The organism is Micromonospora parva (genome assembly GCF_040649675.1).
Taxonomy (GTDB): Bacteria; Actinomycetota; Actinomycetes; order Mycobacteriales; family Micromonosporaceae; genus Micromonospora; species Micromonospora parva.
In genome coordinates this window covers 282,512-339,660 of the sequence record NZ_JBEZFX010000005.1, presented here as the reverse complement: position 1 = coordinate 339,660, position 57,149 = coordinate 282,512, and the positions used below count along the sequence as shown (strand labels likewise).

Here is a 57,149-nt window from a genome sequence, read left to right as displayed (position 1 = left end):
GCAACCGTTGGCGGGAGGGGCATTACGCCCCTCCCGGTGGCCGTCCCGCGGGTTCAGGTGGTGCTCAATGCAGTGGGTCGGGGACCGGTGTCGACTCCCGCCGCTGGGCCGCCGCCCGAGTGCGCAACCACCGCTTGAACCACGGGAAGTCAGGCAGTCGGGCCAGAATCGGTCCGGTCACCACGGTGATCAGGACGTACGTCGCGGCCAGCGCCGCCAACCGTGGCTCGACGCTCCCGGCAGCCACCGCGAGCCCGGCGATGACGATGGAGAACTCGCCTCGGGGTACGAGTGCCAGGCCGGTCCGCCATCGACCGGGTTCCGCGATGCCGACACGGCGGGCGGCGAGGTAACCGGTGAGCGTCTTCGTCCCCATGGTGACCACGGCCAGGGCGAGTGCCGGCAGCAGGACCGGCGGGATGTCCTGCGGGTCGGTGGTCAGGCCGAAGAAGACGAAGAACACCGCGGCGAACAGGTCCCGCAGGGGTGAGAGCAGCTCGGTGGCGTGGTGCGCCACCGGGCCGGAGAGGGCGATGCCGACCAGGAACGCGCCGACCGCCGCCGACACCTGGAGCGACGCGGCGATGCCGGCGATCAGCAGGGTCAGACCGAGTACGCCCAGAAGCAGCGCCTCCGGGTCCTTCGCCGACAGGGCGGCGGAGATGAGGTGGCCGTAGCGGATGGCGAGGACCAGCACGAGCAGTACGGTGCCCACCGCGACGGTGAGCGCGATCCCGCCGCCGAGCAGGCCGGTGCCGGCCAGGACGGCGGTGACGAGCGGCAGGTAGAGAGCCATCGCCAGGTCCTCGATGACGAGGACCGAGAGGATCACCGGGGTTTCCCGGTTACCGAGCCGGCCCAGGTCGGCGAGGACCTTCGCGATCACGCCGGAGGAGGAGACCCAGGTGATGCCGCCGAGTACCAGGGCGGCGACCCAGTCCCAGCCGAGCAGCAGGGCGAACCCCGCGCCGGGCAGCGCGTTGAGGACGCCGTCGATCAGCCCTGCCGGCGCTGCCGAGCGCAGGTTGCCGACGAGTTCGTTGGCCGAGTATTCCAGGCCGAGCATCACCAGCAGCAGGATGACGCCGATCTCGGCGCCGACGGCGAAGAACTCCTCGCTGGCGTCCAGCGGCAGCAGCCCGCCGTGCCCGAACGCCAGCCCGGCGAGCAGGTAGAGGGGGATGGGAGAGAGGCCGAAGCGCCGGCTGAGCCGGCTGAGGAGCCCAAGCAGCAGCAGCAGCGCACCGACTTCGATGAGCAGCGTGGTGAAATCGTGCATCCGCCTCAGCCGTCCGGGTCACTGTCGGCGAGGATGGCGGACACGCCGTCGAGACCCCTGCGGGTCCCGACAACGACCACCACGTCGCCGGCCGCGAAGCGGAAGGAGGGGAGTGGCGAAACGATCACTTCGCCTTCGCGCAGCACTGCCACGATGGAGGCGCTGGTGCGGGTACGCGCCTTGGTGTCGCCGAGCTTCCGGTTGACGTACGGCGACCCGGCCGTGATGGCGATCTGCTCGGTGAGCAGACCGGCGGCCTGCTCGCGGAGCCCGGAGAGCTGACCGAGCATCAGCGACGCACCGAGAATGTCGGCCAGTGCCTCGGCCTCGTCGTCGGTCAGCGGAATGTCCGACTGACAGGCGTCGGGGTCGTCGGGGTCGTAGAGGACGAGATCACGGCGGCCATTGCGGTGGGAGACAACGCCCAGGCGGCGTCCGGACTCCGTCACCAGATCGTGACGTACCCCGATCCCGGGTAAGGCGGTCTGCTCGACACGTACTCGCACTCACCCAGGCTACCGCTTCGTGAACAGAAGACAGATCTTGGAGGGAGCAGGCCCAACCGTGGGTGATCGACTCGGCCTTCACGATGTCGGGGTGTCCGGACAGCCCGGACACCCCGACCCTCAGCGAACCGAGTCGATCAATTCGGTCGGCGGAGGCTGGCGAAGAACTCGCTGATGTCGGTGACCAGCACCTCGGTGGCCTGGTGGGCTGCGTAGTGGCCGCCGACGTCGCCCCGACCGGCGACGTCGGTCGCGTACGCCGTCCACCGGACGATGTTCGCGTGGTCCCGTTCGGCGAAGCGGCGGATGGACTGGAAGTCGCCGGGGAACATGGCCAGCGCGGTCGGAGCGGTGGTCGGCCCGGCCGGCGGCTCGCCGGCGTGCGCGTCCTCCCAGTAGAGCCGGATCGCCGAGGCGGCGGTCCCGGTGAACCAGTAGAGCGCGACGTTGGCCAGGATGAAGTCGGCGTCCAGGCTCTCGTCGAAGAGTTGGGCGTTCCAGGCGAGCAGCCCCACCGGTGAGTCGGCCAGCCCGAACGCCAGGGTCTGCGGCTGCTGACTGTGCACCTGGTTGAAGGAGAACTTGTTCTCGTAGAACCACTGGAGGTGCCCGAGCGCCGCCTGGTCCGCCTCGGAGAGCCCGGCGAACTCGGCCGGGTCGCCGGAGGGGAACGAGAAGAGCTGGGTGACGTGGACGCCGAGCACCCGCTCCGGATCGATCCGGCCCAGCTCCGGCGCGATCATCGAGCCGGCGTCGTTGCCGACCGCGCCGTAGCTGTCGTACCCCAGGCGGTTCATCAGCTCGGCCCAGGCGCGGGCGATGCGGAACCGGTTCCAGCCGGCGTTGCGGGTCGGGCCGGAGAAGCCGAAGCCGGGCAGCGACGGGATGACCACGTGGAAGGCCGGCGCGTCCGGGTCGGTGGGCTCGGTGAGCGGGGCGATCACGTCGAGGTATTCCAGCACCGATCCGGGCCAGCCGTGGGTGAGCACCAGCGCGGTGGCGTCCGGCCGGGACGAGCGGACGTGCAGGAAGTGGATCTGCTCGCCGTCGATCTCGGTGACGAACTGGGGGTGGGCGTTCAGGCGGGCCTCGACGGCGCGCCAGTCGAACTCACCCCGCCACCTGTCGACGAGGGCGCGGACCCGCTCGGTGCCCATCCCGTAGGAGTCGCCCGCGCCGGGCAGGTCGGCGGGCCAGGTGGTGCGGCCCAGCCGGGCGGCCAGGTCGTCGAGGGCGGTCTGCGGGATCTCGACGCGGAACGGGCGGATCGCGGTGTCGCTCATGCCGGAACTCCTTCGGAACGGAATGTTTCGTTCTGCAATCACAGTAGCAGAGCGGAACGATCCGTTCCACTGTTAGGCTGACGACATGTCATCGACTTCCGGCAAGACGCTGGGCGGTCGCCGCGCCCAGGCCGCCCGCAATGACGAGGTCATCCTCGAAGCCGCCCGCGCCGTCTTCCTCGACGACCCGAAGGCCCCGATCGCCGCCGTCGCCGACCGCGCGGGCGTCGGCATCAGCGCGCTCTACCGGCGGTACGCGGGCAAGGAGGACCTGCTGCGTCAGCTCTGCCACGACGGGCTGCGCCGGTACGTCGCAGAGGCCGAGACCGCCCTCGCCGAGCCGGACGACTGGGCCGCGTTCACCGGCTTCCTGGGCCGGATCGTCGACGCTGACGTGCACTCGCTCACCGTCCACCTGGCCGGCACCTTCACCCCGACCGAGGAGATGGGGCGGGACGCGGTGCGCGCCGGTGAGCTGGCCAGCGCCCTGGTCGACCGGGCACGCGCCAGTGGGCGGCTGCGCCCCGACGCCGTCGTCCAGGATCTGGGGTTGCTGTTGGAGGCGTGCGCCGCGGTGCGCGTACCCGATCCGGAGCGGACCCGCCAACTGCGCCGCCGGCAGCTCGCGGTCCTGCTGGCCGGCCTGTCGGCGGTGCCGGACGCGGACCCGCTGCCCGGCCCGCCGCCGGCGGCCGGCGAGTTCGACTGGCGGTGGCGGCGCCGGGAGTGATGGGCGTCACGCGCTAAGGTTGAGCGGAATACGCTCAACTCTGGTTGTGTCCAATCCAGTGGACAACGCCGATCCGGGGGAGCCCATGAACACCGAAAGACTCACCACCAAGAGCCGGGAAACCATCACGGGCGCCGTCGCGTTGGCCAACCAGCGTGGTCACGCAACAGTGGAGCCCTGGCACCTGCTCCTGTCACTCCTGGACACCGACGGTTCGACAGCCACCGGTCTGCTGCGCGCCGTCGGGGCCGACCCGACCGAGCTGCGCCAGGCCGCCCAGCGTGCTGTCGACAACCTGCCTGCCGCCCGCGGCTCCAGCATCGCCGAGCCGACGTTGGCTCGGGAGTTCGTCAACGCCATCGGCGCCGCCGAGCAGATCGCCCGGCCGCTGGGCGACGAGTACACCTCCACCGAGCACCTGCTCGCCGGCCTGGCCCGGGTGGGCGGGGCGGTGTCCGGCGCGCTGAAGACCGTCGGCGCCACCGAGGAGGCTCTGGTCGCCGCCTTCCCGACCGTTCGCGGTGGGGACCGTCGGGTCACCACAGCCGACCCCGAGCAGACCTACCAGGCCCTGACCAAGTACGGCGTCGACCTCACCGCCAGCGCCCGGGACGGCAAGATCGACCCGGTCATCGGGCGGGACTCCGAGATCCGTCGGGTCATCCAGGTGCTCTCCCGGCGTACCAAGAACAACCCGGTGCTGATCGGCGAGCCCGGCGTCGGCAAGACCGCGATCGTCGAGGGTCTGGCCCAGCGGATCGTCACCGGCGACGTGCCCGAGTCGCTGCGCGACAAGAAGCTGATCTCGCTGGATCTCGGCGCGATGGTCGCCGGCGCGCAGTACCGCGGGCAGTTCGAGGAGCGGCTGAAGTCCGTCCTGGAGGAGATCAAGAACTCCAACGGGCAGGTCATCACGTTCCTCGACGAGCTGCACACAGTCGTCGGCGCCGGCAAGGGCGAGGGCTCGATGGACGCCGGCAACATGCTCAAGCCGATGCTGGCCCGTGGTGAGCTGCGGATGGTCGGCGCCACCACGCTTGACGAGTACCGCGAGCACATCGAGAAGGACCCGGCGCTGGAGCGCCGCTTCCAGCCGGTGCTCGTCGGTGAGCCGACCATCGAGGACACCATCGGCATCCTGCGCGGGCTCAAGGAGCGCTACGAGGTGCACCACGGCGTACGGATCACCGACGCCGCGCTGGTCGCCGCCGCGACCCTGTCCGACCGCTACATCACCGACCGGTTCCTGCCCGACAAGGCGATCGACCTGGTCGACGAGTCCGCGTCTCGGCTCCGGATGGAGATCGACTCCCGGCCGGTCGAGGTGGACGAGATCGAGCGGGCGGTCCGCCGGTTGGAGATCGAGGAGATGGCCCTGGCCAAGGAGCCGGACGCCGCCTCCGCCGAGCGACTGGAGCGACTGCGCAAGGAGCTGGCCGACAAGCGCGAGCAGCTCACCGTGCTCTCCGAGCGCTGGCAGACGGAGAAGAGCCACATCACCAAGCTCTCCACCGCCAAGGAGGAGTTGGAGCGCCTCGGTGGTGAGGCCGAGCGGGCCGAGCGGGACGGCGAGTTGGAACGTGCGGCCGAGCTGCGCTACGGCCGGATCCCCGCCCTGAAGGTCGAGCTGAAGCAGGCCGAGGAGGAGCTGGCCCAGCTCCAGGCCGACGGCGCGATGCTCAAGGAGGAGGTCGGCGCGGACGACATCGCCGCTGTGGTCGCCTCCTGGACCGGCATCCCCGCCGGCCGCCTGCTGGAGGGTGAGACGGCCAAGCTGCTGCGGATGGAGGAGTCGCTGGGCGGCCGGGTGGTCGGCCAGGGCGAAGCGGTCGGCGCGGTCTCCGACGCGGTACGCCGCGCCCGCGCCGGCATCGCCGACCCCGATCGGCCGACCGGCAGCTTCCTCTTCCTCGGCCCCACCGGCGTCGGCAAGACGGAGCTGGCCAAGGCCCTCGCCGAGTTCCTCTTCGACGACGAGCGGGCGATGGTCCGCATCGACATGAGCGAGTACGGCGAGAAGCACTCGGTCGCGCGCCTGGTGGGTGCGCCGCCCGGCTACGTCGGCTACAACGAGGGTGGTCAGCTCACCGAGGCGGTACGCCGACGGCCGTACTCGGTGGTGCTGCTGGACGAGGTGGAGAAGGCCCACCCGGACGTCTTCGACGTGCTGCTCCAGGTGCTCGACGACGGGCGGCTCACCGACGGCCAGGGCCGCACTGTCGACTTCCGCAACGCGATCCTGATCCTCACGTCCAACCTCGGGTCGTCGGTGATCAGCGATCTGACCCTCGCCGACGAGCAACGCCGGGAGGGTGTGCTGGCCGTGGTCCGGTCGCACTTCAAGCCGGAGTTCCTCAACCGGCTGGACGACATCGTGGTCTTCGCCTCGCTGCGCGGGGACGACCTGCGCTCCATCGTCGACATCCAGTTGGACCGGATGCGGCGGCGGTTGGCCGACCGCAGGTTGGGCCTGGAGGTCACCGATGCGGCCCGGGACTGGCTCGCCGAGCACGGCTACGACCCGATCTACGGCGCCCGTCCGCTGCGCCGCCTGGTGCAGACCGCGATCGGCGACCAGCTGGCGAAGGCGCTCCTGTCCGGCCAGATCCGCGACGGCGAAACGGTAAAGGTCGACCGCACCCCGGAAACCGGAACCCTCTCCATAACCCCCGCCTAATCCCCACCCCTCAACGCCGTGATCAAGAGGTTTGCGTCAGGTTCGCGTCTTCGCATGACGCAAACCTCTTGATCAACAGGGTGGGGCGGGGGTGGACGGGGAAAGGGGTGGGGCATGTTTGGGATTGGTAGGAAGTGGGAGCGGGACCTTGGTGCGGCCGCCGACGAGTTGGCGGCGGCTGACACGCTCGCCTTCGGGGGAGTTGGCCTCGCCGGCACGTTGTTGCCGGTGACGGAGGCGTACGAGCGGGTGTCGGCGGCCCTCGACGACCACCCCGAGGAGGTCCGCCGCCAACTCGACCGGGTGCTTGCCGACGGCACACCCGCTGGCCGGGCGTACGCGGCCACGCTGCTGGAGCGTGTCGACCCGGCGGCGGCCCGAGCGGCGTGGACGTCGCTGCGGGACGACCCGAGCGAGTTCACCACCTTCGTCGGCTGCGTCATGGACCGCGAAACCCTGGGCACCTACGCCAGCCGGCGGCTCGCCGCCGCCTGAGCCATGCGCAGCAGGCGGCGGCACCGGTGCCGTCGGTAGCTGAGCTGTCGGTCACGGTACGGGTCCCGCTGGTGCCGAAGGTTGTTACCGTCTGCGCCGACGAACCTGGGGAGGTAGTCGGGTGAACGCGCTGGTGACGTACCTGGCGGCGGCGCTTGCCGTGCTCGTGGTGACCGTGCTCCTGTTCGTCGCGCGGGCCCGCCGGACAACCCGGCCCGGCGGCCTGCCGCCGTCCGTCCGGTCAGCGGGCGGCCCGGCGCAGTCGCCGCGCGGTGGCCCGCTCCGCCTGACCCCCGGGGACCGCGTGCGGATCCGCGAGCGGGAGTACGCGGTGAGCGCCACCATCCGCCTGGTCGAGGGTGACTGGAGCTGGGTGCAGCACCTGCTCGACGACGGATCCGGCACCCGCCACCGGCTCTCCGTGGAGGACGGCCCCGAACTCGAGCTGGTGTTCTGGACCGCCGAACCGAGTGCCACCGTCACGCCGGGCGCCCCGACCATCGAACTCGGCGGGCGGCGCTTCACCTGGGCCGAGACCGGGCAGGCGCGATACACCGCCACGGGCGAGACCGAGCTGCCGTCGACCGGCACTATGCGCTACCACGACTACCAGTCCGGTGGCGCCGCGCGGCTCTCCTTCGAGGCGTACGGCGAAGAGGGCTGGCGGGTTTCCCGCGGTGACCTGCTCGGGCCCGCCGACCTGACGATCCACCCCACACCCGAGCTCCGCTGAGCTGGACCGGTGGGCGCGCCGGGCTCGTCGCGACATGCCGAACTGGCCGGTTGTCGATACGGTGTGGGCGCGATCTTAGGGAAGGAGAATCGTGGTCGATTCCCAGCGCACACCGGCCCGTCAGCGGCCATCCATTGTGTCGATTTCCAGTTACCTGCTCTTCCTGTTCCTGGCACTCCAGGTGATCAGCCTGATCATCACGCTCAGCACCTTCGGCAAGACGCGGGACGCGATTCGTGACGCGTATGCGGACAGCACCGCCGAGGGCGCCGACCAGGTGGCCGACGTCTTCGCCGTGATCGGCATCGGCGGCAGCGTCGTGCTGCTGCTGCTCGCGGTCGTGTTGGGCGTGCTGGCCCTCTTCAACAACCAGGGCCGCAACGGCGCCCGGATCACCACCTGGATCGTCGGCGGCATCATGGTCTGCTGCGTCGGCGGTGGCCTGCTCAGCAACGCGGCCGGCGGTCTCAACGCCGGTGGCGGGACCGGCGGCGACGGGCCCAGCCCCGAGGAGCTCCAGCGCCGCCTGGAGGAGGCCCTGCCCTCCTGGGCCACCCCGGTCAGCCTCCTGCTCAGCGTGCTCAGCCTGATCGCGCTGCTCACCGCGCTGATCCTGCTGGCGCTGCCGAAGGCGAACGAGTTCTTCCGCAAGCCCACCGCGGCCTGGGAGCCGCCGACCCCGGGTGCCAGCTACCCGGGCTACCCGCAGGCGCCGGGTCAGCCCGGCTACCCGCAGGCCTCCGGCGAGCCGGGCTATCCGTCGAGTGGGGAGCCGAGCTACCCGCCGCCGGCAGCGGACCGGCCGGACGCGACGCCGCCCACGGACCGGCCGGACGACACGCCGCCCACGGACCGGCCCGGGTCAACCCCGCCGTCGACGAGCTGACGGCTCGATAAGCACGACGCCGACGATCCCTCCGAGTAGGTTGCAACCCGACGCCTACCGGAGGGATTCGTCGTGTCGTACCCGGATTCGCCACCGGCCCGCCGGCCCGCCGCCGTCCTGTCGGCCGCGTCCGTGCTGTTGGTGATGGCGGTCGCCGCGCTCGCGTACGCCGTGGTCGATCTGGTGGTGCTGGGCGCGACGGTCGACGCGTTCCGTTCCGCCGCCGGCAACACGTCGGCGAGCCCGGAGCAGATCGACGACGTGGTGACCCTGCTCCGCGCCTCCATGGTGCTGTCGGCGGTGGTGGCGGTGCTCTCCGCGCCGCTGCTCGCCGGCCTGGCCCTCGGGCTGCTGGCCGGTCGCAACGGCGTGCGGGTGGCGACGTGGGTGGTCAGCGGGCTCGGCCTGCTCGCCGGCTGTTGCAGCGTGGCGGTGGTCGTCGGCGAACGGGCCGCGCCACTGCGGCTGGGCTCGGGCGAGCAGGCTCTCGCCGAGTTGCTGGGCCTGATCGGCGACGCGTACCCGTCCTGGTGGATTCCGCTCAACGCCGGGCTTTCCGTCGCACAGGGGCTCGGTTACCTTGTAGTAGCTACGCTGCTGGCGCTGCCCGCAACGAACAGCTGGTTCGGCCGCCACCGCTCGGCCACGCCAACCGCACCGCCCACGTTCACGCCCGCCCCGCACCAGCCCGCGCCCCCGTTCCCGCCCAGGTGAGGACCGCCACGTGACGCTCGACCCCACCACCGCCGAGCGGCGAGCCCTGATCACCGGGGCCACCGCCGGCATCGGCGCGGCGTTCACCCGGCGACTGGCCGCCGACGGCTGGCACCTGGTGCTGGTTGCCCGAGACGAGGCGCGGTTGAGTGAGCTGGCCACCGAGTTGGGTTCCGCGTACGGCCGCGAGGTGGAGACGATCCCGGCCGATCTGTCCACCGACGACGGATGTGCGACGGTGGAGCGGCGGCTCGCCGAGGGCAGCCCGGTGCACCTGCTGGTCAACAATGCGGGCATCAGCCTGAACAAACCGTTCCTGCGTTCCACGGCCGAGGACGAGGCACGACTGTTGCGCCTCAACGTGCACGCGGTCATGCGGTTGACCCTCGCGGCGGTTCGACCGATGACCGAACGGCGAAATGGGGCAGTGATAAATGTCTCTTCGGTCGCCGGTTTCGGTACGGCCATGCCCGGCTCGACCTACTCGGCCAGCAAGGCGTGGGTGACCAACTTCAGCGAGTCCGTCGGCCAGTCGACGCGGCCGTTCGGCGTTCAGGTGATGGCTCTCTGCCCCGGCTACACCCGCACGGAATTCCACCAGCGGGCCGGCATCAACATGTCCAAGACGCCGGAGTGGCTGTGGCTGCGAGCCGAGGATGTGGTCGACGAAGCCTTGCGTGACCTGCGCAAAGGCAAGATGGTCAGCATCCCGGCGTGGAAGTACAAGGTGGTCGTCGCCGGTATGCGACACGCGCCGCGCCGACTGCTCCAGGCGGTCGCCCGGGACACCCGCGGCCGGATCGGTCGCGACGAGCGCTGAGCTTCGACAGGCCCGTCGGCCCCGAGCCGGCGGCGGGACGGCGTTGGCGCGCCGCTGTCAGACCAGTCGCTGAGCGTAGTCGAACATCGCCAGTCATCGGTTCCCCCCGGGGCTGATCAGGGTGGACCCCGCACACGGCGTTCAGAGTTGCGCAGTAACCTCTATCGCCATGGGGGACCACGACGACCTGCGTAAATTCATTACCGACCTGGCTGTGGTCCATGGCCGGGTCGTGCTCTCGTCGGGGCGCGAGGCAGACTGGTACGTGGATCTGCGGCGCGTCACGCTCCATCACCGGGCCGCTCCTCTGGTCGGCCGGGTGTTGCTGGACCTCACCGCCGACTGGGAGTTCGACGCGGTCGGGGGCCTCACCCTTGGTGCGGACCCGGTCGCCCTCTCGATGCTGCACGCCGCCGCTCCGACCGGCCGGGCCCTGGACGCCTTTGTGGTGCGCAAGGCGGGCAAGGCCCACGGTCTTCAGCGGCGGATCGAGGGGCCCGAGGTGGCCGGCCGCCGCGTGTTGGCGGTGGAGGACACCTCCACGACGGGCGGAAGTGTTTTGACCGCTGTCGAGGCGCTTCGCGAGGCCGGGGCGGAAGTCGTGGGTGTGGTGGTTATTGTTGATCGAGGCGCCGGCGACGCGGTGCGAGCCGCCGGATTGCCGTACCGGGCGGCCTATACGTTGGCTGACCTCGGCCTTGTGGCGTAAAAGTCTGCCGATTCGGATCTGCTGATATGCAGGCGGATCGATGCTGCTGGTGGAAGGATGGAATACGTGGGAACTGCGTTGGCCGAAATGACTATGCCTCAGATCTCGCCGCTAAACGGCGAGCCGATCGAACGTGCCGATGCCGAGCGTCTGGCCGGGGTCCTCAAGGCCCTTGCTGACCCTGCTCGGTTGCGGCTGCTCAGCCTGATCCAGTCGGCCCCCGAGGGCGAGGCGTGCGTCTGTGACCTGACCGCACCGCTCGGCCTCTCTCAGCCGACGGTCAGTCATCACCTGCGTATCCTCACCGAGGCCGGCTTGTTGCAGCGGGAGAAGCGCGGTGTCTGGGCGTACTACAGCCTGGTCCCGAGTGCGATCGCGACGATCGCCGACCTGCTGACCCCGCCGCGTAAGCGAGCCACCAAGAAGGCTCGCTGACGTAGGCATCACACGCCGCCCCGAGCCGGGGCGGCGTCCGGTGGCGAGCCAGGGGTGGCGCCACCGGTGGTTGACACCTGCTCGTCCCCGGTCGCACCGCCGGAGGCCGGGTTCGACACGCTGACGGCCGACCCCCTCGCCAGGGGGCCGGCCGTCGTCGTACCCCTCAGCGGTCCTGACCGTGCTCCGGGCGCTGCTGGCCGTGCGGGTGCCGGTCGTGGTCGAACGCCTCGCGGGCCGCCTCCACCGCTCCGGCGGCACTGGCCGCCGCGACCATCGCGACCGCCTCGCCGCGCTTGCGAGCCCGCCGGTCGCGAAGGAACTCGAAGAAGATCGGCAGCACCGAGATCAGGATGATCAGGGCGACCACCGGCAGGATGTAGTGGTCGATCTTGTCGCCGATGGCCTGGTAGATCTGCTCGGCCAGCAGGTAGCCGATCAGCAGGATGCCGTCCACCCAGAGCACCGCGCCGACGATGTTCCACAGCAGGAACTTCTTGGCCGGCATGCCGAGCGCGCCCGCGACCGGGTTGAGGAACGTCCGGACGATCGGAATGAAGCGCGCCAGCACCACCGCCTTAGCCGGGCCGAACTTCTGGAAGTAGTACTCGGCCTTCTCCACGTACTCCTTCTTGAAGAGCCGCGAGTTCGGCCGTTCGAACATCGGCCGGCCGTACCGCGCGCCGAGCCAGTGCCCCAGCTGGGCGCCGACGATCGCGCAGATCGGGCCACCGATCAGCAGGCCGGCAAGGGAGAGGCGGGTGCCGTCGCCGAAGATCGCGTCCGCGACCGGTGACGAGGCGACCCCGGCGAGGAACAGCAGCGAGTCACCCGGGAAGAAGAAGCCCACCAGCAGGCCGGTCTCGGCGAAGAGGATCACCCACACGCCGATCAGTCCGAAGGTCTGCAACAGATCCTTGGGATCGAGCGGGTTCAGGGCGACGCTCTCCACGAGAGCGCGGGTCTTCTCAGCTGTGTCCACGGCCACAAAGGGTACCGAAGCCCGGGGCCCCGGCCGCGCCGGACCGGCCCCTCACCACCCGCCCGCGCCGTACGGCGCGGGCGGCAGCGTCCCGGCGTCGTGGGGTGCAACGACGGTGCCCCGCCGAACGTGGTGGTCGACGGGGCACCGGTGCCGCGGGGTGGATCAGGCGACGAAGCGGGTCCGGCGGCGCTTGGCCACCAGGTAGCCGCCGACGCCCGCGGCGAGCAGCAGCGCGCCGAGGCCGGCGATCAGGCCGGTGGACTGGCCGGTGATCGGCAGCGAACCACCGTCGCCGTCGCCGTCACCGTCGCCACCGCCCGTGCCGCCGGCCGCGTTCACCAGGATCTTGGCGACGTCGTTGGCCGGCTTCAGATCGTCGTAGAAGCCGCCCTCGCACTCGCACGGCACGTTGACCTTGACGGTGCCGGTGGCGTTGGTGATCACCTTGTCGATCCGGAACGTGAACTCACCGGCCAGCGTCTCGCCCGCAGGTGCGAACGGGCCCGGGTAGCAGCGGTACTCGCCGGCGCCGGGGCTGCCCGCCTCCGGCCACTCAACGTCGTTACCGGTCCGCGGCGCGCACTCCATCGGCACCGCGATGGCGGTGGTGCCGGTCGGCACCGTCACGTCGACGTACGTCACGTTGGCCTCGCTGCGGAGGTAGTCCAGCGTTGCCGGACCGTTGTTGCGGAAACCGAGGGCAGCGGTCAGCTCGGCGCCCTTCTTGCCGTTGAGCGTGGCACCGACGGCTTCCAGGTCGGCCCCGTTCTTGCCGGTGACGTCGACAGCCAGCCCGCTGAAGTTGTTGTTGGGTTCGGTGTCGGTCTGCACGGCACGGGCCGCGCGAGCGGCGGAGACCGCCTTCAGCGACAGCGTCTTGCCGTTGCCGCGGCGGGCCTTCTCCGCGCCGGCCTCGTCGCGGATCGCGAGGAGGTCCTCGAAGTCGGCCGGGGTCATGAACCAGGCGTAGCTGTTTTCGCGACCCGGCGCGTAGGTGTCGGTGGCCAGCTCGTAGTTGAAGGTGGCCGTCGCGCCAGCGGAGGCCGGGATCTTCTCATCGAAGATGCAGGCGAAGAGGAAGTCCTCGGCGTAGAGGCAGTTGTCGAACCGCTCCTTGGTCCGGATGCCGTAGTCGGTGTCGAACATGGCCACGACACCATCGACCTCGGTCGTGCCGACATTGAACACCGTCACCGGGGCCTGGAACTTGCCGCCGGGTGCCGCCGTCACCGTGGTGTCCGGCCCGCCCTGCAGGTCGACGCCCTCGCCGACCCGGACCCGGGAGGTGTAGCTGGCGATGTCCTTACCGGCGGCCTTGAGGCTGATCTTCAGCTCGCCGGTGTCGCCGTTCGTCGCCTTGTCGGTCGGCGCGATGACGACCTCGCCGAAGAAGCCGCCGAACAGCTCGTCAATGGTCACCGGGACCTGTTCGCGGCAGAGAAGTACGCCATCGCCGTCGGCGGCGCAGTCGTTGCCGCTCTCGCCCGCCAGCGTGATCTTGCCGGCGAGGCTGCTGTAGTCGTAACGCACCGAGACCTCGTTGAGCACCGTGGACTCGCTGCTGTACAGGGACGGAGACCGGACGACGCCAGCAGAGTCGGCGGCGACGGTGACGTCCTGGAAGTACAGGTCGAACTCGGCCGCAGGGGCGGCGAAGGCGGGGGTGGCGGAGGCGGCGACGAACGCGCCTGCGACGCCCAGCCCGGCCAGCCAACGCCGGGTGGAGTGGGTGAGCATGAGGGGGTTCCTCCAGTTGGGGGATCAGGTGGAGCCTGCGGATCTTAAGGAATCGCTCAGGCTCACTGCACCCCGTGGAGCCGCCCATTGCCTAAGACGAGCCAAAAGGTTGATCAGAGTCACCGCAATGTTCGGTCGGTCCGCTCCCGTCATCTGTGACAGGAGCCCCCGGGAGGTGCAGTGACGTACGAGGAGTTCGCGGACACGCGGCTGGCCCCGCTGCTGCGGTATGCGGTGATGCTGACCGGTGACCCGCACCAGGCCCAGGACCTGGTTCAGGAAACCATGGTCCGGGTCCAGCTCAACTGGCGTCGGGTCGCCCGCGCGGACTCGCCGGAGCGGTACGTGCGCCGGATGCTCACCAACCAGTACGTCGACTGGCGGCGCGGCTCGTGGGTTCGCCGGGTGCTGCTGCGCGGGGAACCCGACGCGTCGGTGCCGGCGCTCACCGACCATGCCCAGTCCGCCGTGGACCGGGATCAGATCTGGTCCTGGCTGTCTCGGCTGCCACGCCGGCAGCGGGCCGCTCTGGTGCTGCGTTACTACGAGGACCTGCCCGACATGGAGATCGCCGACATCCTCGGCTGTGCCGTCGGGACCGTTCGTTCGTCCATCTCCCGGGCCCTGGCGACGCTCCGGGCCGAGTACGTGGAGGCGTGACCATGATCGAGGATGACCTGCGTGCCGCGTTCGTTCGGCACGAACCGTTGACCCCGTCGACCGGCCCACTGCGGGCGTCGATCGACCGGCTCGCCGCTACCCGCCGTCGCCGCCGGCAGCGGTTCCAGGCCGCCGGTGTCACGCTCGCCCTGCTCGCCGCGCTCGGAGTCGGGGTGCCGCAACTGCGCCCCGACCGGCCGGTCGACGGCCCGTCGCTGTCCGGTCAACCGGCTGGCACGCCGTCCGAGGCGCTGAACGTCCTGCTGCTCGGGGTCGACGGCTTCGGTGAGCAACCGTCGTACCGGTTGGCGGACTCCGTCCTGCTGGTGCACATCCCGGCCGACCGGAGCCGGCCGTACCTCATCTCGTTGCCGCGCGACCTGGGGGTGTCGATCCCCGGCCGGGGGGTCGACAAGCTCAACAGCGCGTTCTTCACCGGTGCCGGCGAGCCCCGGCCCGACCTGGACGCCGGCTACGACCTGACCCGCCGGGTGGTCGCCGACCTGACCGGGGTACGCGTCGACGCCGGCGCGGTGCTGACCTTCGCGGGGCTGCGCCGGATCACCGACGCGGTCGACGGGGTGCAGGTCTGCCTGCCGAAGGAGGTCGAGTCCTGGCACACCCGTCGGACCTTCCCGGCCGGCTGTCAGCGGCTCGACGGCGCTGCCTCGGTCGACCTGCTGCGGCAACGGCGGGACCTTCCCGACGGCGCGTTCGACCGGGACCGTAACGCCCAGCGCTATGTCGCCGGTCTGATCCGAGCGGTGTCCGCTAAGGACGTGCTGAGCAACCCGGTGCGGCTCGCCGGGCTGCTGTCGGCCCCCGGTAAGGGTCTGGCGGTCGACGACGACGGCCTGCCGCTGACCAGGCTGGTGGCGGTGCTACCCGAGATGGACAGCGTCGACCCGGTGGGGCTCAGCCTCCCGGTCGGCGAGCCGGTGGACGACCGTACGCTGCTGCCGCTGGACCCGAAGCTGGGCAAGGCGTTTCTCGCCGCGCTGGCCGAGGACCGGTTGGCGCAGTGGGTGGCCCAGCACCCGGAGCGGGTCAACCCCGTTCGGTGACGGGGGACGGGGCGTTCGCGACGGTGCCCCGCCGGCCGGGTACGGGACGGCGGGGCACCGGTCGTGCGGGGTGGGTCAGGCGACGAAGCGGCTGTTCCGGCGGCGGGCGATCAGGTAGCTGCCCGCACCGGTGACGAGCAGCAGGACGCCGAGGCCGGCGATCAGGTTGGTGGGGGCGCCGGTGATGGGCAGCGAACCGCCGCCGCCACCGCCGCCATCGCCGTCGTCCTGACCGCCGCCGCTCTGGGCCGCGTTGACCACGATGGCGGCCTTGTCGTTGGCCGGTTTGATGTCGGCCTTGAAGCCGCCACCGGCGGGGCATTCGCACGGCGCGTTGACCCGTACCGCGCCCCGGGCGTTGGGGATGACCTTGTCGATGCGCAGCCGGAACGCCATGGTGTAGGTCTTCCCGGCCACCAGGAGCATCTCCGACGCGCACAGGTACGTGCGGGTGCTGTCCTGCCGCAACCAGCAGTTCTTGGGAACCTCGACGGCGGAGGTGCCCGGCGGCAGCTCGACGTCGGTGTGGGTGGCGGCCTCGTACTCCTCGCTCACATTGTCGAGCGTCGCCGGGCCGTTGTTCCGGAAGCCGACGGTGGCCGTGACGACGGTGCCGGCCGTGCCCTTGAGCGCGGCCCCGATCGCCGCGAGGTCGGTGCCGTTCGTGCCGGTGGCCTTGATGGTCCACCCGGTGTAGTCGTTGCCCGGGTTGACGTCGGTCTGGTCGGCCTGCCGGGTGGCGCCGGACGTCTTGGCCAGGGTCAGCTTCGGGCCGCTGCCGGGGGTGGCCGCCCGGGCGCCGACTGCTTTCCGCACCTTGGTCAGGTCCTCGAAGTCGGCCACCGTCATGAACTGGGCGTAGCCGGACTGGTTGGTGGGGGCATAGGTGTCCCTGGCGAGTTCGAGTTTCAGCGTGGCGGCCAGCCCGGTGCCCACCGGGATCTCCTCGTCGAACTGACAGGAGACCAGGTGGTCGTCGGCGTAGCGGCAGTTGCTGAACCGGTCAGTGGTCCGGATCGAGTAGGCGAGGTCGAAGACCGCGACGAACCCCTCGACCGTCCGGTCGCCGGCGTTGGCCACGACCAGCGGCACCGAGAACTTCCCACCCGGCTTGGCCGAGGCGGTGGTGAACGGCCCGCCGGCCAGGTCGACGCCCTCGCCGACCCGGACGCGCGAGGTGTAGCTGCCGCTGCGCCCGCCGGCCGCCTGGAAACTGACCACGACGTCCCCGGAGTCACCGGGCTGCGCATCCTCGGTGAGGCCGATGCGCACCCGCTTGAGCCCGTTGCGGTAGATCCCGCTGCCGAGCGGCGGCTCCTCGTAGAGGACGACGTCGAAGGGCTCCTCGCAGACGAGAACGCCCGGCTCCGGGGCGGTGCACCGCTGGCCGTCCTCCTCGGAGACGACGGTGATCTTGTTGGCCAGGGAGCGATAGTCGTACCGGACGGAGACCTTGGACAGGGTCGTCGGCTCGTTGGCGTACAGGAGCAGGGCGCGGGTGGCCGGCTCCGAACCGACGGCCAGTGTGGTGTCCTGGAAGTAGGGCGCGATCGGGGCCGCGGCGACGGCGGGCGTGGCGGAGGCAGCGACCAACGCGCCGGCGGCGCCGAGCCCGGTCAGCCAGCGGAGCCAGTGCTTGAGCATGGGGGTCCTCCCGTGGGGATGGCTATGGCGCTCGTCCAACCTAGGGAGCCTCAGCTCCTCCGGTAACCCTTTGGGATCGATATTTGTCGAACGGCCCGAACGGTTGAGCATCCTCTGGCGCAACGGGCAGCCGTCCCGGTGGCGGGATCAGCGGTAGTCGTCCTCGTCCCCGGTGACCACCCGGGCCTGCTCCATCGCGTCCCAGTCGTCGACCTCCAGGCCGCGGTGCGGCTCACCGTCGGTGTCGGCGGGGCCGGCGACGGTGGCCTGCTCGACCGCGTCCGCCGGATCGGCCTCCGGGTCGCGTTCGTCGGCTGCGAGGTGGTCGCCGGGGGTGAAGTCCTCATCGGGCTGACCCATCGTCCCTCCCGGGGGTCTCGGGGCACGGTTCCCACCCACCGTACGGGCTGGGCGGGCGTACCGCCCGGAAGCGGAGTAGGCCGAATCAGCCCTCGGCGACGTGACCCGATGCCAGGATGGTGCCGTGGGCTTCCTCATCAGACTGGCGATCACCGCTGTCGCGTTGTGGATAACCACGCTGATCGTGCCCGGGGTGGACGTGCACGCCCGATCGGGTGGCAACACCGCCCTCACCCTGATCGTGGTGGCGCTGATCTTCGGCGTGATCAACGCGGTGCTCAAACCGGTGATCCGGGTTGTCGGCTGCGTGTTCTACCTGCTGACCCTGGGCCTGTTCGCGCTGGTGGTCAACGCGTTGCTGTTCCTGCTCACCGACCGGATCGCCCGCGGGCTGGACCTGCCGTTCCAGGTGGACGGATTCTGGGCGGCGTTCTGGGGAGCCATCGTGATGACAGTGGTGACCTGGTTGATCAGCGTCATCGTGCCGGACAACCCGGGCCGCCGGTGAACGGCTAGCACCCGGGTCGGTTGTTCCGGCGCACCTCACCTACGGGATACTTCCGGCGGAGGACAGCGCGGTCCGGCGCACAAATGAAGAACAGCGGCCAGCACGGCCGAGAGTGGTAAGTAAGGAGCGCATCACATGCCCATCGCTTCCCCCGAGGCTTACGCGGAGATGCTGGACCGCGCCAAGGCTGGCCGGTACGCGTACCCCGCGATCAACGTGACCTCCTCCCAGACGCTGAACGCGGCGCTCAAGGGCTTCGCCGACGCGGAGAGCGACGGCATCATCCAGGTCTCCACCGGTGGCGCCGAGTACCTCTCCGGCCCCTCGATCAAGGACATGGTCACCGGTGCCGTCGCGTTCGCCGCGTACGCGCACGAGGTGGCCAAGAAGTACTCGGTCAACATCGCCCTGCACACCGACCACTGCCCGAAGGACAAGCTGGACGGGTTCGTCCGTCCGCTGATGGGCATCTCGCAGGAGCGGGTGAAGCGCGGCGAGCAGCCGCTCTACCAGTCGCACATGTGGGACGGCTCGGCCGTGCCGGTCGCGGAGAACCTGGAGATCGCCGCCCAGCTGCTCGACGAGGCCGCCAAGGCCAAGATCGTCCTTGAGATCGAGGTCGGCGTCGTCGGTGGCGAGGAGGACGGCGTCGAGAACGCCATCAACGACAAGCTCTACACCACCACCGAGGACGGCCTGGCCATGGTCGAGGCGCTCGGCCTCGGCGAGAAGGGCCGCTACATGGCGGCGCTGACCTTCGGCAACGTGCACGGCGTCTACAAGCCGGGCAACGTCAAGCTCCGTCCGGAGATCCTCAAGCAGATCCAGGACGCCGTCGGCGCCAAGTACGGCAAGGACAAGCCGCTCAGCCTGGTCTTCCACGGCGGCTCGGGCTCCCTGCTGAGCGAGATCCGCGAGGCGCTGGACTACGGCGTGGTGAAGATGAACATCGACACCGACACCCAGTACGCCTTCACCCGCCCCGTCGCGGACCACATGCTCCGCAACTACGACGGCGTGCTGAAGATCGACGGCGAGGTCGGCAACAAGAAGCAGTACGACCCGCGCGCCTGGGGCAAGGCCGCCGAGGCCGGCCTGGCCGCCCGGGTCGTCGAGGCGTGCGAGCACCTGCGCTCCACCGGCACCACGATGACCAAGTAACGACGTCCCACCCACGGCCGGCTCCCCGCACGGGGGCCGGCCGTCGTCGTCAGGTCGTCAGGTCGTCAGGTCGTCAGCAGGCGTACGGCCTCGCGAACGTCATCGGTCAGGTGGATCGTCGACGACAGGTCACCGAACGGGGACGCGGCCAGCAGCGGGCGCAGCAGCGCCTCCACCGGCAACTCCCGGGTCCAGTAGTCGCGGTCCAGGAAGATGTACGCCCCGCTGGCCCCGTCGGTGCCGTAGTAGGTCTTCGTGGCCGCCTGGAACACCTCCTGCACGGTGCCCGCCCGCCCCGGCGCGAAGACGATGCCACCCCGGGCGAGGCGCAGGATGGTGTCCTCCCGGATCGCGTTCGAGAAGTACTTGGCGATCCGCCCCGCGAACAGGTTCGCCGGCTCGTGCCCGTACAGCCAGGTTGGAATGGCCAGCCCGCCCGCCCGCGCCCAGCCCAGCTCGGCGCCACGCTGCCGGGGCACCCCCGCGTACCGTTGCCGGACCGTCAACGCCGTGGCCGTGTACCGGTGGTGGTCGGTGAAGTCCGGGGCGGTGGCCAACAGGTCGATCGCCGCCGTGACCTCGGCCGCCGGCTGGTCCGCCAGGTAGGCGCCGAGGTTCGCGGCCTCCATCACCCCGGGGCCGCCGCCGGTCACCACCAGCCGGTCGGCCCGCGCCAGCTCCCAACCCAGCACGGCCGCCATCCGGTACGCGGGACTGCCGCGCCGCACCGCGTGGCCACCCATGATGCCCACCACCGACTGCGGCCCGTACGCGGCCAACCAGACCCGGGTGGCGTCGGCCAGCGCGTTGTCCACGCCGTGGTCGTGCAGCCGCTGACCCAGCGCCTCCCTGACGTCCGGCAGCGCGCCGCCGTGCGCCCGGTAGTGGTCGTACACCCGGGTGTCGTACATCCCGGTGAACCCGCCCTCGGCGAACCCGGCGGCCAGCTCCTCCGGGGTGTAGAGGTGGGTCGGCTGGGTCGGGTACGGCAACCCGGAGAACGGCGGCACCACGTTCGCGCCGCGCCGGACCAGGTCGGCGCCCACGTCCCGGGCCGCGAACCGGCAACCGACGAAGAGGGTGCCGGTGACGTCGACACCGGTCAGGTCGGGCACCGGCGCGAGGTCGAGCCGCAGACCCTGCACGGTCAGCCCGGTCAGCCGACCGGTGGTCAGCTGCTGGTCGAACTCGGCCCGGGTCTGGATCTCGCCGGCGTGCAGGTGCGGCTCGATGACGTCTGCGGGAGGTGGGGTCGGCACCGGGCCATCCTGCCCCTCCGCCGGGGCAGGTCAAACCTCGGGCCGGGGGCGGAACCGACAGGAGCCCGGCGGTCGTGGCCACCGGGCTCCTGCATAACCGGTTCCTGGGGAGGCTCCGGACCATTAGTTGTAATGGAAAACACCAGGCGGCGGCATAGGCCGCAGGCGTGACCAACTCCTCAGCCGTTCAGCGGAACACGTCGGCCGACCCGCTCGCGTGTCGCCCTGTCCAGCGGGTTGAATGGGGCGATGCAGAACCTTTTGCCAGAGCCACCGGCCACCCGCCTGCCCGTGAACGACGAGGCCGACGCCGCCCTGGCCGCCGCCAACGAGGCCGGCACCGATGAGGCGTACGCCGACGTGGCGGCCGGCTTCCCGACCTACAGCGCCGCCTGGGCGGAGCTGGCGGCGCGGGCCTTCACGCAGGGCCAGGTGGTGACGGCGTACGCGTACGCCCGCACCGGCTACCACCGGGGCCTCGACCAGCTGCGCCGCAGTGGGTGGAAGGGGCACGGCCCGGTGCCGTGGTCGCACGAGCCCAACCAGGGTTTCCTCCGCTGCCTGTACGTGCTGTCCCGGGCGGCCGACGAGATCGGCGAGGCCGACGAGGCGGCCCGCTGTGCCCAGTTCCTGCGTGACTGCGACCCGGAAGCGGCGGACGCGCTCGCGAGCAACTGACCCCACCCCGACGGCCGGCCCGACATCGGGCCGGCCGTCGGCGGGTCACAGCCCTTCGGCGACCGCGGCGGCGATCTTCAGCCAGGCGTCCCGGGTGGCCGAGGAGAGCCCGCCGTACCGGATCGGCTCGCCACTGTCGATGAGTCGCTCGTACGGGGCCAGCAGCACCGCCCGGGTGCGGGCCGCGAAGTGCTCCTGGATGGCCGGCAGGTCGATCTCCTTGCGGGACGGCGGCATCGACACCACCGTCACGGCCTGCCGGACCAGCCGTTGCCGGCCGCTCTGCTCCAGGTGGTCGAGCATCCGGGCCGCCGTCTCGGCGGAGTCGTTGCGAGCCGACATCGTGACCACCAACTGGTCCGTGGCGTCCATCGACGCCTGCCAGTTCTGCGCCCGGACGTTGTTCCCGGTGTCCACGAAGATCAACTTGTAGAACCGGCTGACCACCTCACGGATCTCGGCGAACGCGGCGGCGGTCAACATCTCGCCACCGGTGGCCGACTCGTCCGAGGCCAGTACGTCGAACATCCCCTCGCCCTGGGAACGCACGTACTGCGACAGGTCACCCACCCGCCCGTGTGCGCCCTGGAACTGCCCGAGGTCACGCAGCATGTCCCGCACCGTGCGGGAGTGGAAGTCCTGCTGGGCGCGCATCCCCAGGGTGCCCTGGGTCTCGTTGTTGTCCCAGGCCAGCACGTAGCCGCCACGCTTCTGACCGAACGTCATCGCGAGCAGCAGGATCGCCACCGTCTTGCCCGCGCCACCCTTCGGGTTGACGACCGTCACCTGCCGCAGACCGCCGAAGTTGCGGCGCACCATCTCGATGTCCCGCTTGAGCTCCTGCTCGTGCCGGCCCGGGGCGAGCCGGAGCAGGCCCATCTTGTTGACCACCGCGCGTACACCCATGGTCGCCACCGGGTCGGCGGGTCGGACCTGGCGGCGGCGGGCGAAGTCCTCGGCGGTCGGCGCGGCGGTGTCCTCCGGTGTCCAGCTCGCGTCCGGGTACGCCGTCGCGTCCGGGTACCCCGGTGCCGGCACCCGGGTCACCCCGTCGGCCTCCTGGTACGGCTGCCCCGGCGTACCGGCGGGTGAACCCTGCTGCCAGGGCGGTGGGTACCAACCCGGCGAGGGCGGGAACGGTCCCGGCGGTGGGGTCGCCGGCCCGGCCTGTGACGCGACGGGCGGCGGCGCGGGAGGGCCGGGCGGCGGGTAGCTGAACTGCGTCACGTCGGGCGGCGGCGGAATCTGCGCCGAGCCGGTCTGCCCGGGGACGGGCGGCTGCCCCGGGTGCGCCTGCGCGGGACCGACGTACGGGACGACGGGAGGCGGGGGCGGAATCGGAGGCGTCCCGCTGGCCTCGTCCTGGGCGGATGCCGCTCCAGCCGGGCGTTGCGGCGGATACGCCCACGGCGACTCGGCGATCGGCCGCCCCGGCCCGTCGGCGGGCCCGTCTGCACCGGGCCCGCCGGCCTGCGGTGCCGGTCCACCTGCCTGCGGTGCCGGTCCACCTGCCTGCGCGGCCGGCGTATTGGGGTGCGCTGTCGGTCCGTCGGGCTGTGGTGTCGGTCCGGCCGCTGCGCTGCCAGCGGCCGAGGGGGCTGCCGGCGCTGGGCCGGTGGTGCTCGGGCTGCCGGTGTTGCTCGGGCTGCCGGTGGTGTTCGGGCTGCCGGCGGACGCGGTGGCGGCGGGGACGGCCCGCTCGGTGGTCGCCGCGGTGGGGTCGGTGGCTGCGGGGCGATCCAGGGTGAAGGGCAGGTCCAGGTCGACACCCCCCGGCGCGACCGGAGCGGCGGTCGGAGCCCGGTCGCCGGGCGGTACGTGCGCCTCCCCGGCCCGGCTGGCCACGTCGGGCGCGGCACCGGCCACGTCGTGCGGGGCGGGTCGGCCGTCCCCCGGCGCGGGGGCGACGTTCGGAACCGCAGCGGCAGCGGTCGCGGGCAGGCCGACGTCACCTGACCCGCCGTTGCTTCCGGGGCCGGGTGCCGGCGGTGTCGGCTGGCCACCGGTCGCTGGCGGCGGGGGCACGGCGGCCGGATCGGTCGCCGGTGGCCAGCTCGGCTGCGCCGGCGCCCAACCCGACCCGACGCCGGACGGGCCGTCGGGCCCCCAGCCGGGGGCCGGGACGGCGCCGGTGAGCGACGGGTAGTCCGACGGCGAGGGCGGTGACTGGGCCGGGGCGCCGGGCTGGCCGGGAACCGGCGGTCGCCCGATCGGAGGCGCGGCCACCGGTGGCGTGACCGGCGCTGTGACCGGCGACGGCCCACCCCGTTGCTCGGCGACCGCAGCCCAGGGCGGGGCGGTGCCCCGGTCGCCCGGATCCGGCGGCCAGAGTGGTTCGATGTCCCGCTCCGGCGCCGGCTGCTGGCCGGGCACCTGCGCCCGGTCGGCGTTCTCGTCCATTACGGCCCTCCCCAGTCCTCCTGCGAGGATAGGCCCATTCACCGGGCAGGGCCGATCGGCGCAGGCGGGTCGGCCGGTCGATGCGTCGAGGTCAGCTCGACCAGACCGCCCAGGCGCCCGGCTCGATCCACCAGGAACGCTTGCGGGTCAGTTCGCCCTCGACACCATCGTCGAGGTACGGCACCTTGCCCTCCCTGGGCAGCACCGACACCGCCCGTCCACGGGCCCGCCGAACTTCGAGGCGTACCCGCTTGCGTCCCCAGGCCGAGCGGACGACAACCGGCACGGCCACCGCGACCTCGACCTGGCCGTCGGCCGGGTCCGGCGCGGTCAGCAGCGTGACGTCGTCGAGCGTCGCGTACCCGCCGGCGTTGCCGACCGCGCAGGCCAGCAGCGGTTCCGCGCCGTCGGTGAGAATGGTGTCGTCGACCTCCACCCGGGCGCGCCAGTGCAGCGGCCGGCCGGCGTCGTCGGCGGCGCCGAGCAGCGCGCCGTCTAGGGTCACCGAGCCGCCGTCGTTGCGGAGCAGGTCCAGTCGGCGCGGCGTGCCGTCCAGCACCGCGGCGGCCACCGCCGCCGGGTCACGGGGCAGCCCGAGCTGCGCCGCCAGGTCCCGGTGGGTGCCGCCACGGGCCGGGTCGAGCGGGAGTACGGCCACCGGCGGCAGGTCGGGCAGGGTCCGGTTGCCGGGCAGGTCCGCCGGGCGCTTGCTGGGCGCCGGGGCGTACCGCTTGACCAGCCGGCGCAGCACGGCGCGCAACTGCCCGTCGCTGGCCGTGGCGACGACCAGCCGGGTCTTGCTGTCCGGGTCCGGCCAGGTGAGGCCGTCCGGGCGGGCGGGGCCGTCGAACCGGGCCAACACCGCGTCGATCTCGGCGTCGGAGCGGGCGGTGATCGTCTCCACCCGGGCGCCCCGGGCGTTCAGCGCGTCGGCGCAGGCCAGCACCGGCACCCGTGGCCGTTCCGTCGCGCACTTTTCGGCTTCGGCCTGATCGCTGCTTGGCCGGCCGGCGTCGGTCTGGCCCGTCGGGGCGGTGTCGGCCCCCGTCGCGCCGCCACAGCAGGCCCCGCCGCTGCCACAGGCCCCGGGAGCGTCCCGCTCCGAACCGAGGGTGAGCAGCACCACGTCGTACACGGAAGGAGCCTCCTGCCTCTCGACGCGACCCCTGCCGGCCACGCCGTCATTACTTGTTAACCTGACACCCCGGGCTCGCCGAGCGGTCGCCACCTGGCACCCGAGCCTTCTGGAGGCGGAAAAGATGCCAGCGATCGTGCTCATCGGCGCTCAGTGGGGCGACGAGGGCAAGGGCAAGGTTACCGACCTGCTGGGTGAGCGGGTCGACTACGTCGTGCGCTACTCCGGCGGCAACAACGCCGGACACACGGTGATCACCCCGGACGGCCAGAAGTACGCGCTGCACCTGATGCCGTCCGGCGCGCTCTCACCGGACGCGATGATCATCATCGGCAACGGTGTGGTGGTCGACCCGAAGGTGCTGCTCGCCGAGATCGACGGCCTGGCCGAGCGCGGCGTCGACGTGTCCCGGCTGCGGATCTCCGGCGACGCGCACCTGATCATGCCGCACCACCGGGCGCTGGACCGGGTCATCGAGCGCTACCTCGGCTCGTCCCGGATCGGCACCACCGGCCGTGGCATCGGCCCGGCGTACGGGGACAAGGTCGCCCGGATCGGCATCCGCCTCCAGGACCTGCTCGACCCGGGCATCCTGCGCAAGAAGCTGGAACTCGCGCTGCGCGAGAAGAACCAGATCCTGTTCAAGGTCTACAACCGCAAGGCGATCGACCTCGAGGCGACAGTCGAGGAGTACCTGGAGTACGCGGAGCGGCTCAAGCCGTACATCGCGGAGACCCGGGCGATGCTGTGGGACGCCCTGGACCGGGGCGAGACGGTGCTGCTGGAGGGCGCCCAGGCCACCATGCTCGACATGGACCACGGCACCTACCCGTTCGTGACCTCGTCCAACCCGACCGCCGGTGGCGCCTGCGTGGGCGCGGGCATCCCGCCGACCGCGATCAACAAGGTCATCGCGGTGAGCAAGGCGTACACCACCCGGGTCGGTGCCGGGCCGTTCCCGACCGAGCTGTTCGACGCCAACGGGGACCACCTGCGCAAGATCGGCGCGGAGTACGGCACCACCACCGGGCGGGAGCGCCGGTGCGGGTGGTTCGACGCTGTCGTGGCCCGGTACGCCTGCCGCCTCAACGGCGTCACCGATCTGGTCATCACCAAGCTGGACGTGCTCACCGGCATGCCCAAGGTGCCGATCTGCGTCGGCTACGAGATCAACGGCGTGCGGGTCGACGACATGCCGATGAGCCAGACGGACTTCCACCACGCCAAGCCGGTCTTCGAGGAGCTCGACGGCTGGTGGGAGGACATCACCAAGGCCCGCACCGCCGAAGACCTGCCGGAGAACGCCCGCCGCTACATCGCCCGGGTCGAGGAACTCTGCAACACCAGGGTGAGCGTCGTAGGCGTAGGCCCAGGCCGAGAAGAAAACGTCCACCTCCACCCCCTCCTCCCCTAACCCACCCCCACCCCCCTTTCTGCGCGTTGATCATGAGGTTGACGGAGTGTTCGATCTACGAATGCCCCGTTAACCTCATGATCGACGGGAGAGCTGGCGGGTTTTGTCCACAGGGTTATCCACAGGGGTGGTCGGGTGGCTGGTGAACGGCCAGCGTGGTCGTCGTGGATCGTGCAGACCTTGTACGCGTCATCGCCGGCGACCAGGATGGCTTGATCACTCGAGCGCAGGCGTTGCGTGCCGGCTTCAGTCGACACGACATCGACCATCTGGTGACCGTCGGGCGGTGGCGACCACTCGCACGAGCGGTCTACCTGGTCCGCAGCCGCTCCATCGAATCACCGGACCGTCAGTGTCGTATCCGCGCCGCTGTGCTCTCGTTGGGCCCGCAGGCTCACGCGGTGTTCGGTACAGCGGCAGAGCTGCACGGCATTGCCGGTCTGCCGCGTCGCGACGAAATCCACGCGGCGCTTCCGGGCAGGGCGGCGAAGCTGGCGCGGGTGTCGGACCCTGCAATCGTGCTGCACCAACTCGAACACCCTCTGGGCGCCGTGGTGCAGGTGAACGGAATCGCGGCTACGGAGCCACGGCTGACCGTGTCCGAGATCATCCTGCGGGAGTGCCGGTACTCGGCGGTCTCGGTGCTCGATTCCGCCCTCAACCGGGGGCTACTCACGCCCGAATGCCTGGCAACCATTCCAGCGCTGATTCGAGGCCGACGTGGTGCGGTCGCAGCACGCGGCTACCTAGCTGAGGCGGATGGCCGGGCACAGTCGCCGCTGGAGACTCGCTCTCGACTGCGATGCGTCGACGGGGGAGTTCCACCGGACACGCTGCAGTTGGAAGTGCGTGACGATGACGGCTATCTGCTCGGCATCGGCGACCTGGGCTGGCGCGGTCCAAGGCTGATCGCCGAGGCGGACGGCCGAGACGCGCACGGCACCCCGGAGGCCGCCTACGCCGACCGCCGTCGCCAGAACCGCCTGGTCAACGCCGGATGGACCATCCTCCGTTTCACCTGGCAGGACACCCTCCACCCCACCTACATCCCCCAAACGGTCCGCCAAGCGATCGCAGCCCTTCACGCCCGTCGATCATGAGGTTAACCGGCCAGTGGATCATCAGATGGCCCGTCAACCTCATGATCAACTAGGCTGGGGCGGGGGACAGTAGGATCTCGGGCGTGCGGGTTCTTTTGGTGGGTGGCGGTGGGCGGGAGCATGCGCTCGCGCTCGGGTTGGCGGCGGACGCGGGCGTTTCGGCGCTGATTGCGGCACCGGGTAATCCGGGGATCGCGAGCGTGGCCGAGCTGCGGACGGTCACTGCGACAGACCCGGCCGCGGTGGCGGCGCTGGCCGTGGAGACGGCGGCTGACCTGGTGGTGATCGGGCCGGAGGCGCCGCTGGTCGCCGGGGTCGCCGATGCGGTCCGCGCCAAGGGCATCGCCGTGTTCGGTCCGTCCGGCGCGGCGGCCCAGCTGGAGGGCTCCAAGGCGTTCGCCAAGGACGTGATGACCGCCGCCGGTGTGCCGACCGCCCGGGCGTTCGTCTGCACGGACGAGGCGAGCACCGCTCGGGCGCTGGACGAGTTCGGCGCGCCGTACGTGGTGAAGGACGACGGGCTCGCCGCCGGCAAGGGCGTGGTGGTGACCGACGACCGGGCCGCCGCGCTGGCACACGCCAACGAGTGTGGCCGGGTCGTGGTCGAGGAGTTCCTCGACGGCCCGGAGGTCAGCCTCTTCGTGGTCACCGACGGCGAGGCGGCGCTGCCGCTGGTGCCGGCACAGGACTTCAAGCGGCTCGGCGACGGCGACACCGGGCCGAACACCGGCGGCATGGGCGCGTACGCACCGCTGCCCTGGGCCCCGCCCGGCCTGGTCGACGAGGTCATGCGCGACGTCGTGCACCCGACCTTGGCGGAGATGCGCCGCCGGGGCACTCCGTTCGCCGGTCTGCTCTACGTCGGGTTGGCGATCACCGCCGCCGGCCCTCGGGTGATCGAGTTCAACGCGCGTTTCGGTGACCCGGAGACCCAGGTGGTGCTGGCGCTGCTGGAGACGCCGTTGGGCGGGCTGCTGCACGCGGCGGCCACCGGCACGTTGGCCGAGCACCCGCCGCTGCGGTGGCGGGACGGCAGCGCCGTGACGGTGGTGCTGGCCTCGCCGGGTTATCCGGCCGCGCCGCGAACCGGCGACGTGATCACCGGCGCGGACGGTCCGGGCATCATCCACGCGGGCACCACCCGCCGGGCCAGCGACGGGGCGTTGCTCTCCGCCGGCGGCCGGGTTCTCTGCGGTACGGCCACCGGCGCCGACCTGGCCGCCGCGCGCGACGCCGCGTACGCGCTGGTGGACGGGGTGGAGTTGGCCGGCTCGCAGCACCGCACCGACATTGCCGCCGCCGCCATCGACGGCCGGATCACGATTCCCGGCTGAAACCGGGCAACCCCCGGCCGCCCCGCCGCCGTTTGAGCGGTGAGACGAGGGGGTGGCCGGAATGCCGGTCGATGTCGAGGGTTACCGCGACTACGTCGGTGCGCGGCTGGAGCCGCTGCGCCGCACGGCGTACCTGCTCTGCGGTGACTGGCACACGGCCGACGACCTGGTGTCGACGGCGCTGGTCAAGTTGCTCCGGCACTGGTCGCGGGTGTCCGTCATGGCCAACCCGGACGCGTACGTCCGGCGGACCCTGCTGCGGGTCTGGCTGGACGAGCGGCGTCGGCCGTGGCGGCGGGAGGCCGCCTGGGCCGAGGTGCCGGACAGCGCGGTCGCGGCCACTGGCACCGACGGCGCGGCGGACCGCCTGACCATCCTCGCTCTGCTGGCCGAGCTGCCGCCGCGTCGCCGTGCGGTCCTCGTGCTGCGCTACTTCTGCGACCTGTCCGTCGAGGAGACCGCGCAGGAACTCGGCTGTACTCCGGGCACCGTCAAGAGCCAGTCGGCGCGTGGTATCGAGGCGATGAGAGCCCGCCTCGCCCCGATGCCGGATCGAGTCGAGGAGGTACGCAACGATGGATGAGCTTCACGACCAGCTGCGTGCGGCGGTCGCCCAGGCGCCGCCGACTCGGATCGACGTGGACGAACTGATCCTGGCCGACCGGCGTCGCCGCCAGCACCGGGCGTGGGCGTTGACCGGCTCCGGGGTTGCCGTGGCGATGATCGCATTGACGTCGACGCTGGTCACCGGACCGTACCGGGACGCGCGGGAGCCGACGGCGAACACCGGCCCGTCGCTTTGTGCCCAGCCGAACGCGTCTGCCGGCGGGTCCGAGCCGCCGTTCGAGCGGTACGGCACGGCGCACCCGTTCCCGTCGGAGCCGCCGGCCGCCGCCGTGGTCCGACTGACCGTGGCGCTGCGCACCGCCCTGAGCGTCAACCTGCCTCGTGAGCTGACTGTCGATTCGGGGGTGCCCGGGTGTCCGCTGCCGCAGCTGTCGTACGAGCGCACGATAACGGGGTCCGTCTACGGGGTGACGGTCAAGCTGTCCAGGGGTGATGACCAGGGCGATCTGGTCATCGGGATGCGTCCGACCCTCGGGGCGGTTCTTGGATGCCGGGCCGGCCCGTCCGGTAACGACTGTTCGGTCGAGCGGTTCCCGGACGGGACCGAGGCGGCCTCGGGTACCGATGCCGACTCGGCGGGTGCCAGCTCCCTTACCGCGACGGTGCTGCGTCCCGATGGGACAACGGTGGTGGTCAAGTTGGATCAACCCGGTGCGTCCGTGGACCAGCTGTTGCTAACCGAGGATCAGCTGGTGACCATTGGCCGGTGGCCGGGTTTCAACCTGTACCCGTGAGCGACGCGCCTCCCAACCGTCAGCCGTAGTAGCGGCGGAGTTCCCGGGTGAGCACCTTCCCGGTGGCGTTGCGGGGCAGGTACTTCACGAAGATCACGTCCCGGGGCACGCTGAACCGGGCCAGGAAGTGCCTGACGTATTCGCGTACCGCCTCGGGGTCGAGCGTCTCCCCGGGGTGCAGGGCGAGGAACGCGGAGAGGCGCTGGCCGTACTCGGGGTCGGGCACGCCGATCACTGCCGCCTCGCGGACCTGTGGCAGTTGCGCGAGCAGGTCCTCCACCTCGGACGGGAAGACGTTCTCGCCGCCGGAGACGATCATGTCGTCGGCCCGGCCGTCGACGAAGAGCAGACCGTCGGCGGTGAGCCGGCCGAGGTCGCCGGTGTCGAGCAGGCCGTCGCGGGTTTCCCGGTTGGCACCGGAGGTGTAGCCCTCGAAGAGCATCTCGTTGCCGACGAAGATCCGCCCGACCTGTCCGTCCGGCACGGGTTGGCCGTCGTCGTCGAGTATCTGCAGTCTGGTGCCGTGCGGTGGACGACCGGCGGTGGTGGGCGCCTGGCGCAGGTCCCGGGGGTCGGCGATGGAGGCCCAGGAGACCTCGGTGGACCCGTAGAGGTTGTAGATGACGTCTCCGTAGACGTCCATGAACGTGGAGGCCAGCCCGCCGGGCAGGGCGGAGCCGCTGACCGCGACCACGGTGAGTGGCGGGCGCGGGTCCGGCGGGGGCACCTCCAGCAGTCGCTGCAGCATCACCGGTACGGCGAAGAGCGCGTTGCACCGGTGCGCGGTCAGGGCGGCGAGCGTGGCGGTCGGGTCGAAGCGACGGTGCAGCACGATGGTGGCCCGCAGCGCCAAACAGACCTGGAGGGCGGCGAATCCCCAGGTGTGGAAGATCGGCGCGGCGATCATCACCCGGTCCCGGGCGTGCAGGGGGATGCGGTCGATGATCGACACCAGCGGGCCGAAGCCGCCGGGCGTGGGCCGTCGGGCGCCCTTGGGCGTGCCGGTGGTGCCGGAGGTGAGCACGATGATCCGGCCGTCGCGTTCCGGCGGGTGCAGGTCGCCCGGGAGCGCCCCGGCCACCAACTCCTCGCGGGCGCGTTCGTCGAGCCGGGTCAGTTCGGCGGGGAGGCCGAGGACGCGCTCGGCGAACTCGTCGTCGTGCACGAGCAGCCGCAGCCGCTGTTCCTCGGTGACGGTGCCCAGTTGGGCGGCGCTGAGCCCGGTGTTGACCAGCACGGCGTCGACGCCGAGCAGGGTGGCGGCGACGATGGTCTCGATCAGCCCGTGGTGGTTGCGGCAGAGCACGCCGATCCGGTCGCCGGCCTGGACGCCGAGCCCGGCCCGCATCGAGCGGGCCATCCGTTCGGCCCGGTCGAGCAGTTCGTGGTAGGTCAGCTCGACGCCGTCCTCGTCGATGACGGCTGGACGGCCGGGGTCCCGGGCGGCTGCTTGGCGTAGCTCGCCTGCCAGGCTCCACCCCCACGTCCGCAACGCGTTGAGCTGCGAGGCGACCCGGATCGGGCTGCCGGGGGTGAGCAGCCCACGACGGGTCAGCGTGGCGACGATGAACGGCAGGTCCATGCCGCAGACCTCCTTGGGGTGGTACGCGGACGGGGCAGCGGCCTACCCCGTCCATCAGGGCTTCTTTCTTTGATCATGCACTGGGCGCGGCTGAGGGCCCAGTTGGCGTCGGCGTGGGGTGACGAAGACGGCACAGATCGTGGAATCCGGGCCGCGTCGGCCCGACCGGCGCGAGGGCGGTCGGGCCGACGGCGGTCAGCGGATCTGCATCCCGGAGATGGCCCGGGAGATGACCAGTCGTTGGATCTCCGAGGTGCCCTCGAAGATGGTGTAGATCTTGGCGTCCCGGTACCAGCGCTCGACCGGGTGGTCACGCAGGAAGCCGGCCCCGCCGAGCAGTTGCACCGCCTTCTCGGTGACCGAGACCGCCACCTCGCCGGCCTTGAGCTTGGACATCGAGCCCTCGCCGGCGGTGAACGGGCGGTTGTTGCGGCCCATCCAGGAGGCCCGCCAGACCAGCAACCGCGCCGCGTCGATCTCCATCCGCATGTCGGCCAGCGCGAACGCGACCGCCTGGTTCTCGATGATCGGGCGTCCGAACTGGACCCGGTCCTTCGCGTAGTCCAGCGCGTACTCGTAGGCGGCGCGGGCCACGCCGAGCGCCTGGGCGCCGACGGTGGGTCGGGACAACTCGAAGGTGCGCATCGCGGCCTGTCCGCTGGCCCGTTGCCCGGAGCGGGCGCGCGCCAACCGCTCGTCGAGGGCGTCCTTGCCGCCGAGCAGGCAGCGGCCGGGGACGCGTACCCCGTCGAGGAAGACGTCGGCGGTGTGGGACGCGCGGAGGCCGAGTTTGCGCAGCTTACGGGTGGCGGCCAGGCCGGGGGTGCCGGGCGGTACGACGAACGCCGCCTGGCCCCGGGAGCCGAGCGTGGGGTCGACCGAGGCGGTGACCACGTGCACTCCGGCGATGCCGCCGTTCGTGGCGTACGCCTTCTGGCCGTTGAGCACCCACTCGTCGGTGGCCTCGTCGTAGACGGCCCGGGTGCGCATCGCGCCAACGTCGGAGCCGGCTTCCGGCTCGCTGGTGCAGAACGCGGCGACGGCCGGCGAGTCGACGTCGCCGAAGCACTGCGGCACCCACTCGACCATCTGGTCGGGGGTGCCGGCGCCGTAGATGGCGGCGACGGCGAGGGAGGTGCCGAAGATGCTCAGCCCGATGCCGGCGTCACCCCAGAAGAGTTCCTCGCTGGCGATCGGCAGGGAGAGCCCGGTCGGGTCGGCCCAGCAGGTGGCGAGGAACTCGAAGCCGTAGAGGCCGACCTTGGCGGCTTCCTGGATCACCGGCCACGGGGTGTCCTCGCGTTCGTCCCACTCGGCGGCGGCTGGGCGCACGACCTCGGCGGCGAAGCCGTGCACCCAGTCGCGTAGATCCCGCTGTTCCTCGTTCAGGTCGAGCGAGAACTCAGCCATGTCAGGCCTTGGGGATGTCGAACAGGTTGGCGATGTTGGCGGCGAGGCCGAGGTCGCCCTTCGCCTTCAGCTTGCCGGTCATGAACATCATCACCGGGTTGGCGCCACCGGAGACGATCTTCAAAAACTCGACCGGGCCCATGGTGAGGCTCAGCTTCGGGTCGTGCTGCGGGGTCTCGTTGACGACGCAGGTGCCGTCGGCGATGACCACCTCGTAGGTGTCGCTGCCGCCGTCGGGCCGCCCGGTGATGATCCAGTGGATGACCGCGTTGGTGGAACCGGCCCGGTCGGCGCGGAACAGCGACGGCATCCGACCGAACACCTCGCCGAGGACCTTGTCCCGCATGTCACCGGCCATCACCTGGGCGATCTTGTCGTCCGGGGTGGACTTGACCAGCTGGGCGAACTCCTTGGGGCCGACGTTGGCGAAGGTGGCCGGGTCGAAGTCAGTCATCAGGTGCGCCTTCCGAAGATTTGGCTACTCGCGCGTAACCCTACGCACGAGTAGGTATGCTCGCAAGGTGTCCACCGTTCCCGCCTTCAAGCGCCTGCCACGCGCCGTCCGCGAGCAGCAGATGCTCGACGCGGCCGTCAAGGTCTTCTCCCGACGCGGCTTCCACGCCGCCAGCATGGACGAGATCGCGGAGGACGCCGGCATCTCCAAGCCCATGGTCTACGCGTACCTGGGCACCAAGGAGGAGCTCTTCGTCGCCTGCCTGCACCGGGAGGGCACCCGGATGATGCAGGCCATCGCCGGAGCGGCGGCCCCCGACCTGCCAGCCGACGAGCGGCTCTGGCGCGGGCTGAGGGCGTTCTTCGGCTTCGTGGGCGCGCACCGGGACGGCTGGGCGGTGCTCTACCGGCAGGCCCGGGGCGAGCAGCCGTTCGCCGGCGAGCTGGCCACCATGCGGGCCCGGCTGGTCGATGTGGTCGCCGGGATGCTCGACCACGCGCTGCGCGCCGAGGGCCGCGAGATCGCCGCCCTCGACCTGGAGGTCGTCGCGTACGCCCTGGTCGGCGCGACCGAGTCGCTGGCCGACTGGCTCGCGGACCACCCGGACGCCGACCCGGAGAAGACCGCCACCCGGATGATGAACGTGGCCTGGCTCGGTGCCGCCCAACTCCTGCACGGCGTCACCTGGCGTCCGCCGGTCGACTGACGGCCCCGGCGCGGACCGCGTCGCCGCCCGACTCGTCGGCCCGCGCGGCACGCCGCCGACGCCCGCGGAGCCACCGCACCACCTCGACGACCACCGTCACCGTCAGCGCGAGGCCCAGACCGAGCAGGAGTCCACGCAGCGGGTCCTACTCGAAGGCCAACCCGCCCAGATAGCCGACCAGCGCCGAGTAGAGCCCCCACGACCCTGCGGCGAGCGCGTCGAAGGCCAGAAAGCGTCGCCGGGGATAGTGCACAGCGCCCATGGTGAGGGTGACAGCGGTCCGGCCGCCCGGCACGTAGCGGGCCACGGTGAGGATCAGCCCGCCGCGCGTCGCGATTCCCCGCCCGGCCCGGTCGACGGCGGCCCGGCGTCGACTTCCGGGCGGCAGCCGGTCGAGCAGCCGCGCGCCACCGCCCCGTCCGATCGCGTACGAGACGTGGTCGCCGACCAACGCCCCGGCGGCGGCCACCAGGACCACCGCCGGCAGGTACGGCGCGCCGGAGGCCGCGAAGACTCCAGCGGTGATCACCGCCGTCTCGCTCGGCACCACCGGGAAGAAGCCGTCGAGCACCGCGATCGCGAAGATCGCCAGGTACACCCAGGGCGAGGACATCGTCTCGTGCAGCAGGTCGAGTAGATCCATGATCCTGATGCTGGTGGGAGCGGCGGCTGCCGCCATCGGCCAGTGGTCAGCCGGGCCCCACTACTTAGGTCGCATCCGGCCCCGACGGCGGGTAGGGGTCATCCCTCACGCCACCCCGGTCTGGCCGCGCGGGACGCCTCGATCCGGCCGCCGAGCCCTAAGCTCGCAGCGTGGCCTCCAGCGCCGTCGCCGTCCGGCGGGCCGTCCAGCGGTACGCCTCGGTGCTGCTCGCCGTCACCGTCGCGGCAGCCGTCTGGGCCAGCTCGACCGGCGACATCGGCGTCCGCTCCCCGCTGCCGGGCGTCGTCGCGTTCGTCCTCGCGGTCGCCTCGGGTTGGGCCGCCGGCATGATCCGGACGCGCCGCTGGCCGTTGTTCCTGGTCGCGGCGGTCGGCTGGCTGGTGCTCGCCGCCGCTGCGGCCGGGGTGGTCGCCTCGTACCAGGCGGGCCTGCGGCTGCGCGGTCGACGGCTCGCCGGCTACCTCGCCGGTGCGGCGGTGGTGCTCGCCGGTGGGGTGCTGGTCGGGCTGGAGGTGGGCGGCACCCGCCGGATCACCACCGCCACCAGCGGCAACGTGCTGATCCTCGCCGCCGGTCTGGTCGGGCTTCCGTTGGTCTTCGGCCTCTGGGTGCGGGCGCGCCGGGACACCCTCGCCGCACTGCGGGACCGGGCCGAGCGGCTGGAACGCGAGCAGGAGGCCCGCGCCGACCAGGCCCGTGCCGAGGAGCGGACCAGGATCGCCCGGGAGATGCACGACGTGGTGGCGCATCGCGTCTCGTTGATGGTGGTGCATGCCGGCGCGCTGGAGGTGACCGCCGTGGACCCGGCGACAGTCGAGGCCGCCGCGCTGATCCGGACCACCGGGCGGCAGGCGCTCACCGACCTGCGTGAGGTGCTGGGCGTGCTGCGACAGGCCGGCCCGGCCGTGCTGCCGGAGCGCGGACTGGACGCGCTGGACGAGTTGATCGGGGAGTCCCGGGCCGCCGGGCTGCGGGTGTCCCGGCAGGACGAGGGTGTGCCGACGGTGCTACCGGCGACCCTGGGGCGTACCGCGTACCGGGTGGTCCGGGAGGCGTTGACGAACGTGCGCAAGCACGCCGCCGACGCCGAGACCGTCGTGGGCCTGCACTACCTGCCGGACGGGCTGGAGGTGCTGGTCCGTAACGGTCCGTCCGAGGGTGGGACGGCGCTGCCCGGTGCCGGCCAGGGGTTGCTCGGGCTGCGTGAGCGGGTGGAGTTGCTCGGCGGCCGACTGGAGGCCCGGCCCGCGGACGGCGGCTTCCTGGTTCGGGCTCTGATCCCGCTGGCGGATGCGGCGTGATCCGGGTGGTGGTGGTCGACGACGAGCACCTGGTCCGTGCCGGCCTGCGGCTGATCCTGGAGGCGGCCGAGGACATCACCGTCGTCGGTGAGGCGGCCGACGGTGCCGGCGCGGTGGAGCAGGCGCACCGGTTACGCCCCGACGTGGTGCTGCTCGACGTGCGGATGCCGGGCGTCGACGGGCTGACCGTCGCGCCCGAGGTGGTCTCCGCCGGACCGAAGGTGATCATGTTGACCACCTTCGACCTCGACGAGTACGTGCACCGGGCGTTGCGGGCCGGGGCGGTGGGATTCCTGCTCAAGGACACCCCACCCCGCGAGCTGGCCGCCGCCGTCCGGACGGTGGCCGCCGGGAACGCGATGCTCGCCCCGACGGTGACCCGGCGCCTGATCAGCTCGTTCGCCGAGCGTGGTCCGGCCCGTCGGGAAGCGGCCCGGCAGCGACTCGCGCCGCTCACCGCGCGCGAGCTGGAGATCGTCCGGGAGGTGGCGCGCGGGCTCGGCAACGCGGAGATCGCCAGACAGCTGACGATGAGCGAGGCCACCGTGAAGGCGCACGTCAGCCGGGCGCTGGCGAAACTCCAGGCGGGCAACCGGGTGCAGCTGGCCATCCTGGTGCACGACGCCGACCTGCTCTGACGAACGGCAGGCCGATCCGGCCCGGTCAGTGGCGGGCGGCGGCGCGGCGGTGCGCCCGGTGCCGCAGCCACCGGACGCCCTCGATGCCCAGCGTGACGATCACCGAGAGGCCGATCCCGGCGAGGACGCCCTTGACGGGGTGGCGTTCGAAGGCCAGCCCACCGAAGTAGCCGAGCAACCCGCAGTACAGGGCCCAGGTGACCGCCGCGATCGCGTCGTAGAGCAGGAACGACCGGCGGGGATACCGCACCGCGCCCATGGTGAGGGTGACCGCGGTCCGGCCGCCCGGCAGGTACCGGGAGGTGGTCAGGATCAGCCCACCGCGTCGGTCCAGCGCGCGGCGCGCCCACTCGGAGCTGGCCCGTCGGCGGCTGCCGTCGGGGAATCCGGCGAGCCGGTTCGCGCCGCCACCGCGCCCGATGGCGTACGACACGTGGTCGCCGGCGCAGGCGCCCACCGCGGCGGCGACGATCACCGCCGCCAGGTTGGGGTTGCCGCTGGTGGAGAGCACGGCGGCGGTGATGACGGCCGCCTCGCCGGGTACGGCCGGGAAGAACGCGTCGACCGCCGTGAGCCCGAAGATCAACAGGTACACCCACGGTGAGGTGACCAGCTGTCGGAGCAGGTCGAGCGCGGAATCCATGTCCCCATGCTCGCCGGGTACGACCCGCCCGGTGGCCGAAGCCGCGGGATCACCCCCACCTCGCCCTGCGCCGATCTTGCACTTTGTGCCTGGACCAAACCCTGCAAGTGCCGCATAACGACAACCGAAAGTGCAAGATCGACGGGGTGGGGTGGGGGTTGGGGGGTGGGTTAGGCCGTGCGGGCCAGGGCCTGTGGGGCGAGCAGCGGGCCGTGTGGGGTCTTGTTGTCGGCGGTGGGGCCGTGTGAGGTGAGCACCACCGGTGTGTCCAGCTCCGCGCCTACCGCTGCTGGCCAGTCCTGCGGCGCTTCGTCGTACAGCGGGCGGGAGCGCAGCAGGCGGGCGGTGAGCGCGGCCTGCCGGTCCAGGTCACCCGGTGGGCCGGGGGTGAGCCGGTCGGTCGTGTCGTAGCGGCGGCAGATCCGTAGCCCGGGGCCGGCGAGGTCGAGGTGGGTCAGCGCCAGGCCGTCGACGCCGCCCGCCGCGGCGAGGGCGTACCGGTGGGCGACCGCGTCGAAGTGGCCGAACCGGAACCGGCCCTGCCACGGGTTGGTGCCGTTGTGCCGGTCGGTGAACGGCAGCGCCGGGTCCTCGGTCACCAACGGGCCGGCCCCGTGCCGGGTGGTGACGACGCGCAACACCCCGATCCGGGTCACGTCGCCGGGCCGGCCCGCCTCGGCGAGCAGACTGTCGACGTTGGCGAACGTGGTGGTGCTCCAGGTGGTGTACGGGTGAAAGCCGTGCCACTCGTCGAGCAGCACCCCCTGCGCACCCTCGAAGACGCAGGTCCCGGTGCGCAGCGCCCCGGCCAGCCAGCTGCTGTCGACGATGGCGACCCGCCCGGCGAACCCGGTGAACGCGGGCAGGCAGTCCTCGATCGGTGGCGCGTCCAGCGGGCCCAGCTCGGCGGTCAACCGGTCCCGCAGGACGGTCAGCCGACGGCGCAGCAGTGCGGGGCTGTGGCAGTCGGCGACCCGTGGCGCGTCGTTCGGGTGGGCGAGACCGTACGCGACGGCCTCGCCCACCCCCAGCCCGCAGGAGCCGTGCCGGTCGGCTCCCCGGGCGATCTCGCGGGCCCGGTTGGCGGCCCGGTGGTACGGGGTGGCGAGCAGCGCGTCCCCGTCGACGGTCAGCCGGTCGAGCGCGTCGCTCACCCCGACCGTGGCGAGGTGGTCGGCCTCGGCGGCCAGCGCCAGCGGGTCCACCACGACGTGCCGGGACAGGTGCGTACGCACACCCGGATGGAACGTGCCCGCCCCGAACTGCGCGAACGTGTGGTGCCGCCCGTCGCGCAGCACGACGTTGTGCGCCGCCTGCGCGCCCCCGTTGAAGCGGACCACGGTGTGCACTCCACGGGTGGCGCAGAGCCAGTCCACGACAGTGCCCTTGCCGGCGTCGCCGTAGCCGAGGTCGACCACCGCCAGGTGCCTCACAGCCGGGTCACCCCGCTGGCGGTGTCGCGGAACGCCGGCAGCGTCGACACCTCGGCCCGCCGCCCCCGGCCCAGGCGGGCCAGCGCCTTCGACACGGTCCCGGTGGCCGTGGAGCCGGCTCGGTCCAGGTGGCGGAGGCCCTCGTCCAGGTCGATCGCCTGTTCGCCGAGGCCGATGGTGAGTGCGATGGTCTCGCAGACCGCGTCGAGGTCGTCGAGGACGACGGCGTTCTGCCCGAGCAGGTCCCGCCAGAAGTCGAGCACCGTGGCGTTGCCGGCGTAGTGGCTGCCGGCGGGGAGCAGGTAGTAGGTGTCCCAGCGGCGGGTCACCTCGTCGACGACCTGCCGCAGCGGCACGTCCTCGGCGAGGTTGTCGCCGGTCAGGGCGGCCACCTCCCGGGCCTTCACCTGCGGGTACGCCAGCTCGTCGCCGATGATGAACAGGTAGCCGCGTCGACCGCGCTTCTCCCAGTTGTCGGTGACTGTGTGCCGGGCCATGAAGTACATGGCCAGCTCGTACGACTCGCTCATCTGCCCGCCGCCACCGCCTTCGAGGACGATCCGGCCGAGGTCGTCGTCCATCCGGTTGTCCGACTCGAACTGGCCCACCTGCAACGGCACTCGGTCGCAGGTGGCGTCGCCGATGGCGCCGAACATGATCTGCGGGTCGCTGGCGTACCCCTGCCGTTGCAGCAGCCCGAGCAGCTGCGGCAGCTTGGTCTGCAGGATCCGTGGGACCGTGCGCATCGAGCCGGTCACGTCGAAGAGCACGGCGACGGGCGTCGAGCTGGGGTGTTCGGCGGAGTCGCGGCTCTCGCGCATCGCGTCGCGGGGGTCGAGCGCGGGGTGCACGGTGCGCGCTCCGCTGTCGCTGTAGGAGAAGGCGCTCTTGCCGGTGGACCGGCGGTAGCGGTCGGCGGCGTCGTACACGTCGGTGGACCAGATTCCACTGCCCATGACAGCTCCTTAGCGGGTGAGGGTGAAGGGGCGGAAGGTGCGGGGCCCGTAGAGCCGGTCCAGCACCTGGTCGAGTTCGCGCAGCAGGCCCCAGGCGTCGTCGGGCCGGTCGGAGAGGCGGCGCTGACGGCAGCCTTGGGCGAAGGTGAGCAGCTCGCGCGGCGCGTGGCGGTTGAGCAGCGAGGTCATGCAGCGGGTGGCCATCCAGATGTCGGTGCCCGGCCCGCACTGCCGCTTCTGGGCGACCTCGGGCGGGTACCAGTCCTCGTGGCCGGGCACCAGCGCCGGGATCGTGCTGCCGACGGGGGCGGAGAAGCACCAGTCGACCAGCACCACGCCGTGGGCGTCCGGCTCGATCAGGACGTGTCGCGGCACTACCGCGCCGTGCACGATGCCGGCCCGGTGGGCCAGGCCGAGCACCACCAGCAGCCGCCGCCACATCCAGGCCACGTCCCGGGCGTCCAAACCGTCGGGGTACGCGCGCCGCACCTCGTCTAGTGTGTGCAGGCCGGATGCGGTGGCGAGCACGTTGATCCGCCGTTCGGCGCCGGTCACGCTGTCGCGGTGCCGGAATTCGTCGACGAGCCTCGGCACGTACGGCAGGTAGCGCGGGTCGCCGCGCTCGGCGATGGTGTGCAGGGCGTGCGCCTCGCGGGCCATCAGGTCGTTGTCGGTGGGCTGTCGGGGCAGCTTGAGCAGCCGGTCGTCGCCGACGTCGTAGAGGTCGGCGAGATCGCCGGAGTGGACCGGCGCGCCGAGGCGGTAGTCGCCGAGGACGGTGACCCGCCGGGCCTGCCACCGGGTGGTGACGTGGATGAAGGCTTCGGTGGCTTCGGCGCGTACCGCCGGGTCGGTCGGCAGGCGGTCGGGGTGCAGGGCCGCGACCAGCTCGCGGTAGCGGCGGGCCGACTGATCGGTGCCGAACAGGTCGGTGTCGGTGCGGGCGGCAGCGACCAGGCGGATGGCCTCGGTGGTCCTCACCGCACCGTCTCCTCGCGGGCGGGGCGCAGCAGCGCCGGGTGCAGCAGCCGGGCGTCGCCGGCCCGGTAGAGCCGGGCGCGGGGGCCGCCCCGGGCCCCACCGCGCTCGGTGCTGGCGCCGGTGCTCTCCACGAAGCCCGGCACGGAGAGCACCTTGCGGTGGAAGTTGCCGGCGTGCAGCGGGTGCCCCCAGACGGTCTCGTAGACGGCCCGCAGCTCGCTGATGGTGAACTCGGCGGCGAGGAAGCGGGTGGCGAGGGGGGTGTACTCCAGCTTGGAGCGGGCCCGTTCCAGCGCGTCGTCGATGATCCGGCCGTGGTCGAAGGCGAGCTGTCGGCTGGTCAACGCGGTCACCGGCAGCCAGATCGCCTCGTCGGCGTCGCTGCCGGCGGCGGGGTCCGGCAGGTCGGGGGCGAACGCGAGGTGGGCGATCGAGACGACCCGCATCCGCGGGTCCCGGTCGGGAGCGCCATAGCTGCCCAACTGCTCCAGGTGTACGCGGCGCAGCTCCTCGCCGCCGAGCCCGGTCTCCTCGGCCAGCTCCCGTCGGGCGCCGGCGGTCAGGTCCTCGTCGGGGCGGACGAAGCCGCCGGGCAGCGCCCAGTGCCCGGCGAAGGGTGCCTCGCCGCGCCGGATCAGCAGCAGGTGCAGCGCGTCCTCGCGGATGGTCAGCGCCACCACGTCGACGGTCACGGCGACCGACGGGTAGGCCCGGGGGTCGTACGCGGCCAGGAACTCCTGCTCGTTCATCGTGTCACTCTCATTCTGAGAACATCTCGTTATGAGAACAACTTAACGTATGGGGGCGCCGTTGCCAAGAGGACGCAATCAGCGCACGGGACGCTTCGGTGCGCTCAGCGCACGGGACGCTTCGGTGCGTTCAGCGCAGGTGACCCGTCAGGTGTGGTCGGCCACGGGAGTCGTGCAGTGTGAAGCCGCCGTCCGGCAGCAGCGCGAAGCTCACAGTGCTCGGCAGCGGCACGGGCAGCTTGAAGGCGACCTCGACGGTGTACGCGTCGGGCAGTCGGGCCTCCAGCGCGGCCAGGCAGCGCGCCTTGCTCCACATGCCGTGCGCGATCGGCCGGCGGAAACCGAACAGCCGCGCCCCGAGTCGGGACGTGTGGATCGGGTTGTGGTCGCCGGAGACCCGCGCGTACTCCGTACCGATGCGCGGGTCCACCCGCCAGCGGGCGGTGGCCGTCGGCGGCGCGGGCCGTTCGCCCCGGTCGCGTCCGCCGGGCGTGCGCTCCCGACCGAGGTACGTCGAGACGCCGCGCCACACCTCCTCCCCGTCGACCGAGCCGACCAGCACCACGTCGACCTGCCGCCCCCGGTCGTGTGGGCGCAGATTCTCCGCGTACGTGGTGAAGTCGAGGGTCTCGTCGGCGGTGATCGGGCGGTGCACGGTGATCCGGTTGCCCACGTGCACCAGACCGAGCAGCGGGACGGGGAAGTCCGGCGCGGTCATCAGGCGCAGGGCCAGTGGGAAGCCCATGACGTGCGGAAACGTCGCGGGCAGCCGATCGCTCAGCCGGAACCCGCAGACCCGGTCGTAGTCGGCCAACCGCCCCCGGTCCACTGTCACCCCGCCCACCGTCAACTCGACCGCCGGCAGGTCGGGCCCGCGCCGCCCGCCCCCGAGGCCCGGCAGCGCGCCGAGCAACGCCCGTCGGTGCAGCGCCCCGGCCGCCGGCATCCGAGCCAGCTCGACACTGGTACGACCGCCCGGTCCCGGCTGCCCGCCCATCACGCCCCCAGCAGGCTCTGCCCGCACACCCGGACCACGTTTCCGCTGACCGCGCCGCTGGCCGGCCAGGCCAGCCAACCGATCGTCTCGGCCACGTCCACCGGCAACCCGCCCTGGGCCAGGCTGTTCATCCGCCGGCCCGCCTCGCGGACCACGAGCGGGATGCGCGCGGTGAGCCGGGTCTCGATGAAGCCCGGGGCCACCGCGTTGACGCTGATCCCCCGTTCCCGCAGGGTCGGGGCCAGTGAGTCGACCAACCCGATCACGCCAGCCTTGCTGGTGGCGTAGTTGGTCTGCCCCCGGTTGCCGGCGATCCCGGCGATCGAGGAGACCGAGATGATCCGTCCGCCGGTCGGGATCAGCTTCCGCTCCAGCAGCACGTCGTTGATCCGCTCCTGGCTGGAGAGGTTGACGTCGATGACCTGGTCCCACCTGTCGGCGTCCATCCGGCCGAGCGTCTTGTCCCGGGTGATGCCGGCGTTGTGCACCACCACGTCGACCCGGCCGTGCCGGCTGGCCAGGTGCTCGGCGAGTCGGGTCGGCGCGTCCGGCGCGGTCAGGTCGAGTTGGACGGCGGTGCCGCCGATGTCGTTCGCCACCGCGGCGAGCGCGTCGCCGGCCGCCGGGATGTCCAGGGCCACCACCGTCGCGCCGTCGCGGGCCAGCACCTTGGCCAGCGCCGCGCCGATGCCCCGCGCGGCGCCGGTGACCAGCACCACCTGACCGTCCAGTGGGCGGTCCCAGTCGGCCGGGGCGCTCGCCGTGCCGCCGCCGACCCGCACGACCTGCCCCGACACGTACGCGGACCGCCCGGACAGCAGGAAACGGAGGGTCGATTCGAGGCTGGTGGCCGTGCCCGCGGCGAGGGTCGGGCCGTCGGCGCGGCTCACGTAGACGAGTTGCGCGGTGCTGCCCCGGCCGAATTCCTTGCCGATGCTGCGGACCAGACCTTCGAGGGCGCGCTGGGCCGTCGCCTCGCGGGGTGTCGCGCACTCCCGTGGAGGGGTGCCCAGCACGATCACCCGACCGCTGGGCAGCACGGCCCGGGCCTGCGGGTGGAAGAAGTCGTAGAGCTGGCGCAGCTCGGTCGAGTCGGTGACCCCGGTGGCGTCGAAGAGCAGTGCCCCGTACCGCTGCCCGGTGGCCGCCGGGTCGGCCAGCTCGACCCCGGCGGCGGTCAGCATCTTGGCGAGCGGCTCGGCGAGCCGGCCGCCGGTGGCCGCGCCGAGCAGCGCCGGCCCGGGCAGCAGCGGGTCGCCGGGGTGGTGCCGGCGCAGTCGGGGCGGGTCGGGCAGCCCGAGGCGCTTGACCAGCGCGCGGCCGGCGGCCGATTGGACGAAGCTCGCGTACCTGTCGGTCATGGGCGTAGCCTACTGGCGAGTAGGTTTGAGCAACACATCTTGAGGAGGCGGATCGTGCAGAGCATCCGGCGGGTCGCGGTCATCGGGGGCAACCGCATCCCCTTCGCCCGTTCCAACTCCCGCTACGCGGACGCGTCGAACGCCGACCTGCTCGGCGCGGCCCTCGACGGCCTGATCGCCCGCTACGGCCTGGCCGGGCAGCGGGTCGGCGAGGTGGTGACCGGAGCGGTGCTCAAGCACTCCCGCGACTTCAACCTCACCCGCGAGGTCGTCCTCGGCTCCCGGCTCGACCCGCACACCCCGGCGTACGACATCCAGCAGGCGTGCGGCACCGGCCTGGAGGCGACGATCCTGGTCGCCAACAAGATCGCCCTCGGCCAGCTCGACGTGGGCATCGCCGGCGGCGTGGACACCACCTCCGACGCCCCGCTCGCCGTCAACGAGGAGATGCGCCGCACGCTGCTCAAGCTCAACAGCGCGCGCACCCTGGGCGAACGGCTCAAGATCGCGGCGAAGCTGCGCCCGCTCCAGCCGTTCAAGCCGGACATCCCGCGCAACGCCGAGCCGCGTACCGGCCTGTCCATGGGTGAGCACGCCGCCCGAACCGCAGTGCGGTGGCAGATCGACAGGCGATCCCAGGACGAGCTGGCGCTGCGCTCGCACCAGCGGCTCGCCGCCGCGTACGACAGGGGCTTCTTCGACGACCTGATGACGCCGTACCTGGGGCTGACCCGCGACGCGAACCTGCGCCCGGACAGCAGCCTGGAGAAGCTCGGCTCGCTCAAGCCGGTCTTCGGCACCCGTGGCCCGGACGCCGAGCACGCCACCATGACCGCCGGCAACTCGTCGCCCCTCACCGACGGCGCATCCACTGTGCTGCTGGCCAGCGAGGAGTGGGCGGCGGCGCACAACCTGCCGGTGCTGGCCTGGTTCAGCTGGTCGGAGACGGCGGCTGTGGACTTCGTCCACGGCGACGAGGGTCTGCTGATGGCACCCGCGTACGCGGTCCCCCGGATGCTGGCCCGCGCCGGCCTGACGTTGCAGGACTTCGACTACTACGAGATCCACGAGGCGTTCGCGTCGCAGGTGCTGGCCACCCTCGCCGCCTGGGAGTCGCCGGAGTTCTGCAAGGACCGGCTCGGCCTGGACGCGCCGCTGGGCGCGGTCGACACCGACCGGCTCAACGTCAACGGCTCGTCGCTGGCTGCCGGGCACCCGTTCGCCGCCACCGGCGGGCGGATCGTTGCCACATTGGCCAAACTGCTGGCCGAGAAGGGCAGCGGACGCGGGCTGATCTCCATCTGCGCCGCCGGCGGTCAGGGCGTGACAGCCATCCTGGAGCGCTGAACGCACGGTCCGTCCCTTATCGGGACGCCTGCCGGCGGGCGTTAACGGACCGTTCAGGAGTTGGTCCGCTGGCCGAGGGTTTACCACGCGATCGTGATCGTTGCCGCGCTCTCGGCGCGGGAACTGCTCACTCCTGCGTGCGGAAACGGGGCGTGTCACCGTGGAGTCAGCCCTCAGCCGGACGACCACCCTCTCGGTGGTCATCCCGATGTTCAACGAGGCTGCGGTCATCCCAGCGCTGGTCGCCCGGCTGCGACCGGTGCTCGACGCGCTCGCCGTCGACTACGAGGTGGTCGCCGTCGACGACGGCAGCCGGGACGACACCGTGTCGGCGCTCTTCGACCGCGGCCGGGAGTGGCCGCAACTGCGGGTGCTCCGGCTGCGGCGCAACAGTGGCCACCAGGCGGCGTTGACCGCCGGCCTGCACCGGGCCGTCGGCCAGTGGGTGGTCAGCCTCGACGCCGATCTCCAGGATCCGCCGGAGACCATCGCCGAGATGCTCCGGGTGGCCCGCGAGGACGGGGTGGATGTCGTCTACGGCGTTCGCGCCGACCGCAGCACCGACACGATGTTCAAGCGCAACACCGCCCGCGGCTACTACTGGGCGATGCGCCGGCTCGTCGGCGTCGACCTGCCCGCGCAGGCCGGCGACTTCCGGTTGCTCAGCCGGGACGTGATCGAGGTGCTGCGCCGGTTGCCCGAACGCGCCCCGGTCTATCGGCTGCTGGTGCCGTCGCTCGGCTTCCCCAGCGCCGAGGTGCGCTACGACCGGGAGGCCCGCGCCGCCGGCGAGACGAAGTATCCGCTGCGCCGGATGATGGCCCTGGCCTGGGAGAGCACCGCGAACTTCTCCGCCGCGCCGCTGCGCCTGGCCACCTGGCTGGGGATGTCCAGCTTCCTGCTCTGCCTCGCGCTGATCGTGTTCGGCATGGTCGTGCACGTCTCCGGCGCCACCATCCCCGGCTGGACGTCGATGTTCGTCGCGGTGCTGCTGCTCAGTGGGGTGCAGTTGATCTGCCTCGGCCTGTTGGGTGACTACGTCGGCCGGATCTACGCCACGGTGCAGAACCGGCCCGCGTTCCACATCGGGTTCGACTCCCGGGACGAGCGGGATGAGCCCGCGGGTGCGAAGCCCGTCGCACGGGGCGATGACCGTACGCCGAGCTTCGATTCGGTGGTCGGCGTCCGTGGCTGACACCCTGGTAGCCGAGCGGATCGACACCCCGACCCCGACGTCGCGCCGGACCGTTCTCGTACCGCTGCTCAGCACGCTCCCGTGGGCGCTGGTGATCGCCGCGCTGCTCGTGGCCTGGTCGCGCGGCGGCGTGCCCACCCTGGACGTCGCGCGGTTCGGCGCGTACTGGGTCCTCGCGTTGGTGCTTCCCGGGACCCTGGTGCACCGCGCGCTGCGCGGCAGCCGGGGCAACCTCCCGGAGGACCTCGGCTACGGCGCGGCCACCGGCCTGCTGTTGGAGATCATCGCCTGGGCGTTGGCCGCCGCGACCGGTCAGCAGTCCCTGTTGCGGTGGTGGCCGCTGCCCGTCCTCGTCGCGTTCGCCGCCGTCCCCCGCCAGCGCCGGCACTGGCGGGTCGGCGGGCGCCGTCCACTGCCGCTGGCCTGGCACTGGGGGATGGGCGCGGCGCTGCTGCTGGTGCTGGCCTGGGGCTACACCCAGTGGCGGATGGTTCCGCTGCCGCCGGTGTACGGCAGCTACTACCAGGACGTGCTCTACCACCTGGGTCTGGTGCAGGAGCTGACCCGGGCTATGCCGTTCGAGTTGCCGCACGTCGCCGGGGAGGCGCTGCGCTACCACTACCTGTCCGACGCGCACATCGCCAGCGGCAGCATGATCACCGGAATCTCGCCGGCGGTGGTGCTGCTGCGACTCTGGCTGGTGCCGGTGATCGGTACGGCGGTGCTGCTCGCGGCCGGGCTCGCCCGCGACCTGAGCGGGGCCGTCTGGGCCGGTCCGGTGGCCGCCCTCGCCGCCTTCACCGGGAGCACTGTCACGCTCGGCTCGCCAGTCGGCGTATCCGGCGAGATTCCGCTGTCGTACGCCAGCCCTTCCCAGACGTACGCGCTGGTGCCGCTGCTGCTGCTCGCCGGGCTGGTCGTCGACGTGGCCCGGGGGCGGTCCCTCGGCGCGGCCTGGCCGCTGGTTCCGGTGCTCGGGCTGGTCTGTGCCGGGGCGAAGTCCAGCGCGGTGCCGCCGCTGATCGCCGGCCTGGGTCTCACCGTCGTCGTGTTCTGGTGGCGCAGGCGACAGGTCCCCCGACCGGCACTGGTGGCGCTGGCCTGCCTGGTGGCGGCGATGGCGCTCGGTTTCCGGCTGTTCGCCGGTGGCGGGGCGGGCACCTTGCGCGTGCAGGCGTTGGCGTTGCTGCACTTCATCGCCCCGTACGCGGAGACCCTCGGCACGGGTGACGGAATCTGGCCGAGCGCGCCGCTGCCGCCGGGCATCAACGACGGCGGTGTTCTCGGCTGGCTGCTGGCGTTCGCCGTGGTCGCCTGGTGGGTGCTGGGTCAGACGCCCCGGTGGGTGGGCATGGGCCTGCTCGTCGACGGTGGGCACCGGGCCGATCCGGCCGTCTGGCTGCTCGCCGGCACGGTACTGGCCGGGGCGGGAGCCACCTGGGTGTTCCAGCACCCGTCGATCAGTCAGATCTACTTCTGGATGGGGGTCATCCCGGTCGGTGTCGTGCTGACCACCTGGTCCCTCGCCCAGGCGCGGGCGCCCTGGCCGGTGCTGGTGGTGCCCGCCGTGGCCGGCGCGCTGGCGGGGCTCGCCACGGCCGGCACGGTGGTGGGCTTCGCCGTGCCGAGGATCAGCCGTCCCGGCACCCCCACCACCTCGACCGTCGAGGGCTGGCTGCGGGTGCTGGGTCTCTCGGCGGCCCGGTACGTGCTGTTCGTGGCGGTGGCCGCCGCGCTCGCCGTCGGGGTGGCCGCCCTGTGGCGGCGCCGCGTCCCGTCGTCGGTCCCGGGGCGGGCAGCCCCGGCGGGTCGTCGGCGGGCGGCGGCGATCGCCCTGGCCGGGGTGACCGCGGCGATGCTCGGTGCCAGCGCCGCCGTCGTCGTGGGCGGGACCGTCCGTTCGGTGCTGACCGAGCCGGTGCCGGCGACCGTGCCGCAGGCGTACGCGCTGACCGCCGACGAGATGCGCGCGGCGCTGTGGCTGGACGACAACGCCGCCGACGACGACGTGGTCGCCACCAACGTGCACTGTCGGCCGGTGCGGACCACCCCGCACTGCGACGCCCGCGCGTTCTGGGTGACCGGCCTGGGCGGGCACCGCACGGTGGTGGAGAGCTGGGGCTACACCGACGAGGTGGTGGCCGCGCACGGCGTCGAGAACCTCGGGTACGCCCGACAGAGCTTCCCCGATCAGGCGTTGCTCGCGCTCAACGACGGGGTGTTCAGCAGGCCGACCCGGGCGGACCTGGACCGGCTCCGCACCGAGCACGGGGTCCGGTGGCTCTTCGCCGACAGCCGGGCGGGCGCGGTGTCGGCGGAGCTGGCCGGGTTGGCGCAGGTCCGGCTGGTCGCCGGCCCGGTCACCGTCTACGAGCTGAACCGCCAGTGACGACCTGAGCACCCCCGGCCCGGTCCCGGCGTCCACCAGCGGGTGCGGGACAATGAGGTACGTGACGACGATCCCCAACGTGCTGGCCAACCGGTACGCCTCGCCCGAACTGGCAGCCCTCTGGTCCCCGGAGGAAAAGGTCCGGATGGAGCGGCGGCTCTGGCTCGCCGTGCTCCGCGCCCAGCGCGACCTGGGCGTGCCGGTGCCGGACGGCGTGGTCGAGGCGTACGAGCGGGTGCTCGACCAGGTCGACCTCGCCTCGATCGCGCAGCGGGAGCGGGTCACCCGGCACGACGTGAAGGCCCGGATCGAGGAGTTCAGCGCGCTCGCCGGGCACGAGCACGTGCACAAGGGGATGACCTCCCGGGACCTCACCGAGAACGTCGAGCAGCTACAGGTGCGCGCGTCGCTGGAGCTGATCCGCGACCGGGTGGTGGCCACCCTGGCCCGGCTCGCCTTCCTGGCGTACGAGCACTCCGAGCTGGTGATGACCGGCCGTTCGCACAACGTCGCCGCCCAGGCCACCACGCTGGGCAAGCGCTTCGCGTCGGCGGCGGAGGAGCTGCTGATCGCGTACGACCGGCTGGAGGAGCTGATCGCCCGCTACCCGCTGCGGGGGATCAAGGGACCGGTCGGCACGGCAGCCGACCAGCTCGACCTCTTCGACGGCGACGCCGACAAGGTGGCCGAGTTGGAGCGGCGGGTCGCCGAGCACCTGGGGTTCTCCCGGGTGCTGGACAGTGTCGGGCAGGTCTACCCGCGTTCACTCGACTTCGACGTGCTGGCCGCGCTGGCACAGACCGCCGCCGCGCCGTCGTCGCTGGCCACCACGATCCGGTTGATGGTCGGCCAGGAGCTGGCGACCGAGGGCTTCAAGCCGGGTCAGGTCGGTTCCAGCGCGATGCCGCACAAGATGAACACCCGCTCGTCGGAGCGGGTGAACGGCTTCGCCGTGATCATCCGGGGTTACCTGTCGATGGTCGGCGAGTTGGCCGGTGACCAGTGGAACGAGGGGGACGTGTCCTGCTCGGTGGTCCGCCGGGTGGCGTTGCCGGACGCGTTCTTCGCCGCCGACGGGCTGTTCCAGACGTTCCTCACCGTGCTCGACGAGTTCGGCGCGTACCCGGCGGTGATCAACCGGGAGCTGGAGCGGTTCCTGCCCTTCCTGGCCACCACGAAGATCCTGGTCGCGGCGGTCCGTCGGGGCGTCGGCCGGGAGGTCGCCCACGAGGTGATCAAGGAGCACGCGGTGGCGGTGGCGCTGGCGATGCGCGAGAAGGGCGCACCGGAGAACGACCTCTTCGACCGCCTGGCGGCGGACGGCCGGCTCGGCCTGTCCCGCGCCGACATCGACACCCTGGTCGCCGACCGCAACGCCTTCGTCGGTGCCGCCCAGGCCCAGGTGGCAGCGGTGACCAAGCGGATCACCAAGGTGGTGCAAACCCACCCCGACGCCGCCACCTACAGCCCACCCCCCATCCTCTAACCCCAGCCCCCACCCTCTCCCGGTGATCAAGAGGTTTGCGTCAACTTCGATCTCCCTGGTGACCGAAACCTCTTGATCAACAGGGCAGGGTGGGCCGGGTGTCAGTCGCCGGTCGGGGTTTCGGCGGCGGTTCTCAGGTTGGGGGCGCTGGCGGGTTCGGCGATGCCGCCGGGAGATCCGGTGAAGCCCGCCGGCTCCGCGGTCTCCGCGGCGACCGCCGGCTGGTCGGCCGGCATGACCTCGGGCATCTTGGGTACGGCGACCACGGCCGTCCCGTACGCGCAGATCTCCATCCACATCTCGCCGCAGTCCCGGCTGTCGAATCGCATGCCGATCACCGCGTTCGCGCCGAGCCGCAGGGCCTCCTCGCCGAGGCGGGCCACCGAGTCGGTGCGCCACCGGGTCAGGTTGTCCGGGGCCATCGGGTCGTACGCGCCGCCGCGCAGGTTCTTGACCCCCTCGCGGTACGGGTTGCGCGTCCTGGCCATCGATGACACCACCTCACCGAGAATCTGGCGGATCTCGTAGCCGGGCAGTTGCTCTGTCGTCACGACCAGCACGTTTCCGATGCTGTCAGGAGTGGCGCGACCCGATCGTGTGCATTGTTCACCTGATCGGATGCTGCAAAACAGCGCGGCGCGGACGGCCGGCACGTGGCCGACCATCCGCGCCGCGCCGGGCGCTAACCGTCAGACACCGGCCACCGAGGTGATCCAGGCCCGGTTGTACGCAACACTGCCGTAGTTCTGGATGCTCGACCCGTCGGCGGTGGAGGCGACGCCGACCTGCTGGCCGTTGTAGAACTGCGGGCCGCCGGAGTCACCGCGCCAGGCGTTGCCGTTGATCCGGGTGCTGCGGATCGCCTGGCCGCCGTACGCGTCGGTGACGCTGTTGCTGGTCACCCGGACGCTGGCGGTCTTCAGCTGGGTGGACGCCGAGCAGCCGCTGTAGCAGGTCATGCCCCAGCCGTAGATCGAGTTCGTCGAGTTGATCGGCGGGTTGCTGCTGGCCAGGCTCACCGCCGAGGTGCTGACGGTGCTGGAGAGCCGCATGAGCGCGAGGTCGTAGCGGGTGTAGGTGGCGCTGACCGTGCGGGTGACCCCGCCGGAGGTGCGGTTCACGCTTCCGATGCGCACCGACATGGTGCCGCTGATGCAGTGCCGGGCGGTGAGCACCCACTGCGCGGCGATGACGCTGCCGGAGCAGGTGAACGAGCCGTTGCTGAGCACCGCGGCGGCCCAGGGCGCGGACGAGACGGTGCTGCCGCCGATGATGAGTGGACTGACCGGGGCGGCGGACGCTGCGGACGTGACGCCGAGGGCGCCGACCAGTGCGGTGCTGAGGACGGCGAGCAGGGGGCGGATGCGCATCGGGTGGACTCCTTGGGCGGGGCGGACCCGGGGTCGCCGGGTGCGGATGGGGCGGCAACGGGGATTCCCGTGAACGCCTGAATCGACCTACGTCGATGTACAGTAGGTCCCGCCGCGATCATTATCAAGGACTTGATCGAGTTTGATCAATGTAACGATTCAGCCACCCGCGGCGCCGTATATGTCCTGCTGAGGCCACCTGTAGCGCCTGACGGGCCACCCTGGGCGCCGGTAGTGTTGAGCACTGCCTGAACTCCAGCCGGCCGGTGCGCCCGCGGCGATATCTGCCAGGTACGCTGGCTGCGCTCGCCCATTGTGGGTCGGCACCCAACTGCGTACACAGTCAGGAGTGCCCAGTGCCTCGCGTCGTCGTCGACGTCATGCTCAAGCCCGAGATCCTCGATCCGCAGGGCCAGGCCGTCGCAAACGCGCTGCCCCGGCTCGGCGTCAGTGACGTCGCCTCGGTTCGGATCGGCAGGCGGATCGAGATCGAGTTCACCGGTGAACCGGACCTGGACCGCGCTCGGGAAATTGCCGACAAACTGCTCGCCAACCCGGTCATCGAGGACTTCACCGTCCGCCTGGTCGAGGCCGACGAGACCGCGGATGCCCGCTCGTGACCGCCCGGGTCGGTGTGGTCACCTTCCCCGGCTCGCTCGACGACGGGGACGCGGCCCGGGCCGTCCGGATCGCCGGCGCTGAGCCGGTCCGGCTCTGGCACGGTGACCCGCAGCTGCACGGGGTCGACGCGGTCGTCCTGCCCGGCGGGTTCTCCTACGGTGACTACCTGCGGTGCGGTGCCATCGCCCGATTCGCTCCGGTGATGGAGACGATCGTGGATGCCGCCCGGGGCGGTCTGCCGGTGCTGGGCATCTGCAACGGCTTCCAGATCCTCTGCGAGGCGCACCTGCTGCCCGGTGCGCTCACCCGCAACCAGCACCTGCACTTCCGCAACCGGGACCAGGTCCTGCGCATCGAGTCGGCCGGCACGGCGTGGACCAACGCGTTCCAGCCCGGCCAGGAGGTGCTGATTCCGGTCAAGAACGGCGAGGGCTGCTACGTCGCGGACACCGCGACGCTGGACCAGCTCGAAGCCGAGGGCCGGGTGGTCGCCCGCTACATCGGTGGCAACCCCAACGGGTCCCAGCGCGACATCGCCGCGATCACCAACGCCGCCGGCAACGTGGTCGGCATCATGCCGCACCCCGAGCACGCGGTGGAGGCGCTCACTGGCCCTTCGCTGGACGGTCTCGGCTTCTTCACGTCGGCCCTCAAGCACCTGGTCGGGGCACCAGCATGATCATCGGTCAGCTCAACCGCCGGCCTGGCGGGCCCGAGCGCAGCGAGGAGAGGTCATGACCACCCATCCGGACCCGGTACGGGACACACCGGAGGCGTACTCCGCACCGGCGCAGCCGACCGAGCCGAGCCCGGCCCAGCCGGTCGCACCCGCGACCGCTCCCGCCCAGCCGGCCACCGCCGTCTGGGCCGAGGGCGTGGACACCGTGCCGCGCGCCGGTGGCACTCCGGGCGAGCTTCAGCCGTACACCGAGCTGGGCCTGCGTGACGACGAGTACGACCGGATCCGGCAGATCCTCGGCCGCCGGCCCACGCAGTCCGAGCTGGCCATGTACTCGATCATGTGGAGCGAGCACTGCTCCTACAAGTCGAGCAAGGTGCACCTGCGCCAGTTCGGCGAGAAGGCCCCGCAGAGCGACCGGCTGCTCGCCGGCATCGGTGAGAACGCCGGTGTCGTGCAGGTCTCCGACGAGCTGGCGGTGACCTTCAAGGTCGAGTCGCACAACCACCCGAGCTTCGTCGAGCCGTACCAGGGTGCGGCGACCGGCGTCGGCGGCATCGTCCGCGACATCCTCGCCATGGGTGCCCGCCCGGTCGCCGTGATGGACCCGCTGCGCTTCGGTGCCGCGGACCACCCGGACACCGCCCGGGTGCTCACCGGTGTGGTCGCCGGCGTCGGCGGCTACGGCAACTGCCTGGGCCTGCCCAACATCGGTGGCGAGCTGGTCTTCGACCCCTCCTACCAGGGCAACCCGCTGCTCAACGCGCTCTGCCTGGGCGTGCTGCCGGTCAACCGGTTGCAGAACAAGGCGGCCGCCGGGCCGGGCAACGTTGTCGTGCTGATGGGCGCCAAGACCGGCCGCGACGGCATCGGCGGCGTCTCGGTGCTGGCCAGCGCCACCTTCGACGAGGGCAGCGAGGCCCGCCGCCCCGCCGTGCAGGTCGGCGACCCGTTCACCGAGAAGCTGCTCATCGAGGCGTGCCTCGAGCTGTACGACGGCCAACTGGTCGTCGGCATCCAGGACCTCGGCGGCGCCGGCCTGACCTGCGCGCTCACCGAGACCGCCGCCGCTGCCGGCACCGGCATGCGGGTCTGGCTGGAGCGGGTCCCGCTGCGCGAGCCTTCCATGGACCCGCACGAGATCCTCGCCAGCGAGTCGCAGGAGCGGATGCTGCTGGTCGTCGAGCCGGACAAGCTCGACGCGGTGCTCAAGACCTGCGAGAAGTGGGGCGTCCTCGCCACCGCCATCGGTGAGGTCACCGCACCGGAGCCGGACGGCCGCCCGGGTCGACTGCTGATCACCTGGCAGGACCACCTGGTCGTCGACGTGCCGCCGGGTTCGCTCGTCGACGACGGCCCGGTCTACGCCCGCCCGATGCGGGAGCCCGCCGACCTGATCCTGCTCCAGGCCGACCGCGCCGAGACGCTGCCCCGCCCGGCCGACCCGGAGGCGCTGCGGGAGACCGTGCTGCGCATGATCGCGTCGCCGAACCTGGCCGACAAGACCTGGGTCACCGAGCAGTACGACCGCTACGTGCTGGGCAACACCGTGCTCGCCCAGCCGGAGGACGGCGGCGTGGTCCGGATCGACGAGCGGACCGGTCTCGGCGTGGCGCTGTCGGTGGACGGCAACGGCCGCTACGCCCGACTGGACCCGTACAACGGCACCAAGCTGGCCCTGGCCGAGGCGTACCGGAACGTGGCGGTGACCGGCGCGAAGCCGATCGCCGTGACCAACTGCCTCAACTTCGGCTCCCCCGAGGACCCGGGCGTGATGTGGCAGTTCGCCGAGGCCGTGCGCGGTCTGGCGGACGGCTGCCTGGAGCTGGGCATCCCGGTGACCGGCGGCAACGTCAGCTTCTACAACCAGACCGGTGCAGCGGCCATCCACCCGACCCCGGTGGTCGGCGTGCTCGGTGTGCTGGACAACGTCGCCGATCGGGTGCCGATGGGCTTCGTGCCGCGCGCCGGTGGCGACCACGACCAGCTCTACCTGCTCGGCGAGACGAACGTGGAGCTGTCCGGCTCGGAGTGGGCCTGGGTGACGCACGAGCACCTCGGCGGCATCCCGCCGCAGGTCGACCTCGCGCGGGAGAAGGCGCTCGCCGAGCTGCTGGCCGAGGCGGCCCGCGTCGGTCACCTCAGCTCGGCACACGACCTCTCCGACGGTGGCCTCGCCCAGAGCCTGGTCGAGTCCTGCCTGCGGCGGGGGGTCGGTGCCCGGATCGCGGTGCCGGAGCAGTTCGCCGAGGGATCCATGCCGTTCGTCTACCTGTTCAGCGAGTCCGCCACGCGGGCGCTGGTGTCGGTGCCGCGTGGCCACGACAAGGCGTTCGCGGCGCTCTGCGCCGAGCGGGGCGTGCCGTTCGAGCTGATCGGCGTCACCGACCCGTCCGGTGGGGCGCTTGAGGTGCACGGCCAGTTCCGGATCGGCCTGGACGAGCTGCGCGCCGCGCACACCGAGACGTTGCCGCGCCTCTTCGGGGGATCGGCGGCCGTCGAGGTGCCCGCGCCGGCCGCCGGTGTGGCGGGTGCGGTCGAGGCTGTTCCGCTGCCGGGCGAGCCGGCCGAGCCGGTCGACGCGGCCGAGGTGGTCTCCGAGCCGATCGCCTCGTCGGGCCCGTCCCCGGAGACCGGGGCGGTCGAGCCGATCGGATCAGAACAGCCCGCTGCGGCGTCCGAGTCTGACCCCGGTGTCACCGAGCCGTCGACCGACGAGCGCTGAGGCGTTGACGGCCGCTGTCTACGGCCAACCCGGATCCGGTGCCCGGTTCGACTGGGGGCTGACCGGGGCGGCCGAGCTCGGTCGGGTCTGCGCGGCGCTGGTGGTGGTGGACGTTCTGTCGTTCACCACCACCGTGGAGGTGGCGGTCGCCCGGGGCATGCGGGTGCACCCGTTCCCCTGGGGTGAGCAGGCCGCCGAGTACGCCGTCCGGGTCGGCGCGACCGCTGCCGTCGGGCGGCGGCAGACGACCCCGGACCATCCGTGGTCGCTCTCGCCCGCCGCGCTGAGCAGCGCACCCGTGGTGGCGGACCTCGTGCTGCCCTCGCCGAACGGCTCCGCCATCAGCGCCGCCGCCAGCGCCACCGGCCTGCCGGTGGTCGCGGCGTGCCTGCGCAACGCACGCGCCGTCGGGGGTTGGCTGCGCCGCCAGGGGTACGGCACTGTGGACGCCCCGATCGGCGTGATCGCCTCGGGGGAGCAGTGGCCGGACGGGTCGCTGCGCCCGTCGGTGGAGGACCAACTCGGCGCCGCGTCGGTGCTGGACGCCCTCTCCGGCGTACCGGGTGGGCTGTCGGTGGAGGCGGCCATGGCGCTCGCCGCGCTGGCGAGCACCCCGGATGTGCCCGCCGCCGTGCGGGGCAGCGTCTCCGGGCGGGAGTTGACCGAGACCGGCTTCGCCGCAGACGTGGAGGTGGCCGTCCGGATCGGCGTGTCGGACGTGGTGCCGGTGCTCCACCAGGGCGTCTTCTCCGCCGCCTGAGCGAGCCGGCGAGGCCGGTCGCCCGCCAGCCAGGCCTGCCGTCCGCCGACGTCGGCTAGGCCTGACGCCTACCCCCCGCCGGCCAGGCCTCGTCCGCCGACGTCGGCTAGGCCGTGGCCCCGCCCGCACCGGTCGTCTGCTGCCGGCCATGATCGACTCGCGTTTCAGAAAATCGGGGTGTCCGGGCCGGTGGGACACCCCGACTCCCTGAAACGCGAGTGGATCTACTGCTGATCAGGGGCGCTGCAACAGCCGGCCTGGAGCAGGGTCGGTCCTGGGACGGCGGCCGCCGTCTGCCACGACGAAACGGCCACCCGGATCTCCGGGTGGCCGTTTCGCTGCGCTGTGGTGGGGGTCAGTCGTCCAGCCAGTCGAGGCGGCGACCGCCGCGCTCGGTCGGCGGCGGGGTGTCCGGTCGGTTCCGCCCGGCGGGTTGGCCGTAGCCACCCTGGTCGTAGCCACGGTCGTCGTAGCCGCCGCCGCGCTGCGCCGGAGGCTCCTGGCCGTAGCTGCCGCCCTGGTCGTACCCGCCGGCGGGCTGGCCGTAGCCACCCTGGTCGTAGCCACGGTCGTCGTAGCCGCCGCCGCGCTGCGCCGGAGGCTCCTGGCCGTAGCTGCCGCCCTGGTCGTACCCG

Annotated in this window: 52 protein-coding genes and 2 pseudogenes; 30 read left to right on the top strand and 24 right to left on the bottom strand. The window is 71.9% G+C overall.

The window, feature by feature from the left end; genetic code table 11:
• Positions 1-64: 64 nt before the first annotated feature.
• From AB0C03_RS15375 to AB0C03_RS15365, 3 genes are all read right to left on the bottom strand, one after another.
• Entirely contained in the window at positions 65-1,279 is a 1,215-nt protein-coding gene (locus AB0C03_RS15375) for a cation:proton antiporter (RefSeq protein WP_030332095.1), read from the bottom strand.
• Positions 1,280-1,284: 5 nt separating this feature from the next.
• A complete protein-coding gene (locus tag AB0C03_RS15370; RefSeq protein ID WP_030332098.1) occupies positions 1,285-1,785 on the bottom strand; it encodes a cation:proton antiporter regulatory subunit in 501 nt (166 codons plus the stop codon).
• A 137-nt stretch (positions 1,786-1,922) separates the two neighbouring features.
• On the bottom strand, positions 1,923-3,068 hold the full coding sequence (locus AB0C03_RS15365; protein ID WP_030332100.1) for an epoxide hydrolase family protein: 1,146 nt from the start codon (positions 3,066-3,068) through the stop codon (positions 1,923-1,925).
• An 85-nt stretch (positions 3,069-3,153) separates the two neighbouring features.
• Between AB0C03_RS15365 and AB0C03_RS15360 the strand changes: the two genes are divergently transcribed.
• The 9 genes from AB0C03_RS15360 (at position 3,154) to AB0C03_RS15320 (ending at position 11,267) form a co-directional block, all read left to right on the top strand.
• Positions 3,154-3,798 carry a TetR/AcrR family transcriptional regulator gene (locus tag AB0C03_RS15360; RefSeq protein WP_030332102.1) on the top strand — a complete coding sequence of 215 codons (645 nt, stop codon included), beginning with the start codon at positions 3,154-3,156 and terminating at the stop codon, positions 3,796-3,798.
• An 85-nt stretch (positions 3,799-3,883) separates the two neighbouring features.
• Positions 3,884-6,475, top strand: coding sequence for an ATP-dependent chaperone ClpB (clpB, locus tag AB0C03_RS15355; RefSeq protein WP_210866382.1), 2,592 nt, complete (start codon positions 3,884-3,886; stop codon positions 6,473-6,475).
• 114 nt (positions 6,476-6,589) lie between these two features.
• Positions 6,590-6,970: a hypothetical protein gene (locus tag AB0C03_RS15350; protein WP_030332106.1), complete on the top strand. Its 381-nt coding sequence runs from the start codon at positions 6,590-6,592 to the stop codon at positions 6,968-6,970.
• 121 nt (positions 6,971-7,091) lie between these two features.
• Complete coding sequence (locus tag AB0C03_RS15345) at positions 7,092-7,703, top strand: DUF4178 domain-containing protein (RefSeq protein ID WP_210866383.1); 612 nt, start codon at positions 7,092-7,094, stop codon at positions 7,701-7,703.
• A gap of 136 nt (positions 7,704-7,839) precedes the next feature.
• Positions 7,840-8,589, top strand: coding sequence for a hypothetical protein (locus AB0C03_RS15340; RefSeq protein ID WP_357637228.1), 750 nt, complete (start codon positions 7,840-7,842; stop codon positions 8,587-8,589).
• Between the two features lie 72 nt (positions 8,590-8,661).
• A complete protein-coding gene (locus AB0C03_RS15335; protein ID WP_030332119.1) occupies positions 8,662-9,303 on the top strand; it encodes a hypothetical protein in 642 nt (213 codons plus the stop codon).
• A 10-nt stretch (positions 9,304-9,313) separates the two neighbouring features.
• Positions 9,314-10,123: an SDR family NAD(P)-dependent oxidoreductase gene (locus AB0C03_RS15330; RefSeq protein WP_210860001.1), complete on the top strand. Its 810-nt coding sequence runs from the start codon at positions 9,314-9,316 to the stop codon at positions 10,121-10,123.
• A 169-nt stretch (positions 10,124-10,292) separates the two neighbouring features.
• A complete protein-coding gene (pyrE, locus tag AB0C03_RS15325) occupies positions 10,293-10,832 on the top strand; it encodes an orotate phosphoribosyltransferase (protein WP_112586136.1) in 540 nt (179 codons plus the stop codon).
• Between the two features lie 57 nt (positions 10,833-10,889).
• On the top strand, positions 10,890-11,267 hold the full coding sequence (locus AB0C03_RS15320; RefSeq protein WP_030332125.1) for an ArsR/SmtB family transcription factor: 378 nt from the start codon (positions 10,890-10,892) through the stop codon (positions 11,265-11,267).
• 166 nt (positions 11,268-11,433) lie between these two features.
• On the opposite strand, the gene AB0C03_RS15315 is transcribed toward AB0C03_RS15320, so the two are convergent.
• Together AB0C03_RS15315 and AB0C03_RS15310 are read right to left on the bottom strand one after the other, a co-directional pair.
• A complete protein-coding gene (locus AB0C03_RS15315) occupies positions 11,434-12,255 on the bottom strand; it encodes a DedA family protein (RefSeq protein ID WP_030332126.1) in 822 nt (273 codons plus the stop codon).
• A gap of 159 nt (positions 12,256-12,414) precedes the next feature.
• Positions 12,415-13,989: an LPXTG cell wall anchor domain-containing protein gene (locus AB0C03_RS15310; RefSeq protein WP_030332128.1), complete on the bottom strand. Its 1,575-nt coding sequence runs from the start codon at positions 13,987-13,989 to the stop codon at positions 12,415-12,417.
• Between the two features lie 180 nt (positions 13,990-14,169).
• Here AB0C03_RS15310 and AB0C03_RS15305 point away from each other — a divergent pair, with 180 nt between their 5' ends.
• Complete coding sequence (locus AB0C03_RS15305) at positions 14,170-14,649, top strand: SigE family RNA polymerase sigma factor (RefSeq protein WP_030332130.1); 480 nt, start codon at positions 14,170-14,172, stop codon at positions 14,647-14,649.
• A 2-nt stretch (positions 14,650-14,651) separates the two neighbouring features.
• On the top strand, positions 14,652-15,713 hold the full coding sequence (locus AB0C03_RS15300) for an LCP family protein (RefSeq protein WP_030332131.1): 1,062 nt from the start codon (positions 14,652-14,654) through the stop codon (positions 15,711-15,713).
• Positions 15,714-15,788: 75 nt separating this feature from the next.
• Here the strand turns inward: AB0C03_RS15300 and AB0C03_RS15295 are convergent, their stop codons facing one another.
• Both AB0C03_RS15295 and AB0C03_RS15290 read right to left on the bottom strand, forming a co-directional pair.
• Entirely contained in the window at positions 15,789-17,357 is a 1,569-nt protein-coding gene (locus AB0C03_RS15295) for an LPXTG cell wall anchor domain-containing protein (RefSeq protein WP_357637221.1), read from the bottom strand.
• 147 nt (positions 17,358-17,504) lie between these two features.
• The gene (locus tag AB0C03_RS15290) at positions 17,505-17,717 is read right to left on the bottom strand and encodes a hypothetical protein (RefSeq protein ID WP_030332135.1); all 213 of its coding nucleotides are present in this window, start codon (positions 17,715-17,717) and stop codon (positions 17,505-17,507) included.
• 124 nt (positions 17,718-17,841) lie between these two features.
• Here AB0C03_RS15290 and AB0C03_RS15285 point away from each other — a divergent pair, with 124 nt between their 5' ends.
• Together AB0C03_RS15285 and fbaA are read left to right on the top strand one after the other, a co-directional pair.
• Entirely contained in the window at positions 17,842-18,225 is a 384-nt protein-coding gene (locus AB0C03_RS15285) for a phage holin family protein (protein ID WP_210860147.1), read from the top strand.
• 135 nt (positions 18,226-18,360) lie between these two features.
• On the top strand, positions 18,361-19,386 hold the full coding sequence (gene fbaA / locus AB0C03_RS15280) for a class II fructose-bisphosphate aldolase (protein WP_030332138.1): 1,026 nt from the start codon (positions 18,361-18,363) through the stop codon (positions 19,384-19,386).
• A gap of 65 nt (positions 19,387-19,451) precedes the next feature.
• On the opposite strand, the gene AB0C03_RS15275 is transcribed toward fbaA, so the two are convergent.
• A complete protein-coding gene (locus AB0C03_RS15275) occupies positions 19,452-20,645 on the bottom strand; it encodes an LOG family protein (RefSeq protein ID WP_210866387.1) in 1,194 nt (397 codons plus the stop codon).
• A gap of 249 nt (positions 20,646-20,894) precedes the next feature.
• Between AB0C03_RS15275 and AB0C03_RS15270 the strand changes: the two genes are divergently transcribed.
• The gene (locus tag AB0C03_RS15270; protein ID WP_030332142.1) at positions 20,895-21,323 is read left to right on the top strand and encodes a DUF3151 domain-containing protein; all 429 of its coding nucleotides are present in this window, start codon (positions 20,895-20,897) and stop codon (positions 21,321-21,323) included.
• A 45-nt stretch (positions 21,324-21,368) separates the two neighbouring features.
• Here AB0C03_RS15270 and AB0C03_RS15265 read toward each other — a convergent pair whose 3' ends face one another.
• Positions 21,369-23,723: a chromosome partitioning protein gene (locus AB0C03_RS15265; protein WP_357637215.1), complete on the bottom strand. Its 2,355-nt coding sequence runs from the start codon at positions 23,721-23,723 to the stop codon at positions 21,369-21,371.
• Positions 23,724-23,814: 91 nt separating this feature from the next.
• Entirely contained in the window at positions 23,815-24,858 is a 1,044-nt protein-coding gene (locus tag AB0C03_RS15260) for a diacylglycerol kinase family protein (RefSeq protein WP_210866957.1), read from the bottom strand.
• Between the two features lie 124 nt (positions 24,859-24,982).
• On the opposite strand from AB0C03_RS15260, the gene AB0C03_RS15255 reads away from it, so the two are divergent.
• The 5 genes from AB0C03_RS15255 (at position 24,983) to AB0C03_RS15235 (ending at position 30,067) form a co-directional block, all read left to right on the top strand.
• Entirely contained in the window at positions 24,983-26,272 is a 1,290-nt protein-coding gene (locus AB0C03_RS15255) for an adenylosuccinate synthase (protein ID WP_357637211.1), read from the top strand.
• Between the two features lie 164 nt (positions 26,273-26,436).
• On the top strand, positions 26,437-27,372 hold the full coding sequence (locus AB0C03_RS15250) for a type IV toxin-antitoxin system AbiEi family antitoxin domain-containing protein (RefSeq protein WP_307857942.1): 936 nt from the start codon (positions 26,437-26,439) through the stop codon (positions 27,370-27,372).
• A gap of 83 nt (positions 27,373-27,455) precedes the next feature.
• Entirely contained in the window at positions 27,456-28,706 is a 1,251-nt protein-coding gene (purD, locus tag AB0C03_RS15245; RefSeq protein ID WP_357637208.1) for a phosphoribosylamine--glycine ligase, read from the top strand.
• A 61-nt stretch (positions 28,707-28,767) separates the two neighbouring features.
• A complete protein-coding gene (locus AB0C03_RS15240) occupies positions 28,768-29,289 on the top strand; it encodes a SigE family RNA polymerase sigma factor (protein ID WP_030332153.1) in 522 nt (173 codons plus the stop codon).
• On the top strand, positions 29,282-30,067 hold the full coding sequence (locus tag AB0C03_RS15235; RefSeq protein ID WP_357637206.1) for a hypothetical protein: 786 nt from the start codon (positions 29,282-29,284) through the stop codon (positions 30,065-30,067). Before AB0C03_RS15240 ends, AB0C03_RS15235 begins: the two co-directional genes overlap by 8 nt.
• A gap of 19 nt (positions 30,068-30,086) precedes the next feature.
• Here AB0C03_RS15235 and AB0C03_RS15230 read toward each other — a convergent pair whose 3' ends face one another.
• From AB0C03_RS15230 to AB0C03_RS15220, 3 genes are all read right to left on the bottom strand, one after another.
• The gene (locus tag AB0C03_RS15230; RefSeq protein ID WP_357637203.1) at positions 30,087-31,649 is read right to left on the bottom strand and encodes an AMP-binding protein; all 1,563 of its coding nucleotides are present in this window, start codon (positions 31,647-31,649) and stop codon (positions 30,087-30,089) included.
• Positions 31,650-31,844: 195 nt separating this feature from the next.
• Positions 31,845-33,059 carry an acyl-CoA dehydrogenase family protein gene (locus tag AB0C03_RS15225; RefSeq protein ID WP_357637200.1) on the bottom strand — a complete coding sequence of 405 codons (1,215 nt, stop codon included), beginning with the start codon at positions 33,057-33,059 and terminating at the stop codon, positions 31,845-31,847.
• 1 nt (position 33,060) lies between these two features.
• On the bottom strand, positions 33,061-33,513 hold the full coding sequence (locus tag AB0C03_RS15220; protein ID WP_357637197.1) for an SCP2 sterol-binding domain-containing protein: 453 nt from the start codon (positions 33,511-33,513) through the stop codon (positions 33,061-33,063).
• Between the two features lie 67 nt (positions 33,514-33,580).
• On the opposite strand from AB0C03_RS15220, the gene AB0C03_RS15215 reads away from it, so the two are divergent.
• Entirely contained in the window at positions 33,581-34,219 is a 639-nt protein-coding gene (locus tag AB0C03_RS15215; protein ID WP_030332161.1) for a TetR/AcrR family transcriptional regulator, read from the top strand.
• Here AB0C03_RS15215 and AB0C03_RS15210 read toward each other — a convergent pair.
• Positions 34,194-34,865, bottom strand: a pseudogene (locus AB0C03_RS15210) (DedA family protein). The gene AB0C03_RS15215 and the pseudogene AB0C03_RS15210 overlap by 26 nt on opposite strands.
• A 167-nt stretch (positions 34,866-35,032) precedes the next feature.
• On the opposite strand from AB0C03_RS15210, the gene AB0C03_RS15205 reads away from it, so the two are divergent.
• Both AB0C03_RS15205 and AB0C03_RS15200 read left to right on the top strand, forming a co-directional pair.
• Complete coding sequence (locus AB0C03_RS15205; protein WP_357637193.1) at positions 35,033-36,184, top strand: sensor histidine kinase; 1,152 nt, start codon at positions 35,033-35,035, stop codon at positions 36,182-36,184.
• Complete coding sequence (locus tag AB0C03_RS15200) at positions 36,181-36,822, top strand: response regulator (RefSeq protein WP_030332168.1); 642 nt, start codon at positions 36,181-36,183, stop codon at positions 36,820-36,822. Before AB0C03_RS15205 ends, AB0C03_RS15200 begins: the two co-directional genes overlap by 4 nt.
• Before the next feature lie 25 nt (positions 36,823-36,847).
• Here AB0C03_RS15200 and AB0C03_RS15195 read toward each other — a convergent pair whose 3' ends face one another.
• From AB0C03_RS15195 to AB0C03_RS15165, 7 genes are all read right to left on the bottom strand, one after another.
• Positions 36,848-37,465 (bottom strand): DedA family protein, encoded by a 618-nt coding sequence (locus AB0C03_RS15195; RefSeq protein WP_030332169.1) that lies wholly within the window; start codon positions 37,463-37,465, stop codon positions 36,848-36,850.
• Positions 37,466-37,635: 170 nt separating this feature from the next.
• Positions 37,636-38,898 (bottom strand): adenylosuccinate synthetase, encoded by a 1,263-nt coding sequence (locus tag AB0C03_RS15190; RefSeq protein WP_357637188.1) that lies wholly within the window; start codon positions 38,896-38,898, stop codon positions 37,636-37,638.
• Positions 38,895-39,854, bottom strand: a complete 960-nt coding sequence (locus AB0C03_RS15185) for a hypothetical protein (protein ID WP_357637185.1) — start codon at positions 39,852-39,854, stop codon at positions 38,895-38,897. Before AB0C03_RS15185 ends, AB0C03_RS15190 begins: the two co-directional genes overlap by 4 nt.
• A gap of 9 nt (positions 39,855-39,863) precedes the next feature.
• Positions 39,864-40,835 carry a serine/threonine protein kinase gene (locus AB0C03_RS15180; protein WP_357637182.1) on the bottom strand — a complete coding sequence of 324 codons (972 nt, stop codon included), beginning with the start codon at positions 40,833-40,835 and terminating at the stop codon, positions 39,864-39,866.
• The gene (locus AB0C03_RS15175; RefSeq protein WP_210866964.1) at positions 40,832-41,584 is read right to left on the bottom strand and encodes an NUDIX hydrolase; all 753 of its coding nucleotides are present in this window, start codon (positions 41,582-41,584) and stop codon (positions 40,832-40,834) included. The genes AB0C03_RS15180 and AB0C03_RS15175 overlap by 4 nt, the downstream gene beginning before the upstream one ends.
• 130 nt (positions 41,585-41,714) lie before the next feature.
• A complete protein-coding gene (locus AB0C03_RS15170; RefSeq protein ID WP_357637178.1) occupies positions 41,715-42,581 on the bottom strand; it encodes a MaoC/PaaZ C-terminal domain-containing protein in 867 nt (288 codons plus the stop codon).
• Positions 42,581-43,942, bottom strand: a complete 1,362-nt coding sequence (locus AB0C03_RS15165) for a 3-oxoacyl-ACP reductase (protein ID WP_357637175.1) — start codon at positions 43,940-43,942, stop codon at positions 42,581-42,583. The genes AB0C03_RS15170 and AB0C03_RS15165 overlap by 1 nt, the downstream gene beginning before the upstream one ends.
• Before the next feature lie 54 nt (positions 43,943-43,996).
• Between AB0C03_RS15165 and AB0C03_RS15160 the strand changes: the two genes are divergently transcribed.
• The 4 genes from AB0C03_RS15160 (at position 43,997) to purB (ending at position 50,359) form a co-directional block, all read left to right on the top strand.
• Positions 43,997-45,289, top strand: a complete 1,293-nt coding sequence (locus AB0C03_RS15160; protein WP_357637173.1) for an acetyl-CoA C-acetyltransferase — start codon at positions 43,997-43,999, stop codon at positions 45,287-45,289.
• Positions 45,290-45,449: 160 nt separating this feature from the next.
• Positions 45,450-46,484 (top strand): glycosyltransferase family 2 protein, encoded by a 1,035-nt coding sequence (locus AB0C03_RS15155; protein ID WP_357637170.1) that lies wholly within the window; start codon positions 45,450-45,452, stop codon positions 46,482-46,484.
• The gene (locus AB0C03_RS15150; protein WP_357637167.1) at positions 46,477-48,873 is read left to right on the top strand and encodes a hypothetical protein; all 2,397 of its coding nucleotides are present in this window, start codon (positions 46,477-46,479) and stop codon (positions 48,871-48,873) included. The genes AB0C03_RS15155 and AB0C03_RS15150 overlap by 8 nt, the downstream gene beginning before the upstream one ends.
• Before the next feature lie 61 nt (positions 48,874-48,934).
• Positions 48,935-50,359 carry an adenylosuccinate lyase gene (purB, locus tag AB0C03_RS15145; protein ID WP_357637164.1) on the top strand — a complete coding sequence of 475 codons (1,425 nt, stop codon included), beginning with the start codon at positions 48,935-48,937 and terminating at the stop codon, positions 50,357-50,359.
• Between the two features lie 101 nt (positions 50,360-50,460).
• Here the strand turns inward: purB and AB0C03_RS15140 are convergent, their stop codons facing one another.
• On the bottom strand, positions 50,461-51,024 hold the full coding sequence (locus AB0C03_RS15140; RefSeq protein WP_081883826.1) for a YbjQ family protein: 564 nt from the start codon (positions 51,022-51,024) through the stop codon (positions 50,461-50,463).
• Positions 51,025-51,048: 24 nt separating this feature from the next.
• Positions 51,049-51,729, bottom strand: a complete 681-nt coding sequence (locus AB0C03_RS15135) for a S1 family peptidase (RefSeq protein ID WP_210866968.1) — start codon at positions 51,727-51,729, stop codon at positions 51,049-51,051.
• 356 nt (positions 51,730-52,085) lie between these two features.
• On the opposite strand from AB0C03_RS15135, the gene purS reads away from it, so the two are divergent.
• The 4 genes from purS to AB0C03_RS15115 are packed head-to-tail and all read left to right on the top strand — an operon-like array spanning position 52,086 to position 56,514.
• The gene (gene purS, locus AB0C03_RS15130; protein ID WP_030332194.1) at positions 52,086-52,349 is read left to right on the top strand and encodes a phosphoribosylformylglycinamidine synthase subunit PurS; all 264 of its coding nucleotides are present in this window, start codon (positions 52,086-52,088) and stop codon (positions 52,347-52,349) included.
• A complete protein-coding gene (gene purQ / locus AB0C03_RS15125) occupies positions 52,346-53,029 on the top strand; it encodes a phosphoribosylformylglycinamidine synthase subunit PurQ (RefSeq protein WP_210862630.1) in 684 nt (227 codons plus the stop codon). The genes purS and purQ overlap by 4 nt, the downstream gene beginning before the upstream one ends.
• Positions 53,030-53,084: 55 nt before the next feature.
• The gene (gene purL, locus AB0C03_RS15120; protein ID WP_357637160.1) at positions 53,085-55,754 is read left to right on the top strand and encodes a phosphoribosylformylglycinamidine synthase subunit PurL; all 2,670 of its coding nucleotides are present in this window, start codon (positions 53,085-53,087) and stop codon (positions 55,752-55,754) included.
• A 4-nt stretch (positions 55,755-55,758) separates the two neighbouring features.
• A complete protein-coding gene (locus AB0C03_RS15115; RefSeq protein WP_030332199.1) occupies positions 55,759-56,514 on the top strand; it encodes a 2-phosphosulfolactate phosphatase in 756 nt (251 codons plus the stop codon).
• A gap of 355 nt (positions 56,515-56,869) precedes the next feature.
• Here AB0C03_RS15115 and AB0C03_RS15110 read toward each other — a convergent pair.
• Positions 56,870-57,149: pseudogene (locus tag AB0C03_RS15110) on the bottom strand (hypothetical protein); the annotation flags it as partial.

Bases quoted from the DNA above. Each gene is read 5' to 3' on its own strand.
- AB0C03_RS15375 (WP_030332095.1), bottom strand. From the start codon at position 1,279: ATGCACGATTTCACCACGCTGCTCATCGAAGTCGGTGCGCTGCTGCTG.
- AB0C03_RS15365 (WP_030332100.1), bottom strand. From the start codon at position 3,068: ATGAGCGACACCGCGATCCGCCCGTTCCGCGTCGAGATCCCGCAGACC.
- AB0C03_RS15360 (WP_030332102.1), top strand. From the start codon at position 3,154: ATGTCATCGACTTCCGGCAAGACGCTGGGCGGTCGCCGCGCCCAGGCC.
- clpB (WP_210866382.1), top strand. From the start codon at position 3,884: ATGAACACCGAAAGACTCACCACCAAGAGCCGGGAAACCATCACGGGC.
- AB0C03_RS15350 (WP_030332106.1), top strand. From the start codon at position 6,590: ATGTTTGGGATTGGTAGGAAGTGGGAGCGGGACCTTGGTGCGGCCGCC.
- pyrE (WP_112586136.1), top strand. From the start codon at position 10,293: ATGGGGGACCACGACGACCTGCGTAAATTCATTACCGACCTGGCTGTG.
- AB0C03_RS15320 (WP_030332125.1), top strand. From the start codon at position 10,890: ATGGAATACGTGGGAACTGCGTTGGCCGAAATGACTATGCCTCAGATC.
- AB0C03_RS15310 (WP_030332128.1), bottom strand. From the start codon at position 13,989: ATGCTCACCCACTCCACCCGGCGTTGGCTGGCCGGGCTGGGCGTCGCA.
- AB0C03_RS15300 (WP_030332131.1), top strand. From the start codon at position 14,652: ATGATCGAGGATGACCTGCGTGCCGCGTTCGTTCGGCACGAACCGTTG.
- AB0C03_RS15295 (WP_357637221.1), bottom strand. From the start codon at position 17,357: ATGCTCAAGCACTGGCTCCGCTGGCTGACCGGGCTCGGCGCCGCCGGC.
- AB0C03_RS15290 (WP_030332135.1), bottom strand. From the start codon at position 17,717: ATGGGTCAGCCCGATGAGGACTTCACCCCCGGCGACCACCTCGCAGCC.
- fbaA (WP_030332138.1), top strand. From the start codon at position 18,361: ATGCCCATCGCTTCCCCCGAGGCTTACGCGGAGATGCTGGACCGCGCC.
- AB0C03_RS15270 (WP_030332142.1), top strand. From the start codon at position 20,895: ATGCAGAACCTTTTGCCAGAGCCACCGGCCACCCGCCTGCCCGTGAAC.
- AB0C03_RS15265 (WP_357637215.1), bottom strand. From the start codon at position 23,723: ATGGACGAGAACGCCGACCGGGCGCAGGTGCCCGGCCAGCAGCCGGCG.
- AB0C03_RS15255 (WP_357637211.1), top strand. From the start codon at position 24,983: ATGCCAGCGATCGTGCTCATCGGCGCTCAGTGGGGCGACGAGGGCAAG.
- AB0C03_RS15240 (WP_030332153.1), top strand. From the start codon at position 28,768: ATGCCGGTCGATGTCGAGGGTTACCGCGACTACGTCGGTGCGCGGCTG.
- AB0C03_RS15235 (WP_357637206.1), top strand. From the start codon at position 29,282: ATGGATGAGCTTCACGACCAGCTGCGTGCGGCGGTCGCCCAGGCGCCG.
- AB0C03_RS15230 (WP_357637203.1), bottom strand. From the start codon at position 31,649: ATGGACCTGCCGTTCATCGTCGCCACGCTGACCCGTCGTGGGCTGCTC.
- AB0C03_RS15225 (WP_357637200.1), bottom strand. From the start codon at position 33,059: ATGGCTGAGTTCTCGCTCGACCTGAACGAGGAACAGCGGGATCTACGC.
- AB0C03_RS15220 (WP_357637197.1), bottom strand. From the start codon at position 33,513: ATGACTGACTTCGACCCGGCCACCTTCGCCAACGTCGGCCCCAAGGAG.
- AB0C03_RS15195 (WP_030332169.1), bottom strand. From the start codon at position 37,465: ATGGATTCCGCGCTCGACCTGCTCCGACAGCTGGTCACCTCACCGTGG.
- AB0C03_RS15185 (WP_357637185.1), bottom strand. From the start codon at position 39,854: ATGGGCAGTGGAATCTGGTCCACCGACGTGTACGACGCCGCCGACCGC.
- AB0C03_RS15175 (WP_210866964.1), bottom strand. From the start codon at position 41,584: ATGAACGAGCAGGAGTTCCTGGCCGCGTACGACCCCCGGGCCTACCCG.
- AB0C03_RS15170 (WP_357637178.1), bottom strand. From the start codon at position 42,581: ATGGGCGGGCAGCCGGGACCGGGCGGTCGTACCAGTGTCGAGCTGGCT.
- AB0C03_RS15165 (WP_357637175.1), bottom strand. From the start codon at position 43,942: ATGACCGACAGGTACGCGAGCTTCGTCCAATCGGCCGCCGGCCGCGCG.
- AB0C03_RS15140 (WP_081883826.1), bottom strand. From the start codon at position 51,024: ATGGTCGGCCACGTGCCGGCCGTCCGCGCCGCGCTGTTTTGCAGCATC.
- AB0C03_RS15135 (WP_210866968.1), bottom strand. From the start codon at position 51,729: ATGCGCATCCGCCCCCTGCTCGCCGTCCTCAGCACCGCACTGGTCGGC.
- purL (WP_357637160.1), top strand. From the start codon at position 53,085: ATGACCACCCATCCGGACCCGGTACGGGACACACCGGAGGCGTACTCC.